The organism is Ferdinandcohnia salidurans (assembly GCF_042680725.1).
Classification (GTDB): Bacteria; Bacillota; Bacilli; order Bacillales; family Bacillaceae_L; genus Ferdinandcohnia; species Ferdinandcohnia salidurans.
The window spans coordinates 1-56194 of sequence record NZ_JBHUEK010000017.1 but is presented as its reverse complement, the minus strand read 5'-3'; the positions used below and the strand labels follow the sequence as shown (position 1 = coordinate 56194).

At 35.3% G+C, this 56194-nt stretch carries 69 protein-coding genes, 1 pseudogene and 1 riboswitch (1 of these 71 cut by a window edge); of the genes and pseudogenes, 56 read left to right on the top strand and 14 right to left on the bottom strand.

Going from position 1 to position 56194, the window contains the following annotated elements:
• The 5 genes from ACFSFW_RS10725 to ACFSFW_RS10705 form a co-directional block, all read left to right on the top strand.
• A protein-coding gene (locus ACFSFW_RS10725; RefSeq protein ID WP_388037965.1) for a glycoside hydrolase family 3 protein crosses the window boundary here: on the top strand, positions 1-1909 show its 3' portion. 206 nt of this gene lie to the left of the window's left edge; the window shows 1909 of its 2115 coding nt (coding positions 207-2115); its start codon lies beyond the left edge, outside the window; its stop codon occupies positions 1907-1909.
• Between the two features lie 172 nt (positions 1910-2081).
• Complete coding sequence (locus ACFSFW_RS10720; protein ID WP_388037962.1) at positions 2082-2825, top strand: SDR family NAD(P)-dependent oxidoreductase; 744 nt, start codon at positions 2082-2084, stop codon at positions 2823-2825.
• Between the two features lie 303 nt (positions 2826-3128).
• Positions 3129-3575, top strand: coding sequence for a GyrI-like domain-containing protein (locus ACFSFW_RS10715; RefSeq protein WP_388037959.1), 447 nt, complete (start codon positions 3129-3131; stop codon positions 3573-3575).
• Positions 3576-3666: 91 nt separating this feature from the next.
• Positions 3667-4176 carry a GNAT family N-acetyltransferase gene (locus tag ACFSFW_RS10710; RefSeq protein ID WP_388037957.1) on the top strand — a complete coding sequence of 170 codons (510 nt, stop codon included), beginning with the start codon at positions 3667-3669 and terminating at the stop codon, positions 4174-4176.
• A gap of 35 nt (positions 4177-4211) precedes the next feature.
• Positions 4212-5033, top strand: coding sequence for a TIM barrel protein (locus ACFSFW_RS10705; RefSeq protein ID WP_388037955.1), 822 nt, complete (start codon positions 4212-4214; stop codon positions 5031-5033).
• A 122-nt stretch (positions 5034-5155) separates the two neighbouring features.
• Here ACFSFW_RS10705 and ACFSFW_RS10700 read toward each other — a convergent pair whose 3' ends face one another.
• The 3 genes from ACFSFW_RS10700 to ACFSFW_RS10690 all read right to left on the bottom strand — a co-directional run bounded on the left by ACFSFW_RS10700 (position 5156) and on the right by ACFSFW_RS10690 (position 7003).
• Positions 5156-5704, bottom strand: a complete 549-nt coding sequence (locus tag ACFSFW_RS10700) for a DUF3231 family protein (RefSeq protein ID WP_304217063.1) — start codon at positions 5702-5704, stop codon at positions 5156-5158.
• 168 nt (positions 5705-5872) lie between these two features.
• Positions 5873-6433 (bottom strand): CBO0543 family protein, encoded by a 561-nt coding sequence (locus ACFSFW_RS10695; protein WP_388037952.1) that lies wholly within the window; start codon positions 6431-6433, stop codon positions 5873-5875.
• 237 nt (positions 6434-6670) lie between these two features.
• Positions 6671-7003, bottom strand: coding sequence for a DUF3888 domain-containing protein (locus ACFSFW_RS10690; protein ID WP_388037949.1), 333 nt, complete (start codon positions 7001-7003; stop codon positions 6671-6673).
• A 175-nt stretch (positions 7004-7178) separates the two neighbouring features.
• Between ACFSFW_RS10690 and ACFSFW_RS10685 the strand changes: the two genes are divergently transcribed.
• Both ACFSFW_RS10685 and ACFSFW_RS10680 read left to right on the top strand, forming a co-directional pair.
• Complete coding sequence (locus ACFSFW_RS10685) at positions 7179-7397, top strand: hypothetical protein (protein ID WP_388037946.1); 219 nt, start codon at positions 7179-7181, stop codon at positions 7395-7397.
• An 83-nt stretch (positions 7398-7480) separates the two neighbouring features.
• Positions 7481-7867 carry a hypothetical protein gene (locus ACFSFW_RS10680; protein ID WP_388037943.1) on the top strand — a complete coding sequence of 129 codons (387 nt, stop codon included), beginning with the start codon at positions 7481-7483 and terminating at the stop codon, positions 7865-7867.
• Between the two features lie 91 nt (positions 7868-7958).
• Here the strand turns inward: ACFSFW_RS10680 and ACFSFW_RS10675 are convergent, their stop codons facing one another.
• Positions 7959-8843 (bottom strand): AraC family transcriptional regulator, encoded by an 885-nt coding sequence (locus ACFSFW_RS10675; RefSeq protein ID WP_388037940.1) that lies wholly within the window; start codon positions 8841-8843, stop codon positions 7959-7961.
• Positions 8844-9004: 161 nt separating this feature from the next.
• Between ACFSFW_RS10675 and ACFSFW_RS10670 the strand changes: the two genes are divergently transcribed.
• From ACFSFW_RS10670 to ACFSFW_RS10610, 13 genes are all read left to right on the top strand, one after another.
• Positions 9005-10264 (top strand): Zn-dependent hydrolase, encoded by a 1260-nt coding sequence (locus tag ACFSFW_RS10670; RefSeq protein WP_388037937.1) that lies wholly within the window; start codon positions 9005-9007, stop codon positions 10262-10264.
• Between the two features lie 2 nt (positions 10265-10266).
• A complete protein-coding gene (gene dpaL / locus ACFSFW_RS10665) occupies positions 10267-11505 on the top strand; it encodes a diaminopropionate ammonia-lyase (protein WP_388037934.1) in 1239 nt (412 codons plus the stop codon).
• A gap of 27 nt (positions 11506-11532) precedes the next feature.
• Positions 11533-12708, top strand: a complete 1176-nt coding sequence (locus tag ACFSFW_RS10660) for a M20 aminoacylase family protein (RefSeq protein ID WP_388037931.1) — start codon at positions 11533-11535, stop codon at positions 12706-12708.
• A gap of 202 nt (positions 12709-12910) precedes the next feature.
• Positions 12911-13258, top strand: a complete 348-nt coding sequence (locus ACFSFW_RS10655; protein ID WP_388038178.1) for a VOC family protein — start codon at positions 12911-12913, stop codon at positions 13256-13258.
• Positions 13259-13302: 44 nt separating this feature from the next.
• Positions 13303-13848: a DUF1697 domain-containing protein gene (locus tag ACFSFW_RS10650; RefSeq protein ID WP_388037929.1), complete on the top strand. Its 546-nt coding sequence runs from the start codon at positions 13303-13305 to the stop codon at positions 13846-13848.
• A 135-nt stretch (positions 13849-13983) separates the two neighbouring features.
• Positions 13984-14382 (top strand): VOC family protein, encoded by a 399-nt coding sequence (locus ACFSFW_RS10645; RefSeq protein ID WP_388037926.1) that lies wholly within the window; start codon positions 13984-13986, stop codon positions 14380-14382.
• 616 nt (positions 14383-14998) lie between these two features.
• Positions 14999-15691, top strand: coding sequence for an SGNH/GDSL hydrolase family protein (locus ACFSFW_RS10640; RefSeq protein WP_388037924.1), 693 nt, complete (start codon positions 14999-15001; stop codon positions 15689-15691).
• Between the two features lie 246 nt (positions 15692-15937).
• A complete protein-coding gene (gene tnpA / locus ACFSFW_RS10635) occupies positions 15938-16339 on the top strand; it encodes an IS200/IS605 family transposase (RefSeq protein ID WP_388037921.1) in 402 nt (133 codons plus the stop codon).
• A gap of 9 nt (positions 16340-16348) precedes the next feature.
• The gene (gene tnpB / locus ACFSFW_RS10630; RefSeq protein WP_388037918.1) at positions 16349-17521 is read left to right on the top strand and encodes an IS200/IS605 family element RNA-guided endonuclease TnpB; all 1173 of its coding nucleotides are present in this window, start codon (positions 16349-16351) and stop codon (positions 17519-17521) included.
• 51 nt (positions 17522-17572) lie between these two features.
• Positions 17573-17914 (top strand): DUF1428 family protein, encoded by a 342-nt coding sequence (locus tag ACFSFW_RS10625; protein ID WP_388037916.1) that lies wholly within the window; start codon positions 17573-17575, stop codon positions 17912-17914.
• Positions 17915-18064: 150 nt separating this feature from the next.
• Positions 18065-19000: an NADP-dependent oxidoreductase gene (locus ACFSFW_RS10620; protein WP_388037913.1), complete on the top strand. Its 936-nt coding sequence runs from the start codon at positions 18065-18067 to the stop codon at positions 18998-19000.
• A 242-nt stretch (positions 19001-19242) separates the two neighbouring features.
• The gene (locus ACFSFW_RS10615; protein ID WP_388037910.1) at positions 19243-19557 is read left to right on the top strand and encodes a YrdB family protein; all 315 of its coding nucleotides are present in this window, start codon (positions 19243-19245) and stop codon (positions 19555-19557) included.
• A gap of 214 nt (positions 19558-19771) precedes the next feature.
• Positions 19772-19963, top strand: a complete 192-nt coding sequence (locus ACFSFW_RS10610) for a hypothetical protein (protein ID WP_099364190.1) — start codon at positions 19772-19774, stop codon at positions 19961-19963.
• Between the two features lie 106 nt (positions 19964-20069).
• Here ACFSFW_RS10610 and ACFSFW_RS10605 read toward each other — a convergent pair whose 3' ends face one another.
• A complete protein-coding gene (locus tag ACFSFW_RS10605) occupies positions 20070-20825 on the bottom strand; it encodes a SurA N-terminal domain-containing protein (RefSeq protein ID WP_388037906.1) in 756 nt (251 codons plus the stop codon).
• Positions 20826-21135: 310 nt separating this feature from the next.
• Between ACFSFW_RS10605 and ACFSFW_RS10600 the strand changes: the two genes are divergently transcribed.
• The 5 genes from ACFSFW_RS10600 to ACFSFW_RS10580 all read left to right on the top strand — a co-directional run bounded on the left by ACFSFW_RS10600 (position 21136) and on the right by ACFSFW_RS10580 (position 23956).
• Complete coding sequence (locus tag ACFSFW_RS10600) at positions 21136-21471, top strand: hypothetical protein (RefSeq protein WP_388037903.1); 336 nt, start codon at positions 21136-21138, stop codon at positions 21469-21471.
• 71 nt (positions 21472-21542) lie between these two features.
• Positions 21543-22151 (top strand): hydrolase, encoded by a 609-nt coding sequence (locus ACFSFW_RS10595; protein ID WP_388037901.1) that lies wholly within the window; start codon positions 21543-21545, stop codon positions 22149-22151.
• A gap of 126 nt (positions 22152-22277) precedes the next feature.
• A complete protein-coding gene (locus tag ACFSFW_RS10590; RefSeq protein WP_388037898.1) occupies positions 22278-22787 on the top strand; it encodes a hypothetical protein in 510 nt (169 codons plus the stop codon).
• Positions 22788-22837: 50 nt separating this feature from the next.
• Positions 22838-23335: a GNAT family N-acetyltransferase gene (locus tag ACFSFW_RS10585; RefSeq protein ID WP_388037896.1), complete on the top strand. Its 498-nt coding sequence runs from the start codon at positions 22838-22840 to the stop codon at positions 23333-23335.
• 111 nt (positions 23336-23446) lie between these two features.
• Positions 23447-23956, top strand: coding sequence for a GNAT family N-acetyltransferase (locus tag ACFSFW_RS10580; protein ID WP_388037893.1), 510 nt, complete (start codon positions 23447-23449; stop codon positions 23954-23956).
• 590 nt (positions 23957-24546) lie between these two features.
• Here ACFSFW_RS10580 and ACFSFW_RS10575 read toward each other — a convergent pair.
• A complete protein-coding gene (locus tag ACFSFW_RS10575; protein WP_388037891.1) occupies positions 24547-26244 on the bottom strand; it encodes a M3 family oligoendopeptidase in 1698 nt (565 codons plus the stop codon).
• Positions 26245-26526: 282 nt separating this feature from the next.
• Here ACFSFW_RS10575 and ACFSFW_RS10570 point away from each other — a divergent pair, with 282 nt between their 5' ends.
• Entirely contained in the window at positions 26527-26904 is a 378-nt protein-coding gene (locus ACFSFW_RS10570; protein WP_388037888.1) for a hypothetical protein, read from the top strand.
• A 134-nt stretch (positions 26905-27038) separates the two neighbouring features.
• Here ACFSFW_RS10570 and bla read toward each other — a convergent pair whose 3' ends face one another.
• On the bottom strand, positions 27039-27974 hold the full coding sequence (bla, locus tag ACFSFW_RS10565) for a class A beta-lactamase (RefSeq protein ID WP_388037885.1): 936 nt from the start codon (positions 27972-27974) through the stop codon (positions 27039-27041).
• A 335-nt stretch (positions 27975-28309) separates the two neighbouring features.
• Between bla and ACFSFW_RS10560 the strand changes: the two genes are divergently transcribed.
• From ACFSFW_RS10560 to ACFSFW_RS10540, 5 genes are all read left to right on the top strand, one after another.
• On the top strand, positions 28310-30076 hold the full coding sequence (locus ACFSFW_RS10560; RefSeq protein WP_388037883.1) for a BlaR1 family beta-lactam sensor/signal transducer: 1767 nt from the start codon (positions 28310-28312) through the stop codon (positions 30074-30076).
• Positions 30077-30137: 61 nt separating this feature from the next.
• Positions 30138-30527, top strand: a complete 390-nt coding sequence (gene blaI / locus ACFSFW_RS10555) for a penicillinase repressor BlaI (RefSeq protein WP_388037880.1) — start codon at positions 30138-30140, stop codon at positions 30525-30527.
• Positions 30528-30680: 153 nt separating this feature from the next.
• Positions 30681-31208: a sigma-70 family RNA polymerase sigma factor gene (locus ACFSFW_RS10550; RefSeq protein ID WP_388037878.1), complete on the top strand. Its 528-nt coding sequence runs from the start codon at positions 30681-30683 to the stop codon at positions 31206-31208.
• Positions 31198-32187, top strand: coding sequence for an LCP family protein (locus ACFSFW_RS10545; RefSeq protein WP_388037875.1), 990 nt, complete (start codon positions 31198-31200; stop codon positions 32185-32187). The genes ACFSFW_RS10550 and ACFSFW_RS10545 overlap by 11 nt, the downstream gene beginning before the upstream one ends.
• Positions 32188-32337: 150 nt before the next feature.
• Entirely contained in the window at positions 32338-32913 is a 576-nt protein-coding gene (locus tag ACFSFW_RS10540; protein WP_388037872.1) for a hypothetical protein, read from the top strand.
• A gap of 30 nt (positions 32914-32943) precedes the next feature.
• Here ACFSFW_RS10540 and ACFSFW_RS10535 read toward each other — a convergent pair whose 3' ends face one another.
• Together ACFSFW_RS10535 and ACFSFW_RS10530 are read right to left on the bottom strand one after the other, a co-directional pair.
• Positions 32944-33279, bottom strand: coding sequence for a L,D-transpeptidase (locus ACFSFW_RS10535; RefSeq protein WP_388037870.1), 336 nt, complete (start codon positions 33277-33279; stop codon positions 32944-32946).
• A gap of 163 nt (positions 33280-33442) precedes the next feature.
• Positions 33443-33613 (bottom strand): imidazoleglycerol-phosphate dehydratase, encoded by a 171-nt coding sequence (locus ACFSFW_RS10530; RefSeq protein ID WP_388037867.1) that lies wholly within the window; start codon positions 33611-33613, stop codon positions 33443-33445.
• Positions 33614-33949: 336 nt separating this feature from the next.
• Here ACFSFW_RS10530 and ACFSFW_RS10525 point away from each other — a divergent pair, with 336 nt between their 5' ends.
• A complete protein-coding gene (locus ACFSFW_RS10525) occupies positions 33950-34465 on the top strand; it encodes a CBO0543 family protein (protein ID WP_388037865.1) in 516 nt (171 codons plus the stop codon).
• Positions 34466-34548: 83 nt separating this feature from the next.
• Entirely contained in the window at positions 34549-35256 is a 708-nt protein-coding gene (locus ACFSFW_RS10520) for an HAD family hydrolase (protein WP_388037862.1), read from the top strand.
• A gap of 64 nt (positions 35257-35320) precedes the next feature.
• Here ACFSFW_RS10520 and ACFSFW_RS10515 read toward each other — a convergent pair whose 3' ends face one another.
• Positions 35321-36709 carry a hypothetical protein gene (locus tag ACFSFW_RS10515; RefSeq protein WP_388037860.1) on the bottom strand — a complete coding sequence of 463 codons (1389 nt, stop codon included), beginning with the start codon at positions 36707-36709 and terminating at the stop codon, positions 35321-35323.
• A gap of 310 nt (positions 36710-37019) precedes the next feature.
• Here ACFSFW_RS10515 and ACFSFW_RS10510 point away from each other — a divergent pair, with 310 nt between their 5' ends.
• The 5 genes from ACFSFW_RS10510 (at position 37020) to ACFSFW_RS10490 (ending at position 39956) form a co-directional block, all read left to right on the top strand.
• Positions 37020-37430 (top strand): YhfM domain-containing protein, encoded by a 411-nt coding sequence (locus ACFSFW_RS10510; protein WP_388037857.1) that lies wholly within the window; start codon positions 37020-37022, stop codon positions 37428-37430.
• A gap of 241 nt (positions 37431-37671) precedes the next feature.
• Positions 37672-38088, top strand: coding sequence for a YciI family protein (locus ACFSFW_RS10505; RefSeq protein WP_388037854.1), 417 nt, complete (start codon positions 37672-37674; stop codon positions 38086-38088).
• A 200-nt stretch (positions 38089-38288) separates the two neighbouring features.
• Positions 38289-38813 (top strand): DinB family protein, encoded by a 525-nt coding sequence (locus tag ACFSFW_RS10500; RefSeq protein ID WP_388037851.1) that lies wholly within the window; start codon positions 38289-38291, stop codon positions 38811-38813.
• A 105-nt stretch (positions 38814-38918) separates the two neighbouring features.
• Positions 38919-39386: a GNAT family N-acetyltransferase gene (locus tag ACFSFW_RS10495; RefSeq protein ID WP_388037848.1), complete on the top strand. Its 468-nt coding sequence runs from the start codon at positions 38919-38921 to the stop codon at positions 39384-39386.
• Between the two features lie 209 nt (positions 39387-39595).
• Positions 39596-39732, top strand: a riboswitch (cyclic di-AMP (ydaO/yuaA leader).
• A 5-nt stretch (positions 39733-39737) separates the two neighbouring features.
• Positions 39738-39956 carry a hypothetical protein gene (locus tag ACFSFW_RS10490; RefSeq protein WP_388037846.1) on the top strand — a complete coding sequence of 73 codons (219 nt, stop codon included), beginning with the start codon at positions 39738-39740 and terminating at the stop codon, positions 39954-39956.
• A gap of 63 nt (positions 39957-40019) precedes the next feature.
• On the opposite strand, the gene ACFSFW_RS10485 is transcribed toward ACFSFW_RS10490, so the two are convergent.
• On the bottom strand, positions 40020-41381 hold the full coding sequence (locus tag ACFSFW_RS10485; RefSeq protein WP_388037843.1) for a TrkH family potassium uptake protein: 1362 nt from the start codon (positions 41379-41381) through the stop codon (positions 40020-40022).
• Between the two features lie 45 nt (positions 41382-41426).
• Positions 41427-41576: a hypothetical protein gene (locus tag ACFSFW_RS10480; RefSeq protein ID WP_388038175.1), complete on the bottom strand. Its 150-nt coding sequence runs from the start codon at positions 41574-41576 to the stop codon at positions 41427-41429.
• On the opposite strand from ACFSFW_RS10480, the gene ACFSFW_RS10475 reads away from it, so the two are divergent.
• Together ACFSFW_RS10475 and ACFSFW_RS10470 are read left to right on the top strand one after the other, a co-directional pair.
• On the top strand, positions 41521-41685 hold the full coding sequence (locus tag ACFSFW_RS10475; protein ID WP_388037841.1) for a hypothetical protein: 165 nt from the start codon (positions 41521-41523) through the stop codon (positions 41683-41685). The two genes, ACFSFW_RS10480 and ACFSFW_RS10475, sit on opposite strands and share 56 nt — an antisense overlap.
• Positions 41686-42008: 323 nt before the next feature.
• On the top strand, positions 42009-43115 hold the full coding sequence (locus ACFSFW_RS10470; RefSeq protein WP_388037838.1) for a glycosyl hydrolase family 18 protein: 1107 nt from the start codon (positions 42009-42011) through the stop codon (positions 43113-43115).
• A 260-nt stretch (positions 43116-43375) separates the two neighbouring features.
• Here the strand turns inward: ACFSFW_RS10470 and ACFSFW_RS10465 are convergent, their stop codons facing one another.
• On the bottom strand, positions 43376-44383 hold the full coding sequence (locus ACFSFW_RS10465; protein WP_388038172.1) for a DUF2268 domain-containing putative Zn-dependent protease: 1008 nt from the start codon (positions 44381-44383) through the stop codon (positions 43376-43378).
• Positions 44384-44794: 411 nt separating this feature from the next.
• Here ACFSFW_RS10465 and ACFSFW_RS10460 point away from each other — a divergent pair, with 411 nt between their 5' ends.
• The 11 genes from ACFSFW_RS10460 (at position 44795) to ACFSFW_RS10410 (ending at position 52013) form a co-directional block, all read left to right on the top strand.
• Entirely contained in the window at positions 44795-45181 is a 387-nt protein-coding gene (locus ACFSFW_RS10460; protein ID WP_388037836.1) for an ACT domain-containing protein, read from the top strand.
• A 14-nt stretch (positions 45182-45195) separates the two neighbouring features.
• A complete protein-coding gene (locus ACFSFW_RS10455; protein WP_388037833.1) occupies positions 45196-46056 on the top strand; it encodes a PhzF family phenazine biosynthesis protein in 861 nt (286 codons plus the stop codon).
• A 166-nt stretch (positions 46057-46222) separates the two neighbouring features.
• Positions 46223-46396 carry a hypothetical protein gene (locus tag ACFSFW_RS10450; protein WP_388037831.1) on the top strand — a complete coding sequence of 58 codons (174 nt, stop codon included), beginning with the start codon at positions 46223-46225 and terminating at the stop codon, positions 46394-46396.
• Between the two features lie 100 nt (positions 46397-46496).
• Entirely contained in the window at positions 46497-47018 is a 522-nt protein-coding gene (locus ACFSFW_RS10445) for a hypothetical protein (RefSeq protein WP_388037828.1), read from the top strand.
• Between the two features lie 127 nt (positions 47019-47145).
• Positions 47146-47778, top strand: a complete 633-nt coding sequence (locus ACFSFW_RS10440; RefSeq protein WP_388037826.1) for a hypothetical protein — start codon at positions 47146-47148, stop codon at positions 47776-47778.
• Positions 47779-48046: 268 nt separating this feature from the next.
• A complete protein-coding gene (locus ACFSFW_RS10435; protein ID WP_388037823.1) occupies positions 48047-48616 on the top strand; it encodes a sigma-70 family RNA polymerase sigma factor in 570 nt (189 codons plus the stop codon).
• A gap of 416 nt (positions 48617-49032) precedes the next feature.
• Positions 49033-49518 (top strand): hypothetical protein, encoded by a 486-nt coding sequence (locus ACFSFW_RS10430; protein ID WP_388037820.1) that lies wholly within the window; start codon positions 49033-49035, stop codon positions 49516-49518.
• A gap of 190 nt (positions 49519-49708) precedes the next feature.
• A complete protein-coding gene (locus ACFSFW_RS10425) occupies positions 49709-50419 on the top strand; it encodes a nucleotidyltransferase domain-containing protein (RefSeq protein ID WP_388037817.1) in 711 nt (236 codons plus the stop codon).
• Positions 50420-50513: 94 nt separating this feature from the next.
• Positions 50514-50978: a hypothetical protein gene (locus ACFSFW_RS10420; RefSeq protein WP_388037815.1), complete on the top strand. Its 465-nt coding sequence runs from the start codon at positions 50514-50516 to the stop codon at positions 50976-50978.
• A gap of 152 nt (positions 50979-51130) precedes the next feature.
• A complete protein-coding gene (locus tag ACFSFW_RS10415) occupies positions 51131-51349 on the top strand; it encodes a hypothetical protein (RefSeq protein ID WP_388037812.1) in 219 nt (72 codons plus the stop codon).
• Positions 51350-51827: 478 nt separating this feature from the next.
• Positions 51828-52013, top strand: a complete 186-nt coding sequence (locus tag ACFSFW_RS10410) for a hypothetical protein (RefSeq protein ID WP_388037810.1) — start codon at positions 51828-51830, stop codon at positions 52011-52013.
• A gap of 265 nt (positions 52014-52278) precedes the next feature.
• On the opposite strand, the gene ACFSFW_RS10405 is transcribed toward ACFSFW_RS10410, so the two are convergent.
• On the bottom strand, positions 52279-52701 hold the full coding sequence (locus tag ACFSFW_RS10405; protein ID WP_388037807.1) for an RDD family protein: 423 nt from the start codon (positions 52699-52701) through the stop codon (positions 52279-52281).
• 224 nt (positions 52702-52925) lie between these two features.
• On the opposite strand from ACFSFW_RS10405, the pseudogene ACFSFW_RS10400 reads away from it, so the two are divergent.
• From ACFSFW_RS10400 to ACFSFW_RS10380, 5 genes and pseudogenes are all read left to right on the top strand, one after another.
• Positions 52926-53609, top strand: a pseudogene (locus ACFSFW_RS10400) (HAD family hydrolase).
• Between the two features lie 263 nt (positions 53610-53872).
• Positions 53873-54364 (top strand): sigma-70 family RNA polymerase sigma factor, encoded by a 492-nt coding sequence (locus ACFSFW_RS10395; RefSeq protein WP_388037805.1) that lies wholly within the window; start codon positions 53873-53875, stop codon positions 54362-54364.
• Positions 54357-55382 carry an anti-sigma factor gene (locus ACFSFW_RS10390; protein ID WP_388037802.1) on the top strand — a complete coding sequence of 342 codons (1026 nt, stop codon included), beginning with the start codon at positions 54357-54359 and terminating at the stop codon, positions 55380-55382. The genes ACFSFW_RS10395 and ACFSFW_RS10390 overlap by 8 nt, the downstream gene beginning before the upstream one ends.
• Positions 55367-55684 (top strand): hypothetical protein, encoded by a 318-nt coding sequence (locus ACFSFW_RS10385; protein WP_388037800.1) that lies wholly within the window; start codon positions 55367-55369, stop codon positions 55682-55684. The genes ACFSFW_RS10390 and ACFSFW_RS10385 overlap by 16 nt, the downstream gene beginning before the upstream one ends.
• A 106-nt stretch (positions 55685-55790) precedes the next feature.
• The gene (locus ACFSFW_RS10380) at positions 55791-56009 is read left to right on the top strand and encodes a hypothetical protein (protein WP_388037797.1); all 219 of its coding nucleotides are present in this window, start codon (positions 55791-55793) and stop codon (positions 56007-56009) included.
• The last annotated feature ends 185 nt before the right edge of the window (positions 56010-56194 follow it).

The window sequence follows — 56194 nt, the reverse complement described above, 5'->3', positions numbered from 1 at the left end:
ACTTGCCCAGGAAGATAAAAGCAAGACAAGCCATGACGGCGTTCTAGATGAAAGTATTATCGAAAGAGGAGAAACGATTTTCGCTACCAGCAAGGTTTACGGAACGACTCATACGATTGCAAACAGACACCTAAGACACTTCATTTTAAGAGATAACTTCACTCCAGCTGAGATGGCGGAATGGGTTAACGCGATGAATGAAGTAGCGGAAGGAACACGCTTAGGGATTCCTATAATCGTTGCATCGAACTCAAGAAATGAGAATGGTGAAGCAGTCTTCGGTATGAATGATGCAATCGGAATCTTCTCAACATGGCCAGGAACTTTAGGATTGGCAGCGGCCGCAAAGGGCGATATCGAAAATGGTGGCGATGCTTCCCTTATTAGTGAATTTGCGAGTATTGCCCGAAAAGAATGGAATGCGACTGGCTTAAGAAAAGGCTATATGTATATGGCAGATGTGGTGACAGATCCAAGATGGCAACGTACGTATGGAACGTTTGGAGAAGATCCAGAGTTTATTGCCGATGTAATCGGTCGTATCCTTGATGAGTTCCAAGGAGAGACAATAGGAAAAGATAGTATTGCGATGACAACGAAGCATTTCCCTGGTGGGGGAGCGAGAGAAAATGGCTTTGATCCTCATTATGAGGAAGGAAAATGGAATCTATACCCAACTCCGGGCAGCTTAGAAAAATACCATCTACCACCATTTAGAGCAGCGGCAGAACATGGAACATCATCCATCATGCCGTACTACTCAATTCCAAGTATTAAGAAGAGTGTGGTTCAGGAGTTTGAAGGAGAAGAAATCCCATTTGAAGAGGTTGGATTTACGTTTAATCGTTATTTCATTGACCATATCCTTCGTGGAAAGCTTGGATTTAAGGGCTATGTGAATAGTGATAGTGGAATTATTAATAACATGAGTTGGGGAATGGAAAAGAGCAGTGAAGGAGAACGCTTTGCGAAAGCGATTAATGCCGGTACCGATTTGATTGCGGATACGAATGATATTGAAAATCTGAAATTAGCGATTAGTAAAGGCTGGATCAGTGAAAAACGAATCGATGAGTCCAATGTACGTCTCTTAACAGAAATGTTCGCTTTAGGTCTATTTGATGACCGCACATACAATGACCCAGCAAATGCAACTGAGGTTGTCAGCACAAAGGCACATTGGGATGCTGCATATGAAGCGCATAAAAAATCAGTGACCATACTTAAAAATTCAAACGAAACCTTGCCACTCACAGCGGACAAGCTGGATGGAAAAAAGGTGTACATTGAAGTGTTCCATAAAGAGCAAGAAAGAGCGACTTCTTATACAGAAAAAGCGAGAAATGAAGCGAAAGAACTTGGATTGTTCACGTTAACAGACAACCATGAAGAAGCTGACACAGCGATTCTGTTCTTACAACCAAAATCGGGTTCATACTTTAATGCAACACCAGGCTTACTTGAGCTTGATATATGTGAGGATAAAGTAAACTCAGCGATCGATGGGACATTGTATCAAGAGACTACTTTAAGTGGCTTAGACCATCTAAAAGAAGTAGTGGACAGTGTACATGGCCGCGGTGGTAAAGTCGTGATGAGTGTCAATATTATTCTTCCTTGGATTTTAGGAAATGTAGAACCAATGGCAGACGCACTAGTTGCAGGATACGATACATTCTACAATGCACAGCTTGAAGTGATTACAGGGAACCACAAGCCATCTGGAGTCTTACCATTAACCTTACCAGCAAGTGAAGAAGTCATTGCTGTTTACCAAAATGGCGATTGTGTATCTCCTAATGACGTACCAGGATATGACAAAGACAAATACATGCCAGCCGGAATGACTTACGCGTATAAAGACAGTGACGGCAATGTGTATAAGCTTGGGCATGGGGTGAAATATTAAAAACTGTTAAAAAAGCAAAATTGAATTCAGAGCCTGCCCTCAGATTACATGTAGGGACAGGCTCTATACTCGAAAAAATTAAAAGAGTAAAAAAAAGTTCGTAACCGAATAATAGTTTTGACTTGGAAAGATAAGTTGATTTTAATTTTTTACGAAATTGGAGTGGTACATAATGGGTAAATTAGATGGTAAAGTTGCAATCATTACTGGTGCAGCACAAGGTATGGGTGCTATGCATGCTCGTAAATTCGTGGAAGAAGGTGCGAAAGTAGCAATTACTGACCTTAACTTGGAAGGTGCACAAAAACTTGCAGATGAATTAGGGGAAAACGCAATTGCTCTTAAACTAGATGTGGCAAGTGAAGAGAATTGGATTGAAGTTGTCGCAAAAACAGAAGAATCATTTGGTCCAATCAATGTCTTAGTAAACAACGCAGGTATTGGTATCTTCAAAACATTAGAAGAACTAACTGTAAAAGACTTCGAATTAACATTTAAAGTAGACGAGCTTGGTGTATTTCTTGGAATGCAAAAAGTTTTACCTTCAATGAAAAAAGCGGGTGTAGGTTCCATTGTTAATATTTCATCTGTCGATGGTTTAGTGAGTGCACCAACGGCTATTGCATATAGTGCTTCTAAACATGCGGTAACGGGTATGACAAAAGGTGCAGCTGCTGAGCTTGGCCAATATAACATCCGTGTAAATTCTGTACATCCAGGAATTATCAAAACACCTATGGCGGATCAACCTGATGTAGAAGAATATCTAAAACAACTAGAACAAGATATTCCACTTAGAAGAAGAGCAGAAGTAGTGGAAGTTTCAAATTTAGTGGTGTACCTTGCTTCGGATGATTCAAGCTACTCAACAGGAGCTCAATTTGTAGTAGATGGTGGAATGATTTCTGACTTATAATCGATTAGATTAGAGAAAAATCACAGGTGAGTGAGACCTGTGATTTTTTTTTTTGATTAGGAAAAGGATGTGAGATTGCTTAATAAAACGCCTGGAGCACCACCAACCTCCTAAAAACAGGAAAGTGATGAGCTTCGAAGTCACCTGGTCCACCATCACTTTCATTGGTTTGTACAGTTTCGATGAATAACAGCTGCATAAATCAGAATGAACTCCTTACTTCAATGCAGGAAGTAAGGAGTTTTTATTGAATATGTAAAATTAGAACAATCTGGAATTTTAATTGGGTTAGGAGAGGTTTAGATGTCGTTTATGATGGTTCAGAAAGAATTTAAGCTTGTTGGAATAAAAGGGAGTGGGGAGTTTGTTAACTTTGGTAATGAAGTACCCTTACTTGCGAAAAAACTATTAAGTCGCTCAAGAGAAATTAAAGATCTAACGGAGACAGAAATCGCATTATTTGAGCCTAAAAAGGATGAAGATCATAAGATAGGCCATTATTATGTAGGGCTAATTGTGAGCGAGAAATCAAATGACGTACCTACAGGAATGGAATATATAGAGACAACTAATCATTACATAACAACACGAGGGAATATCTCAAAATTGGGAGAACTTCATTTGAATTTATTAAATTGGGCATCAGAACAAGGATATAAAAGAGACCTCAATTCTTATATAATCGAGACTTATCACCCTATAGGTGAAGGTGAAGAAGAAGTACAGATTTATTTACCAATTCATGTTTAAAAGTACAATTCAAAAACCTACTAAAAAGACGGGCAAGTTTGTTGGTTTTATAAGGAATAAAAAAGTAATTTAAACGGAGGTAACACTGAGATTGGAAAACGTTGAAGGTTTTACAATAAAAATTGCTACAAATGACGAAAGTAGTGAAATTATTAAAATGTTAAAGCAAATAGCTCAATGGATGAAAGAGAACGGAATAAACCAATGGAGGTATCTATTAGATGGTGGTGATGACGAAGAGATTAAACAAGGTATTCATGATCAAGAAACATATATTGTATTGAAAGATATGGAATTAGTGGCTACCTTCACACTATTATCTAAACAAAGCGAATGGGATAGGCATATCTGGGGATGTGATAAATCTACAGAATCTCTTTATCTACATAGAATTGCAATAATACCTAATTATATGAAGAAAGGTGTAGGTAAAAGTATTTTGACTTGGATACAAGAAAATGTAAATGATAAAAAATATCTCAAGTTAGATTGTGTTGCAGATAATAGTAAACTAAATAACTTTTATAAGAACAATGACTTTGAACTAGTTGGTATAACCGATGGACATAGTAGGTATCAAAAGATTCTAAAACAATATTAAATATGCATTAACTACCGAGGAGGGGGCAGGAAAAAATGAATAACTGTATAGGACTTTCTGGAAGTGTAATTATGACAGAAACTGATAAATTCCCTCTATTATTTACGAATGAGAATGTAAGTCATATTGAGATCGGTGAGTTTCCGAGCGAAGAGTCTTTACAACATTTCTTAGAACTTTTACATAAGAATAATGTAACATTTGGACTTCATTCCCCTTTGTATAGAAATCAGAGTAAATATGATTTGCTGGAAAAAGTTCAGTATGAACCGGAACAGGCTTGGAAACAGTTTGAATCTGAGGTTAAATATATGTCCCAATTAGGGGCTCAATATATTTTAGTTCACTTCCCTTATTTTAAAGAAGAAACAGACAAAGATACGACTGAAATGATCGAAAATGGATTAAAAAGATTACATATTCTTCAGGAAAGATATTCGATACCGATTGTTTGTGAACCGAAACTAGGTTTTAATAAATCAGCGTTTGGAATAAGAGCTCTTGATCATTTTCCGTTTGAGGTTTGGGACAAGTATGGAATCAAACTTTGCATAGATATAGGGGATTACTTATTAGCGACTGGTGATAAGGTGTTAGATTATATACAGAAGTGGAAAAAGCATATAAAGGTCGTTCATTTGCACAATGTAGAGTTTCATCATGAAAAATATATATGGGTACCTGTTCACCCATCTCATGAGCTAGACAATTCACATTTTAAGGTAAGGGATTTAATTTATGAGCTGTCGAAAAGTTCGGGTGTGTATTTTATTTTTGAACATACACCCCATACAAATCCAACAGGAGCATTTGTTAATGAGGGAATTAGCTGGGTAAAGGATATAATTCGAGACTGACCTAATAAGAAAAACTATGCTTTGTCGGAGTAAGCACTAATAGCGCAGGTAAAAACCTATTAAAAAAAACACTAGACTAATTGAAAAAAATAGTAGCCAGTGTTTTTTATAAATAAGATGAATTATCTTTCTGGAGCTCCAGGTGGTGTATATTTTGGTGGGACTTTTAGCCAGCCTCGCTGTTTCATAAGGTTTTTAAATGGTGCAGCGTATCTCATGAGATTTACCTGCATCTCAAAAAATAATAAACCAACATCCGTCCTAACCGTTTTACTCATGGCTTGGGCACAAAATGTAATTGAAGCACCTATTTTCACAGCTATTAAATTTGCTATTTCACTATCAGTTAGTTTTACCCCCTCTGGAACGGAATCGGCTTTTGATACTGGCTTTGGTGAGCTTAAACTTGGTAAAGGAACTCCTTCTTTCATTAGGAAATGTTCAATTTTTTTAGAATCTGCATTGCTTGAATTATAGGCAGATTGCAAGGCATGTTTTAAATCTGTATCGGTTGTTGTATTTAGTCCAACTTGATAAAGGACATGTGCTTCATTGAACGCAGTATATGCTGTCCATAAGTCCATTACTTCACCAACATGTAAAGGAGGCTTGGGTTCCTCATCAATAAAGTTCTTAATTATGGCAATTACTGACTCTAATGGATTAGTCAAATTATTATACCTCCATAATTGGGTATTACTTTTAGTTTATTTATTACCATGTACATATTGCTGCATTCAAGTTTTTCAGTTTTTTATAATATAGTACGCAGTTCAAAGCAAATTAAGAAATAGGAACACTTTCAATGTTGAAAATAGATTTTACCCCGACTAACTTTTTCAAAAGTGATATTTTGTGTTGAATAATTTACTTTTTGCAAACACGTTTGAAAGCAGAAAAAGAACGATATAAATAGGAAATGAAAAATAGGGTTTCCATTTAATCGGTTCGTATATTTGAGATAAAGCTGCCAGAGGCTCACCTATAAATGCTGATAATGTAGCGAATATTACCCCTTTTAATATGGGCGGAAACTTTGACTTTATTTCAATTAATAACATAACTGAAATTGGTAGCAGCGTTAAATCCCAGGGGAAGTATCCTGGGATAAAAGGAAAAACGTCATATGGATACATCCATAATCCTAATTGGACCCCAACTGAATCTAGAATGACAGAGATAAGACTCATAAATAATCCAGCCCTAAATAGGTCGCCAGTGTATTTTTTATTGTGAAATCTCACCCATAGAATCCAAGGTAATAAACCAAGTATTATCCCCAACCACCACAGAGGGGTAAGGAAGATAATATCTTGCCATGTATTTATAAGTGTGTTGTTTGCATCATTGTAATTAGAAAACACTTTTAACATTCTATGAGTAATTTCTTCAGTGGACACCTTAATCACACTACCTTGGATAGTTTAATTATTTTAGTATTATCAAAAATAGACAAAGCATGTATTAAGCAGTTCGATTTGTGGGTCGTCACGATAGTAGATAGTTTAAGACTTTTACCGACTTACTTATTGAGATAACGAGGCGAGCTAGATCAGTAACCACACAATTACTGTATTAAATCTGGGGGCAATTCATATGTTTCTAGGTTACCGAAGGTCCGACACTGATTTGATACGTTATTCTGTCCTTGCCCACTGGGGTATTATGCCGCCTTCTACTGGTTCGACTATTAATGTTATCTCCAAAAGAAAACCGCGAAAGCTATTTACTCTCCTAGTGTGAATCACTTCTATTTTCCAAGGAACAACGTAGGGCTTGAAATTTAATACATGCGGGTAATAATATACACCGACTGTCTCGATGATATGTGGTGTTAAGAAAAGCATTAGCATGTCTTGTAACCTAAGTTCCTCAGAGTCTTGCGTTGGCTTTGTTATTGATTGTACATTTGTATGAGTAGAAAATAGAAGTGAAAATGCAAGGAGAATTATGAAAATAAATTTACTCATATTAAAAGCCCCTTTATTCTAGTGTCAAATTTAATATATTTTGTCCACAATTACGTATCTAATGTAGTATGGTTGCTAAGATCAAGGCTGATTATGAGAAAAGTTTCTGTCACGATAGTTTTTCTTGTTGTTCCACTAACGAAGCTGGTATGTTTAATAATGGGGGGGATAAAAGATGAAAGGGAATAGGGTAAAAAAACAGTTAATAATGGGATTCATTTTGTTTGGGATTTTTATTATATCGGGCAGTATCCAAATTATTTTTTCCCCATCCAACTTTGTTAGAGTTGTATGGTTATTCATCGTTATTTTAAGTTCATTGTCTTTAGGTGCATTTATTAGAGAATTTTATATTCTAAAAAAGAATTCTATAGAAGAAGATTTAAAGCGTTAATAAGGGTGCTATAAAGCCAATAGGTTCATTGAAGAGGTAACTTTTGATGGATCATTACCGTCTACATAAAAAAGGGTGAGGTCATGAGAAAATCAGTTATTCTATTTTTATTTACGTTTGTGTCTTGCATTTTGCTTGTTAGTTGTAGTGCGGATGGTGGTAAAGTGACTGCGAGAGATGTTCTGAAACAGAATCATGATGCGGATGTTTTAAAATATAATGGTTTTATGTACAATAATGTCACTGATCTTGAGTGGTTTAAGAAAGATAAGAGTAAATTTCAAAAAGGAAAAGAAATTGGGGAAATCAAAAAAGTAACAAATTCTTCTCTGTTCTTTACTAATTTCTCAGCAACCAAGTTACCTAAGGGAACAACCCTGTATGATTCGAATGACGGAGATACTGGAATTATAATAATAGAAACGGAGAATGGTGAAATATTATATTATATGAAATTACTCGAGGGCTAACTTCACTAAAATCCTTACTTCAATGCAGGAAGTAAGGATTTTTTTTGCAGGTGTGAAATTATATTAAAAGAGTTTAATAGACATACCCGTCTTACTGCATTTTATTATTTTTATAAGCCAAAGGCGTCATGTTCATCGCTTGTCTGAATTTAGTAATGAAATAACTTGTACTATTAAAACCAACTTGGTAAGCCACTTCGGTAATCGTAGAATCACCTTGATGGAGGAGATATAAGCTCTTATGAATACGATAATCGATCACATAATTTAAGGGGGTACATTTTAAATATCGCTTGAAAAATCGGCAGCATTCAGAACGGCTCAGCTGACCAGCTCTTGCAATATCCTCTAACATCATTTTTTCTGCATAATGCTGATGAATCCAACTTAACATTTGCTTCATTCTTTGACTCTTTACGATTTCTGTCTGAACATATTCTAGACTAAAACCGCTATCAATTAAGTTTTTCCAAATGAATGCTAGTTGCTGGGTAATATCGATTTCATAGTATGGGGTCTTTTGCTCAATACTCTGATAGATTTTTAAAATGGCATCTAAAATGTTCTTCCCCCAGTGCTTATTTGCACTTATATATAAGTAATGTAAATTCGTCGCTTGAATATAAGGTTTTACATATGTCGTATAGAGTTCTTGTGATAAAACAAAGGACGGAGAAACATTTAAGCAAATATAAACACAACCCGACTGATCTTTATCCTCTGCCATGTGCAGGCATCCGCTATTTATAAAAAGTCCATCACCTTCTCGAACAACGATCAACTCGTCATTCACTTGAAAATTTGCCTCTCCTTTTACAATCAACACAAATTGAATTTCATCATGCCAATGTAGTGGAATATAGCCATGTATATTTTGAGTAATGGTCGTTTGATAACATGCAATTGGCATAACGACTGTATGATGTTTGGTTAGTTCTTTTAAACTTTCATCAATCATGAAGTTTTTCACTTGCATACCGAACACCTCAATATAGTTATATTTTTTTATTCAATAATGGTATTTTTCTAATAATTCTTAAATTATTATAACATTATACTTACATCTTTAAATCTGATTAGCCAAAAATCAACTGATTTACTTTTATTCTACTAAACATTTTGAAAGGGGAAATGAACATGATTACGAACATAAATCTGTCAATCAACAAGGAACGCTTGCTTAACCAACTTCAAGAACTTAGCCAAATTGGTCTGGATAATAATAACAGACGAACAAGACTAGCTGCTTCAGATGCAGATAAGGCTGGACGTGATCAATTAGTGAATTGGATGAAGGAAGCAGGATTGGAAATTAAAATTGACAGAATCGGTAATCTCTTTGGAATTTGGTGTGGTTCAGAAAATAGGGATGAAGCACCCATTTTGCTAGGGTCGCACATCGACACCGTTATTAATGCGGGTATGTACGACGGATGTTATGGAGTCCTATCAGGACTTGAAGTCATAAAAACGTTACAGGAGAATGGTTTTGTTCCTGCCCGTCCAATTGCAGTCGCAGCATTTACCAATGAGGAGGGAGTGCGCTATCAGCCTGACATGATGGGATCACTTGTCTATGCTGGCGGTCTTTCAGTTGATGATGCGCTTAAATCGGTAGGTACGGATGGCACCCTTTTGGGAGAGGAACTTGAACGTATTGGATATGCCGGTGCAGAGGAACCTGGCTTTTTGAAGCCGCACACATACATAGAGCTACATGTCGAACAAGGGCCAATTCTGGATAAAATGGGTATTCCAATTGGTGCGGTTGAGAATCTTCAAGGCATATCTTGGCAGCGAATTACGATTGAAGGTGTGGCAAATCACGCGGGTACTACACCAACAAATATGCGATGTGATGCAGGGCTTGCGGCAGCACGAGTAATAACCTATCTACGTGAGCGTGCGGACGCTTCTAATGGGCAAACGGTTGCCACTGTGGGAACCATTGAATTTAAGCCAAATGCTGTGAATGTCATTCCATCACTTGCCACATTCACTGTTGACTTACGAGATCCGAACGAACATAGACTGATAGAAGAAGAACAAGCACTTGCAAACTATCTTAAAGAACTAGCAGCCTCTGAAGAAGTTTCCATTACATCTGAACAACTAGTACGTTTTCAACCAGTTACATTCGATGAAACAATCGTTAAATTGATAGAGGAGGTTTCTGAGGGACGTGGACTCAAAGCAAAACGAATGACATCTGGCGCGGGGCATGATGCTCAAATGATGGCCAGTGTTTGTCCTTCTGCTATGATTTTCGTACCAAGTGTCGATGGTATTAGTCACAATCCTAAAGAATATACAAAAGATACAGACTTGGCAGCGGGAGCCAATGTATTACTTGATGTAGTAAGTAAACTAGCAGGTAACAAGATAAAAGGAGATTAAAAATGGCCAATTTAACAAATCTAAAAACAGAAATTCAATATTTTATAAATGACAATACAAGAAAGACAGATTCAGAGAAAGCATCTGCAGCATTTATGAATATGGAAGTAGTTGAAAAGGTTAGAAATTTTCATAAAAGCTTTCCAGAATATATAGTAACGCCGCTTCACAGCTTAGCTGAGTTATCTAAACAATTTGGAGTTCGCAATATTTGGGTTAAAGATGAATCTTATCGATTTGGACTGAATGCTTTTAAAGTATTAGGTGGTTCCTATGCGGTTGGTAAATATCTAGCAGAACGATTAAACGTCGATATTTCAGAACTATCTTTTGAAAAATTAAGGAGTAAAGAAGTAAAAGAGGAATTGGGTGGCATTACTTTTGTTACAGCAACGGATGGAAATCATGGAAGAGGAATTGCATGGGCTGCAAACCAGCTTGGCCAAAAATCTGTCGTATATATGCCAAAAGGTTCTTCAGAAATCAGATTAACGAATATTCGTAAAGAAGGTGCAGAGGCTTCAATCACAGATTTAAACTATGATGATACGGTGAGGTTGGCAAGCCAAAAGGCGAAAGAAAATGGTTGGGTTTTGGTACAGGATACGGCCTGGGATGGATATGAAGAGATTCCTGCTTGGATTATGGAGGGGTATCTCACAATCATAGATGAAGCAATGGAGCAGATTGCTGAAGTTGATGATCGGCCCACTCATGTATTTTTACAAGCCGGAGTAGGTTCTTTTGCAGGCAGTATGCTCGGATATCTAGTCGAGAAATTTGGAGAAGAACGTCCAATGACAATTATCGTAGAGCCAGATAAAGCGGATTGTTTATACCAATCTATGAGAGTTGGCGACGGGAAACCACATGCCGTAACGGGTGCATTGGATACGATTATGGCAGGTTTAGCATGTGGTGAACCAAGTAAAACTTCTTGGGGTATTTTAAAAGATTATGCTCAAAGTTTTGTTTCTTGCCCAGACTACGCAGCCGCCCGTGGTATGCGAATTCTTGCCAACCCATTAGGCTGTGACCCTCGTATTGTATCCGGCGAATCTGGTGCAGCAGTGGGTATAGGATTGGTTAGTTTAGTAGCTGAAAATAGCAGGCTTATAGATATGAAACATGCATTGAACCTTAATCAAGATTCGAAAATTTTGATTATCAGCACTGAAGGTGACACGGATCCCGATCATTATCGAAAAGTTGTATGGGATGGGGCCTATCCATCTGTCTAATAGATTTATAAAAGGAGTGCGATTACGATGAAAAACGAAGATTTTGAAAAACAGCTTATTGAGTGGAGGCACTATCTTCATTCGCATCCAGAAAGTGCATTTGAAGAAAGAAATACGTCTGATTTTTTAGCTAAAGTCCTAACGGATATGGGATTAGAGGTTCACAGAAATATTGGTGGTACTGGAATCGTTGCTAATCTGACAGTGGGTGAAGGGAAAGGAATCATTGGGATTCGCTCAGACATAGATGCTATTAATCTAACAGAGGTGGGACAACATCCATACGCCTCTAAAAATCCAGGTAAAATGCATGCGTGTGGTCATGATGGACATATGGCTACACTATTGGGCGCAGCCAAGCTATTAACGGAGCGCCAAAATTTTAATGGGACGGTTCGATTTATTTTTCAACCCGCAGAAGAAACGGGGAAAGGTGCTTTTGCCATGATGAAAGATGGGCTATTCGATCGTTTTCCAGTAGATGAGATTTATGGAATGCACAACATGCCCGGGATGCCAGCGGGAGCCATCTCTACTCGAGCAGGAGGAATTATGGCAAGTGAGGATAACTTTATAATCCGTATTAAAGGTCAAGGCTCACATGCATCAAGTCCCCATGTGGGGAAAGATCCGATCGTGATTGCATCAGAAATTGTTCTTGCTTTGCAAACGATTATATCCCGTAATATGAACCCAAATGTTCCTGCGGTCATTTCATGTACTGAATTTATCACAGATGGGATTCGCAATGCGATACCAACAAATTTAGTGATTAAAGGAGATACGAGAAGTAATACTCCAGAGGTGCAAAAGTTACTAGAGGAACGAATGAGAACAATTAGTGAGGGAATATGCAAAATAAATGGAGCGGAGTGTCAATTTGAATATACGCATGAATTCGCACCAACCGTGAACTGGGAAGAATGTGTTGAGATTGCAGTACAAGCAGCCAAAAATGTCGTTGGCGAAAATAATGTGGATGGAAATTGTCAACCGTGGATGGCTTCTGAAGACTTCGGTGCATTTTTAGAAAAGGTTCCTGGTTGTTTTGTCTTTATAGGGAATGGTGATGATTCTGAAGGTGTGGGAAATATTCCGCTTCATAACTCGAGCTATGACTTTAATGATAAGATCCTAAAAATTGGTGCGGAATATTTTGCAGAATTAATTAAGGTCCGCTTGCCAAGGGAGTCTTCTATTTAATATGCTAGGTATGTTTAGTATTGGATTACATTTACGTTATAGCAACTAGAATTTATTTTAGTAAACCTGTTAACCCTGTTGTTAGCGGGTTTTTTAGGTGCCGACAAAAAGTGGTTCGCTGTTCCAAGAAGGATTAAAGCACCTTTATGTTGAAATGAATTAACAAACGAAACAGTTTAATGAAGGGAGCAAGTTTATTATGATGATAAAAGGTTTCGGAGGAATTTTTTGGAGAACTAAAAATGTAGATGCAATCAAAAAATGGTACAATGAGGTTTTGAATTTAGAATTTGAAGGTTGGAATGGGACAATTATAAAACCCCAATCAGGAAATGAGACGATTTTTTCTTTCTTTACTGAAGATGACCTTTATTTTCCTCCAGAGCAGCAAGTAATGTTAAATTTCCAAGTCGATAGTATAGACGAGTCTATTAAGCATCTTGAACAAATGGGTGTACCCCTCGAAAAGAATAAAGAGACTAATGATTATGGTGCGTTTATTTGGATAAAAGATCCAGAAGGTAGATTGATTGAGCTATGGGAGAAATAATGGGTTTTGAACAAATGAGTATTTAAGTCGAAAGGAAGATTGTTATGGTTTATATCGCACTTCTTCGTGGAATTAATGTGGGGGGAAACAATAAAATTGACATGAAGGTGCTTAAACAAACCTTTGAACGAGTCGGGATGAAGGATGTGGTGACCTACATCAATACAGGTAATATTATTTTTTCATCTAATGACCAATCAAAAACGGAGCTATCACGTATTTTGGAAGAAGCCATCCATGACGATTTCGGATTACGAATTAAAGTAGTCGTTCGAAGTATCGATGATGTCAGAGGAATCATTCACGCAATTCCTGTTACATGGAAAAATGACAAAGACATGAAAAGTGATGTCATGTTTTTATGGGATGAAATTGATGATAAAACTGTACTTGAGAATTTGGTCATCAAACCAACGATTGATACGGTGAAATATGTACCCGGCGCGATTTTATGGTCCATTGAAAAGAAGAATGCAAACAAAAGTGGAATGTCAAAGATCATTGGAACAAAAATCTACAAGCAAGTAACTGTAAGAAATGTCAACACGGTTCGTAAAATATATGAACTCATGGAAGCTCAAAACAGATAGACAGCCGATTAAATCATACAATCAATTTTTATGATTTTGGCAGGGAGAATCGGCAGGTAAGTTAAAGAATGGGTATTATAATATAAGTTGAATTATAATTAGTAAAGAGATACAACAAAAAGGAGTAGATACATAATGGAAAAGGTCACACCATTTTTAATGTTTCAAGATGGCAAAGCAGAGGAAGCAATGAATTTTTACACGTCTTTGATTGAGGATTCCTCAATTACGAATATTGTTCGATATGGTACAAACGAAAGTGGAGATGAAGGAACTGTGATGCAAGCTACCTTCACTTTAAAAGGTCAAGAAGTTATGTGCATCGACAGTAATATCAAACATCAGTTTTCCTTCACACCTTCGTTCTCACTATTTGTTACTTGTAGTACGGAAGAAGAACTTGATAATCTTTATCAGAAGTTGAACGATGGTGGACAAGCACTTATGCCACTAGGAGATTATGGTTTCAGTAAGAAGTTTGGCTGGCTAAATGACCGCTTTGGAGTTTCGTGGCAACTCAATCTACCTAAATAATAAAAGAACCAATATAGTGTTCAAATCAATAAAAAAACCAACAGGTGTGTTGATCCATGCAGGATTAAGGCGCCTTTTTTTAGGCAGTTGTTTTATTTATAAGCATGAAAATCGTATGTTAATTTGGAATATTATGTTAATATGAACTATGAGCTGTGAAGAAAACAAATAATAAAAGGGGACCAATAGATGATTATTTTTGTTATGCTACCCGTAATTATTTCATTGATAGGTTTATATTTCATAACAATAGGATTGTGGGAATTAAGAAAGGGTGTAGATAGAAAGAAATATGTTATATATATGTTTACTGGTTTAGTACTACTTTTGATTATTGCAACATTAATGCCCTCCCTTTGGTGACGTTTTTAAACTAACGAAACAGGTAAATTCTACTTGAGCCTCTTGATAGCAATCATACCCGATTGTCGACTGAGGCAGAGGAAAGGGAAACGCAAGTGTTCGAATCGTGCCCGATTGGCGGTAGGGGCAGCTAAAAGGGAACGCAAGCGTCCGAATCGTGCCCGATTCCCATAAGAGGAAGGTAAAAAGGGAACGCAATAGAATCATAGAATTATACCTGATGTATGTTTAATAGAAAAGGAGGAACTAAACCATGAAAATTGGACTGATAGGTGATAGTTTAACTGAAGGTCGTCCTGGAGTATCTTTTGTGGAGATTTTAAAAGAAAACTATCCAAGTATTTCATTTGATAATCTTGGCAAACCAGGTGAAACAGTTAAAAGTTTGCATGCCCGTTTAACCAAAACAAAATTAGAAACAAACTATGATCTTATTTTCCTTTGGATTGGAGTCAATGATGTTTATTCCAAATTGTTGAAAGTCCAAGCACAGCCTGTTTCAAAAGATATCGAGGAATTTAGGGAGTATTATAACAAAGTATTAGAAATGGCTCTTTCATCTACTAAACAAGTAGTCACAGTTTCGCCAGCTTTAGTGGGTGAAACTACACAAAATGAAAATGAAATAAAAAACATATCTTCCACCATCGAATCCCTCTCAAGAGACCATCCAAATGTAAGTTTCTTAGACTTGCATTCCGTATTCGCGAAACACCTTTCTAACGTCACTAGTTCAGATTACCTCAGTATCAACGTTATGAGAGTGATGGTGGATGTTCTCTTCTATAAAACTCCAACTAGTATTGAACGGTTATCAAAAAAACGAGGACTTCACTTAACATTAGACGGCATTCATTTAAATAGTACGGGTGCAGCACTCGTTGCGGCACAATTTTCAACTATGTTAGATCAACTATTATTTAACGACGATAAGTCTATTAAGTAGTATATCCATTTAACGGAAGGGAAAGGAAAGCCGCTATTGTTACGGGCTGCGTTCAGGGCCAAGTAGCTTTGTTTGTGAGATGGGAAAAGCAGAATGAGATGAATCGGCTTCGGATAGGGCATGGCTTATACCATGTTAACTATCTGACATATGTTTAATATAAAATTATAGCAAAACGCTAATATGGTAGTATATTTGCCCATAAACCCTCATGACATATGTTATCATATTGTTGAGGTGAAACATATGGCTAAAGTTTACCGTGGTAGAGGGTATGTGTACTCCATCCAATACCATATTGTATGGTGCGTCAAGTATCGTTATAAAGTTTTAATGGGGGAAGTAGATGTAAGATTGAAAGAAATGCTACATCAAATTGCAATTGATAACGGATTTTCCATATTGGAAATAGAAACCGATTGTGACCATGTTCATCTGTTAATTGATTGCACACCGCAACATTCTATCCCAACGATGATTAAATCATTAAAAGGCGTATCTGCAAGATTACTATTTAAAGAATTCCCAGGTTTAAAGAAGAAACTATGGGGTGGTCATCTTTGGAATCCATCATACTTCGTCGCTACTGTAAGCGATTATACGGAAGCACAGATTCGGCTATACATTCAAAATCAAAAAGTGAGATGAATAGAAGAAATGATGGTGAAAAAGGCTTTTAAATTCCGTATCTATCCAAATCAATACCAAACTACATTCATTAATAAAACCATTGGATGTAGTCGGTTTGTCTACAATTATTTTGTGGGTAAACAAAAAGATAGAGATGCATATTGGTATATTGTGAATGAAATGGTTCAGAACGGTCAGCTTCCTCAAAATAATTGGAAGGGTGAATTTTTCAATAAAAACAAATCGATCAAAGAGGTTCGAGAATTGAAAAAACATTATCCGTTCTTGAAAGAAGTAGATAGTATTGCCCTTCAAAAATCAGTTGAAATTGTAAACGATGCCTACACTCGATATTACAAAAAGCAAAATGATGAACCTCGTTTCAAATCGAAAAAAAATCCTGTTCAATCTTACACAACGAAATGTGTAAATGGAAATATTGACGTGTTGGATAAACATATCAAACTTCCTAAACTAGGACTTATTCGCTTTGCGAAAAGTCGAGAAGTTCAAGGGCGGATCATGAACGCAACGATTAGACGTAATCCGAGTGGAAAATACTTTGTATCTATTTTAACGGAGATGGAAGTGCAACCGTTAGACAAAACGGGATCAGCAGTTGGAATTGATGTAGGTCTTAAAGATTTTGCCACACTTTCAGATGGTAAAGTATACGAAAATCCAAAGTTTTTCCGCACATTAGAAGAAAAATTGGCGAAAGAACAACGTATTCTATCGAGGCGACATATTGGATCTTCAAATTGGAATAAACAACGGATGAAAGTCGCTAGAATCCATGAGAAAATCACGAATGCAAGAAAGGATATGCTTAATAAAATCTCAACCAATATTGTCAAAAGCCACGACATCATTGGGATTGAGGATTTGTCCGTAAGCAACATGCTCAAAAATGGCAATCTTGCAAAAGCGATAAGTGAAGTATCATGGTCTCAATTCAGAAGAATGCTGGAATACAAAGCAAAGTGGTATGGAAAACAAGTGGTAATAGCAGCGAAAAACTTTGCTTCCAGCCAACTATGTTCAAATTGTGGTCATCAGCATAAAGACGTTAAAAATCTTGAATTACGTGAATGGACATGCCCGTCGTGTAAATGCCATCACCAACGTGACTTTAACGCAAGTATCAATCTTCGCAATGAAGCGTTGCGATTAACCGCAGGAACTGTGGGGATAGCCTAATCAACTAGGAACCAATAGGTTTCCATACTTAGGAATCTCGTGACTTTAGTCATGAGAGGTTCAAACCCAGTCCTGAAACATAAAAAGGATAGATTTATAGAGATTAACAAAATGGCAGCTCTTATTTATAAGGAATATGGTGCTATTGAAGATGAGACGTTCCAGAGCACTTTTATTGATGCTATCTATGGTTGTAAAGGGATGGAGGCATCGGTAGAATTGCATGAAAATGAAACGTTGATGTGCTCAGTTTCTACATTTAACAATAAACATCATCACGATATGGTTATGGAAAAAGTTGATTCGGATATGCGAATTGAAGAATTATATAATGAAATGATTCAAGTTATTGATATGAGCCGAGTTGTTCGTGGTGAATTTGAGAAGGTTTAATATAAATAAAAATATTTTTCTTACAAAGGAAGGAGCCGCGGCACCTCTTTTTATAAATCTTAATTTATCAGACTCTGAAGGGAAGGAATGACTTCGCAGGAAGAAACAAATACTAAGCTTAAATACATTTTGTAAAAGGGAGTGCTACTCATGCGTGCGATTATCATAAATGAATATGGTAGTAAAGATGTGTTAGTAGAGCAGGAGCTACCGAAACCAGAAATAAAACCAAACCAAGTACTTGTTGAGGTGTATGCAACCTCCATTAATCCAATTGATTGGAAGCTTCGTGCGGGGTATCTGAAGGGAATGCTTGATTGGGCATTCCCTATTATTCTTGGCTGGGATGTGGCTGGTAAGATAGTTGAAGTTGGAGATGAAGTGAAGGATTTTCAGGTTGGGGATGAAGTTTTTGCACGACCGGATACAACCCCAAGAGGTACATATGCGGAATATACAGTTGTGGATGAAGAATTGCTTGCCAAAAAGCCTAGTAACTTAACATTTGAAGAGGCTGCCTCTATTCCATTAGCAGGGCTAACCGCTTGGCAGTGTTTAGTGGATAAAACAAAAGTCAAGCAAGGAGATAAAGTGCTCATACACTCTGGAGCTGGTGGTGTAGGTAGTTTGGCCATTCAAATGGCAAAACATCTTGGTGCCTATGTTGCTACAACAGCGAGTGAGAAAAATGAAGCATATGTAAAAAATCTAGGTGCAGATGAATTCATTAATTACCGTGCACAACAATTTGAAGAAGAATTAAGTAATTATGATGTGGTCATTGATACAATGGGTGGCGATATTTTAACTAAAAGCTTCAAAATATTAAAACCTGGTGGCAGATTAGTAACGATTGCCGGACAACCCGATCCAGCCTTAATAGAAAAGCATCAAGTAACGGCAAGCTCTTATTGGTTAACGCCAAATGGTAAACAACTAGGTGAATTAGGCGAATTACTTGAGAAAGGAATACTTAAACCTCAAGTGGGTAGTGTATTTGGTTTTTCAGCAGAAGAGCTACAAAAAGCACATGAGTTAAGTGAAACCAATCATGCCAAAGGGAAAATTGTAATTAAAGTTAAATAATTGGTGGACAGTACAAGCTCTTTCATTAGAAAAAGAATATTTAACTTTCAGGTGCGTTGATCCAACAAGGATTAATGCACTTTTTTGTAGAAGTAATTATACTAAAGAAGCAGTTTAGCTGAAGAATAAAAAACACAAATTTATTTTTGGGAGAATCTTAAAGTTACTTAATAAATTTCATATAATGTGTTAAGGTTTGCTGCTTAGAATAGTATTTGAAGGAAAGAGAAAAGAGGAAAATGATGACACTCTTAATAATGGCAATTAGGTTTGTTTGGGAAATTCTAGCTCTAATCATTTTCGGTTTTTGGGGATTTCATCATGGGAAATTTCTCGGGGCCATTGGAATACCCTTAGTGGTGGTAGTTATTTGGGCTATGTTGGGATCACCAGGTGCACCATATAAACTTCAAGGATTTTATGGTATTATTTTGGAATTGTTTTTATTTTTAGCTGCAAGCTACACGCTGTATAAACTAGGGCATACACAATTAGCCTTAACATATTGCATTGTAGCCATAGGAACCTCTTTTCTCATTCATTATATGAAAATATAACTTACAAAAAAGCTATTGAAGTTTTACCTACTTACAAAACTAGAAAAATTAATAGAAGCTATAGTGGTCTTCAACAATGGGAGTGAATTACTTTAATAAAACGCTGTATCCAACAAAAGGGGCAGATGAGTGAAGAAGGATTATATTGAGTAGTTGAAGAAAATAAGTTAGTAGATCGCTTAGGTGATTAGTTTAAGAAGTGAGGGTAAATATAATGAATTTACGCATTGAACAGTATGTTGCTATTCTACTATTAATATCATTTGGATCGTTCTTTATTCTGGCATCATTGATTGGAGGAACAAATGAGCCATATCGAGATTTATTACTTACATTTGCGGTGGTTCACTTTGTTATGTGGAAGCTAATAACTATAAGTAAGAACGAAGAGAAAAAAGACAAATAAATTAATGGAGCAATTTGCGAATAAAAAAGAAGATGAACACTACATGTTTGTAGTAGAGTTCATCTTCTTCTTCGTCTAAAGGGGTATAGTTTTTGTGTGTAACATCTTAGATCTTAATATCGATCTTTGCATTTTTCTTTAACTCTTCTACATGCTGAGCGAGTTTTTCTTGCTGTTTTTGCTGTTGAAGAGATTGTTCGATTTGCGGTTTTACTTCTTCAAGCTTTGGAATTTCTTGTCCAGTAGTCTTGCCTTGTTCCGCATATTGATCATATGTGTTTTGAATTTCTTCATCGGTTATTTCACCAGCAGGAATTTCTTTCTCAACGTATTGATTAAGTTTAAGCCCGTCAGCTATTTGAGTTTCAAGAGTTTTCATATCCATGCCGGATTTTTTAAGAGCGGATTCGAATTCTTCTTCTGTTTTAAATTGTTTTTTCACTTCGTCCAGCCGCTTCTTAATATCTGCCTCTGAAACTTTATAGCTTTTTTTATCTGCCTCTTGAAGAAGAAGCGTTTGTCCCACTAAGCTGTCAATGGTTTGATTTTTCACTTGCTCTGCCGCTTCTTTAGAAGTCGGATCTTGTCCCATTTGCTGCATTTTTCCTTGTATAGATGATAATATGCCATTATAGTCGCTTCCTAAAATTTTTGTTTCATTAACGATGGCAACCGTTTTCTTTTCATCTATCTGCTGTGCTTCTAATTTCTTTTGCATTTCTTCCATTTGCTGTTGCTGATCAGTTTCCTCTGTTTTTGGTTTATCATTATTTTCATCAACTTTACTTTCTTCATTTCCTCCACATGCTGCTAAAACAACAGCCATTAGACCAGTTACGAGTGTAAACATCATTTTTTTCATAGTCAAACTCCTTCCTAAAGCAACAAGTATAATTTTTTTACTAAAAAAATCATCTTGTCCGCCATTATAAAGTTAATCGTACGAAAAAGAAACCTATGTACCCTTTTTTAATATTTAATACAAGATTGAAACATTTGGTAATGAATCATTAAATCCTGTAATAAAAAAATTTTTGAAGGGAGTAAATGTAAAGCTTCTTATAGGGGATTCCTGTATATACGGGTGTCCTTGTAAGTTTTAATGGGATTCTTAAATAGCATGGTGTAAAATGTAATTAATGGTAATTTTTTTAAATATAAGGTTGTGAATTATGAAGAAAAAACGAATCATTTACTTTACTCTTGCTATTATTCTATTTTTTCTAGTTCTACCATTATCAAAACCCTCACCAGAGACTTTTAATAAGTGGTTAGCGAATAAATACGATACAGAGTGTGTTGGAGATAATTGTCTGTACGAAAATTCGAAGGAAAAAGTCGTTCATAGAACGATAGATGATTATTTTTTCATAAATAAGATGGGCGTTATCCTTGAAGATGATGCAGGTACGAGAACATTAATTGAAGGTATAGGGATACTTGGAACTTTTCTTCCATTTACATTCAACCCAGGTTATAGTCCGGTAGTAGATATTTACAAATATTAAATCGATAACGAGGTAGGAGTTAAGATTATCCTTAAAGAACCTAAAAGTATAGCAAAAAGGGGGGGATTAAATTGGGCTCGAGAATAATGCACCTGGTTATTGCGAATAGAATTGCAGATGAGCTATCGATAAAAGATAAATCATCATTTCTATTAGGGGGCATTGCAGCGGATGCAGTTTCATCTAAAGACTTATCTCATTTTTACAAAGGCGATGTAAAAGACTATTCTCGGTATATTGACTACAAAGAATTCATACATAAATATAGCTCAAATATAGATTCCCACTTTATTCAGGGATACTATACTCACTTAATTGCTGATGATATTTGGCTAAAAGGCTTCTATTTACCATGGTTAAAAAACAGAATGGAGGCAGATAAGAGCATATTCAATCGGTATCACAACGATTTTCGATTACTAAATGGAAAATTATTAGATTACTATGGCTATACTCAACAATTAAGTGCTGCAATTAGTCAAAATGGTACTATCATCGAAACGGAAGAGGTAAAATCCGACGACATCAAAAAACTTGTTTCCTATGTAATTGGTGATATGGATTATGGTAGGGAAGAACTTGAGCAGCCGCTAACAGTGTTTACACTTGAACAGATTATTGGTTATATTGAGACTTCCGTTGATAAGGGTTTAATTTGCATTAAATCTTTAAATAGTTAAGATTGCTTATAGTTGAACTATCATTTGTGCAACGCTCATCCTCTAAGGATACCGTTCTATCACAAAAAAGGCAGGATCTTTGTCTTTTCTGCTACTTAAATACCGATATTAAAAAGGGGGATAAATTTGAAAAAAACCAAGTTTTTTCTTGGGGTAATTGCGTTATTAATGGTACTTTTAACAGGTTGTTCAAGCGATTTTGGAAAGGTGATTGTAAGTGAAAAGAACGAGCCTTCGGACATAAATGAGATTGGGAGCAGACCCAATGAATCCCCAAATATAAAATCTTTGGTTTATAGAGTCACTAGTGAAACACAGTTAAAAAAGGCTTGGGATTACTTTAATATGGAAGAGAAACTCCCTAAAGTAGAATTCGATCGTTATGATTATTATTTTGTAAGTATATCAGAATCAGGAACCTGTCCTTTTAAATTAAAAGACACAACCGTAAATGATTATAAAACAGAAATAAATTTTTATTTTAAAGGTAAGGGTGGTAACTGTACTGCTGATGCAACTCCTAAAACCTTTGTCATTGAAGTAGATAATACCACCGCAAAAGGTTTAGAAAGTGCTTCAATTATCTATCTTACTGGAAACAGTGAGTTAAGAACCACAGAAAAGATAAGGGAATAACCTTCTAGACAATCGGGACAGATAGTTTAAGTAGAGTAGGGGGAATAATGATGGAAATTAAAGTACTCGAACCCAAAGATGCAGTTATTTATAGAGAAATAAGATTAGACTCATTAAAAGCAAACCCTGAAGCATTTAGTTCCAGTTATGAAGAGGAAAAGGAATATCCTCTTGAAAGTTTTAAAACCCGATTGAATTTTGAACATATCTTTACGTTTGGAGCTTTTGTTGAAAACAAACTTGTCGGGGTTGTAACTTTACTTTTAGAAACAAAAATCAAAACCAAACATAGAGCAAACATTGTTGCTATGTATGTGTATCCAGAGAATCGTAAATCTGGAATTGCTAAACAATTAATGACTGCAGCTATTACAAAAGCTCAAGAAATAAAAGAGATTGAACAAGTTTATTTAACAGTAACTTCAAGTAATGAACCTGCAAAAAATCTATATCAATCTTTAGGATTTAAAACCTATGGGATTGATAAAAACGGATTAAGAGTTGATGATAAATACTTTGACGATGAACTAATGGTTTTAGTTTTATAATTCTAATTCAACTAATGCTAAGTGTTCATAAAAATCAATGCACATCATGATATGATTTATCTATGAAAATCATCAATAATAACAAAATAACAAGTCACCAAGGAGAACCACATGCTAACGATTTTACAAGAAGAACAATTTGAAAACCTTTATCAATTATTTGAAGATTCTTTCCCTAGTGATGAATATAGGCCTTACCAAATGCAACGGTCTTTACTTTCTCATCCTCATTATAAAATATATGTTTATGAAAAAGAGCATGAGCTTGCTGCTTTTTTTGCCACATGGGAAGGACCTGATTTTATCTTCCTGGAGCATTTTGCCGTTAAATCAAGCTTTCGCAATGGTGGCTTAGGCTCGAAACTACTCCAAGCATTTCTCGAGCAACAAGAAAAGCCTGTCGTGATTGAAATCGAACCACCAGAGGGGGAAATCGAAAAACGACGAGTTGGTTTTTATGAACGAAATGGCTTTAGCCTTAGTAAGAGGGGTTATATTCAACCAGCACTTGCAGAAGGGCAAAGCCCCGTTTCACTTGTATTAATGTCTTACCCAAAGCCATTACAAGAACAAGCATATCAATCTTTTAAAAACTGGGTATTTAAACACGTCTACTCCTAATATTGGATTTTTTGTTCGCAGTGGTTTACATATAAGGATTATTACACTAAAGGGTGCGATGATCCAAGAAGGATTACGCACCTTTTAGTTGAAGTTATTAAACTCTCGATGCAGATTAATAGAATACATTTTGGAGAAATTGGAAGGTGAGGACGAAACGATGGTATTTATGCTTTTATTTGTCATACCGTTATTAGGAGTTTTGTGGTTTATTAATTTTACTACTTTTTTAAAGAATTTAAAGCATGGAAAAAGTACTCATAGACAAGATGTATTAGGACCAGTCTTAACATTTATTTTTATCTTTGCTCTCATGTATTGCTTTCTTGGAGCCCTCTAAACCAACGACCAAAAAGGAATTAGCTTAATGCATCGTGTTGATACATAGGAGATCAAGAAATGGGTGGAATGCGGAGATGGAAGGACTTATCGTAGTCGGTGTGTTCATTTTTACCATAAAATAAGAATCGCTCGATAAGCGGGGAAACCTTTGCCGAGTAAAGTGAAAAGGCACTACTAGTAATCACACTAGTAGTGCCTTCTTGCAAACAAAGCTTCGATTGGCCCTATATGACCAGTCCTCGAACTCTTTATTGAATCTCTTGAATGACTTTTTCTAGGAATTCACCCATTCGTTTAACAGCTGGCTCTGAAAAATCAAAATTGACCCCAGTTTCTTTATAAATAGCTGCGATGGATTGATTGTAATCCGCACTTGCTCCTTTTTTAAAGGCTTCGACAGCTTGCTCAGGGTTTTTCTGATAATTCTCAAGTAATTCTAGAGCACCAAGCATCGAGATAGAGTATTCAATATTATAGAAAGGAACTTCAAAATAATGAAGGGTGCCTATCCAACTCATCCCAATTTCTTTCTCTAGACCAGAAGTATCGACAGGGTTTAAACCATAACGTTTTGCGATTTCAAAGTACTTTTCGTCACGCTCTTTGGCAGTATGGTTAGGATTTGTATACATCCAATGCTGGAAGAGGTCCCCTGATAGTGGTCCATATAACATTGTGAATGCTCGTCTTAACTCTTCACGCTGTGCGCTATGAAAATCCTCCTCCTCTGGATAAAACTGATCTAGTTTATCTAATAAAAGCAATTCCATCCCATGAGAATACAGTTCAGCTACTTCCATACGGTGCTGGTAGTCTTCTGTAGGTCCATGTTCAGAAAATTGGAGGTATCCATTCACCGCATGGCCCATTTCATGAATTAATGCAATTAGTGAGAAAAAGGATGGACTAAAGTTCGCAAAAACAAAGGTATCTCCTGAAACAGGCAAGGAGGTACAGAAACCACCTGGACTTTTTCCTTTTCGATCTCCAAGATCTAATAACCCATTTTCTCTCATATAATCGAAACGTTCTGAAAAATAGGGATCTGTCTTTCCTAACATTTCAGAAACACCATCCATAAGCGTAGACACCTCAGCGTATGGTGGCTTTTTCATCAATTTAGCAGTGTTGTCCCAAGGGCGGTATGTATCAACACCAAGCTTAGACTTAAACACATCGGCGAGTCGATTCCAAGCTGGGATAATATGTTTTTCTACATTTTCATGAAAGTCATAACAATCTTGGACACTATACTCACGATTTTTGGCCACAAACATATAATCACGATAATTCTCAAAGCCTGCATTTAACGCGATTTGATGGCGAAGTTGAATGAGTTCGTCCATGATAGCATCCATATCCGGCTTAATTTGACCAAAGGCAGAACCTATTTTGTAATAAGCTTTTTCTCGCACGCCTCTGTCAAGATTATCAAGTTGAGATTGGATAAACGGAAAAGGCTTTTCTTCTCCTTCCCATTCAACCGTTAACCCTCCCATAATTTCGCTATACTTTGTACAGAGTTCTTGTTCTCTAACCATCAATGGGATGTTTTCTTCTCTGAACAGTTTCACTTTGGACTCACGAACTTGTCGCATCAAGCCGTAGCGTTTTTCATCTAATTGATTAAAATAAGGAGACTCACAGCATTTCTCATTTAGTTTTGCTTCATATTTCATTAAAAGTGGTTGAATGACTTGTTGGTCGTGAAGATAGGTCGACTTAATTTCTGGATCCTCTGTATTCCTGTAAAAGTCAACTTGGTGACCTGTCATCGCCTCCGCGATCTTAATCATTAAATTCTTTTCCTCTTGTAACCATTTTTCAAGGTCAGAAACGGAATTGATTGAAACATCTAGTAAACTTTGAAATTGAGCTTCTATCAATTCTACATCTTTTAAATCAATTAATTCTTTATAGTAATTTTGACCTACATCTTTTGTCATGGATAATTCACCTTCCTTTTTTATCTCTATCATTATATTATCGAATCTTAGTACTTAAATCTAGTTTTTTCCAAAAGGGTGGAGCGGGTATTTCTCAAGCTTCCCTTTTTGTGTTCACTAAATCCTCTTCAGTGGATGTGGGAAGGTGTATCCACCTGTAGTTTTTCTAAGAACTTTACACTTTCAATGGAGTTAACTACTGAAGCAGGAATGAGAAAAAAAGTTATACATAAATATAAGTATTGGCGGAAATTTGAAGTTATTATTTTGGAGAGTGATATCGTGTTAACAGCATGGATTGGAAGTATTGCTTTTCTGGCAGTGGCTATTTTGTACGTATTATTAGCTTTAGGGTTGCCTTATGGAGATCTTGCAATGGGCGGGAAATATAAAATTATGCCGAAGCAAATGCGAGTCGCTTGTCTCATTTCCGTTCTTATTCAGTTGGTTGCAGTCATGTTTATATTACATGTTGGAAATGTAATTTCGATAAGCTTAATAGCACCCATTGCAAAAGGAGTCTGTTATTTTTTTGCATTCTATTTAATCCTAAATACGGTCATGAATGCTTTATCCAAGAGTAAAAAGGAGAGGCTTATCATGACACCATTATCTTTTATTACGGCGCTATGTTTTTTGATAACGGCGTGGAATGGATAATAGATAATCAATTTATTATAAATTATTAGCAAACGAAAAGACATTGAATAACCAATGCCTTTTTTACTATGTTGGTTTCTATTTTGAGGAGCAACCAGTTTTGTAGACTAGTTACTCCATTGGATTCATTATATTTAATTTAGAGCATTTATTACAATTTTCGCAGCCTCAGCAAGTAGTGCATCGTCATAAGCTGCGTCCTCCGTAGTTCGGTCAGATAGAATAGCGATGATAATTGGATCACGTTCAGGTGGCCAAACAATGGCAATATCATTTCGTGTTCCGTAAGTTGCTGCCCCACTTTTATCACCGACGACCCAGCCCTCAGGTACACCAGCACGGATTAGGGTATCTCCAGTAGCGTTACCAACTAGCCAATCGGTCATGATTGCTCGCTTTTCTGAAGGAAGAACGTCACTAACCACGAATGCCTGTAGACTTGTGGCTAGTGCTTTCGGTGTACTTGTGTCACGCGAGTCTCCAGGGGTTGTGAAGTTCAAATCTGGTTCAAAACGATCAGATTCTGTAACCTTATCGTCAATCTCTCTTAGCGCTGCTTCAAAGCCTCCAGGACCTCCGATTTCATTGAAAAGTAAGTTCCCAGCAGTATTGTCGCTGTAACGGATAGCAGCCTCGGCAATTTCTTTCAATGACATTCCTGTATCTACGTGTTTCTCTGTAACTGGTGAATAAGTAACTAAATCATCTTTTGTGTAAGTGATAATTTCGTCAAGTTCGTTTATCGATTTCTGTTGAAGCATTACTCCTGCAGCAAGTGACTTGTAAGTGGAAGCGAAAGCAAACCTCTCATCTGCTCGGAAAACAATACTCTCTTCTGTTTCAGTATCAATTGCATAAACCCCGAGGCGGGCGTCGAACTGACTTTCAAGTTGTCTGAACGCCTCGTCTGTAGTAGTTACTTCCTCCTTAGTGGATTCAGATTTGGTTGGGGATGCAGGTGAAGTGGCTGCACGCGTGCAACCAGCCAGCATGATTAATATAAGTAATGATAGAAATAAAGCTCCTTTACGTTTATGTAGTGGGATTAATGTATTCGTTAGTTTCTTCAAAATAACAACCTCTTTTCTTAAAAATGATAAATCTAAACATATTTAAACTCGTACAATATCGAATAGACCTCCACCTTTCCATGATTAAGATTACACGTGTAATACAATACTACATTTGTAATCCGAAGCGGTCAACCCATTTTTAAAAAGAATCAAAATTCCCAAGAAGTAGAATATTTATCTAGAAGGAGTAGATTGATAAACTACAATTGACGTGATATCATTTGAATATTACAGTTGTAATTCTAGGAAGCGGGATAAATTATGAAAGTTAATTGTGGATTTTCCCCTTTAGGTAGAAAGCAGCAGGGTAGAGGTAAGGAGATGAGAATAAGATGTTTTTTACATACTTTATCATCTGTTTAATCGTATCTTCATTAACGATTACCGGCATCTTGCTGGTGCGGAGTATATTTAAAAAACAATTATCTGCAAAAGGGCAATATTATATATGGTTTTTATTGTTGATTGCATTGATACTGCCTTTTATTCCGGTTCAATTATTACCTATTGAATTTTCCAATATTGCTTTGGAGGTCGACCAGGGTGACGGTACGATCCCTTCGTTTAAAATTACCGAGGAAGTTCAAAACTCGAATTGGAAACAGGAATATTCAGTATCTGTAAATCGTGCTAACCTTGAATATCTCAATATCATGACAGCCAGCATATGGATCGCGGGGATGCTTGTCATGACGGCTTTGGCAGTAAAAGCATGGCTTGAGGTAAGGAAGATTAAGAGAACAACATACTCACTGAAAAATAAGGACGTACAGTTTTTGTTTGAACAGTGCAAAAAACAGTTGGGTATATCGGGACATGTAGTGGTAGGAGAATCACGGAATGTCAAATCCCCGATGACATTTGGCCTTTTTAGAAATTATGTTGTATTGCCTGCCAATTTTGACGAATGGCTGTCTTTGGATGAAACCAAATATATATTTTTGCATGAGCTAAATCACTATAAATCGAAAGATATCGCAACGAATTACCTGATTGTTATTTTACAAATCATTTACTGGTTCAATCCACTTGTTTGGGTTGCGTTTCGAAAAATGAGATTAGATCGTGAAATTGCTTGTGATCATGCGGTGTTAAGTTCCTTAGATGAGAAGTGTCGTAAAGGATATGGGATAACAATCATCAATTTTATTGATAATGTTTCAAGTCAGAAAAACGTTAAGTTAGCCAATCAATTTAATGGTTCCAAAAAACAAATCAAAAGTCGCATCGAGCGTATTGCTTCCTATACAAAGGAATCAAAGCTTTTGAAGCTGAAAAGTACAGTGATTTTTACTATATTAGGAGTATTGGTTGCTAGTCAGGTTCCACTCATTTCTGCTATGGCTCAAGATAATAATCGTTATGATTTTAAATATGAAAAGGCTCTTTATATGGATTTAAGTAAGCATTTTACTGGCTATGATGGAAGCTTTGTCTTATATGATCAGCAGTCTGATCAATATCAAATATATAATAAAGACAAAAGCACCTTGAGAGTATCACCGAATTCTACTTACAAGATTTATAGTGCATTGTTTGGACTAGAGTCGAATCTGATATCTGATGAAAATTCTACGATAAAATGGGATGGCACCCAGTATCCCTTTGATTCTTGGAATTCAGAACAAAATGTAACGACGGCGATGAAAAATTCAGTGACCTGGTATTTTCAGGAGTTAGATAAAAGGAACCAGGCAGGGAATATCCAAACATTTCTTAAGCGAATCAATTATGGGAATGCTGACATGTCTGGGGGAATCAATCAATTTTGGCTAGAATCATCATTGGAAATTTCTCCATTGGAACAGGTCCAACTATTAAAAGATTTGTATACAAATCAGCTAGGGTTTGAGAAAAAAAACATCCAAACCGTTAAAGAGGCAATCAAACTCGAGGAAAAAAATGAGGAGATCCTTTCTGGTAAAACGGGTACAGGCAACGTCAATGGCAAGGAAATAAACGGGTGGTTTATCGGATATGTAGAGAAAGAGGAAAATACGTATTTCTTTGCAACCAATATACAGAATGAAAAAAATGCTACCGGAAAAAAGGCGGCAGAAATAACCTTATCCATTTTGCAAGACAAGGGAATCTATTAAGTAAAACTTGATTAAAAAGGTGTTAGAATCATCTTTTAACGACAAAAGGAGGTGGAACAGTGTGTCTAAAAAAATACCTACTATCTCGGAGTCTGAATGGGAAATTATGACGGTACTTTGGGAAAAGACGCCACTTACAGCGAACGAAGTGATTTCCATCCTACAAGAACGGACGGATTGGAAACCAAAAACCATACGTACCCTGCTGGATCGACTTGTCAAAAAAAATGTAGTGGGTGTGAACAAAGAAAAAAGGATTTATACCTTTTTCCCACTATATTCACAAGATGAATGCCAGCATGCGGAGGCGGAATCTTTTGTTAAACGAATTTATGGTGGGGCACTAAAGTCAATGTTGGTCCAGTTTATCCAGGAAGACTCATTATCAGAAGAGGATATAAAGGAATTACGTTCCATGTTGGATCCAAATAAGAAAAAACAAAACTATTAAGGAATGCCAAGCTATCGTGGCATTCTTTTTTAATTTGAGGCTTACCCTTCAAGCTTTATGAAATTTGTTAAATAAATGTTTTTAAAATTGAACCTAATATGATTTGATAATCGTCTAATAGCATTGAAGTAGGTTGATAGGGAGGGTAGTAGATTGGACAGAGAAGAAAAAGATATTATATTAGAAAAAATGATGATTGAATATGGTAATGAGTTAGTACGATTGGCATTTTCTTATGTGAAAGACCCAGAGATTGCTAAAGATATGGTGCAAAATACGTTTATAAAATGCTACAAAAGTCTGGATTCGTTTCGATACGATGCACAAATAAAAACCTGGCTTTATCGCATAACAATTAATGAATGTAAAGACTATTTAAAAAGTTGGAATTACAAAATGGTACAAGTTAGAAGTTTTATTAACGAAACCACAAGGTCAATATTACCATCACCAGAAAAAACAGTTATTGATAAATATAATAACGAAGAAATGAAAGAGAATATCTTTTCTCTTCCGAAAGTGTATCGGGAAGTGATTTACCTATATTACTATGAGTCTTTAAAAACCGATGAAATTTCAAGTGTTTTAGATATTTCTATTAATACAGTGAAGACTCGATTAAGAAGAGGGAAACAACGATTAGAGTCAGTGATAAGGGAGGCAGAATTTTATGGAAGATAAACGAGTAAAAGATAGATTTATGACTATGTCTGATCAAGAATTAAGATTTACGAAAAAAGACCGTAATGAAGTGTTTGAACAAATACATAAAATAGAGAATCACACAAAAAGATTAAATCTTGTTTCTATTACAAAACAACTCGCCATACCTACAGCTTCATTATTAGTGATCGGCTTGTGTATATTATTGTTTATTCCATCGATTTTTCAAGGAAACGTTACGAATGAAAACAAAGGAATACATGCAAGTGGAGTTGAATCTCAAGAAGACGAGTCTTTTACCACGCTATTTATGGTAAAAGATGAGAATAATAGAATACCAATTAACCTATTGCTTAGTTTTAATGAAGATAAAAAGATGATGAAAGTTCTATCTATCCCTCGTGATACTTATTCTCCGATAGTGGATAAGAAAAATGGAACTACTTCATATGATAAATTGACACATGCTTATATTTACGGTTCGGGTGGAGCTGAAAATGTACGAACAACAGTTTCTAAGCTATTTGATTTACCCATTGATTATTACGCTGTTATGGACCTAGAGACCTTTTCAACATTGATTGACTCAGTGAATGGTATCGATTACGACCTGCAAGAAGATATCGAAGTAAGAGCGTTGTCTAGAGTCTCGTTTGAATTCAAAAAGGGGAAGAATCGTTTGAATGGAGAAGAGGTTGTGGCATTAATGATGGCTGCCACAGTAGGAAGATTGAGTGAAGAAAACCAAGTAAACCTTATCCATGCAGTTATTAATCAAACGAAAAACGTAGTACCAGAAACACTATTAAAACAATCTACTACTAAAATAGAAGGGAATGCTCCTGTTGAACAAATAGTAGAGATGGAAATTGACTCGATACAATCGGTATCATTAACCGAAGGTATGATAAATGATAGGATAAATGGGGCATACTATATTAGATTTGAAAAAGACTTTTTACATTCTGTTTCAGAAGAGTTAACCACATTTAACTAGTTAAAATATAGTTTTAGAATGAAAGGAAGATTATTCTTAATAGGGAAGGTTTTAATATTAAGAACTAATACAAAAAACAAAAGGAAATCCTTGGTAATGGTAAAAAAACTTACATGAAGTATGTGTAAATAATAGATTGGAGCTCTTAGAATGGCAAAAAACAAAATTTTCACAGTGGCAACTTTAGTAGTTGTTTTATTAGTCGGAATCTCTGCTTGTAGCAAACCATCAGATGATGCTTCGTCAATCAATAAAGGTTCGGAATCTGATAATCTATCAAAAAGTATAAATGATTTGTCTACTGACAGTACAGAGAAGTCTCATAATAATAGCATTAATAATACGGAAAGTAGCGACTCTGGCGATAAAATAGAAGAAGAGAACCAATTACAGAAACCCAATAACCCTGATAATAATACATCAACCCAAAATCAGGCTAAAAAATCACAAAATACAGATGCTTCTCCATCAAATGATGTATCCAGCGAAAGAAAGCCTGTTATAGTCATTTCAAGTGGGGAAAAAGCGATCCAATATCTAAAACAACAACTTCCTGAGGGAAAAGATGAAGATGTTTCATTCGGTGTTGATGAAACACTTGCGACGGATGATCACGGTTCATACTATGCGGTACAACTCGTTTCCGTATCAACGCGTGTATCTGGCAAAACTGGAAACTTAGGTTATTATAAGGTGTATCAAGATGGTGTTTATAAGACCTTTTAGCATTGTACGAACGGGGTAGGATTAACAAGGTCATTTATGAATAACAACCGGAGTACCAACCTGAACTCTAGACGACAAATCTAGAACATCATGATTAAACATTCTAATACATCCATGTGAGACATTCTTACCAATTGAAGCAGGATTATTTGTTCCGTGTATACCGTAATGAGGTTTTGACAATCCCATCCATAGCACTCCAAATGGTCCTCCGGGATTATGTTGTTTATTAATAATCGTATATGTCCCAGCAGGTGTTGGTGACAATATCTTTCCAATTGCAACCGGGTAAGACTTTATCAGCCTGTTTCCATCAAAAAGTTTTAATTGATGCCTTAATGTAGATACGTTAATCCATTTCGCCATGAAGATCAACTCCACTTTTTGAATATTGTATGAAGTAACCCAGGCATTTGTTAATTAATAGAAAAAATTGAACAGATCACTTATGTTGACTCGTTAACTTCTAGTTAGTGGAATCCCCAAAATCATCTCAAGTAAAAAAGGAACCATCGTGGTTCCTTTGAAATTAATGATTATTTGGGTTTTTTAATTGAGATTTACTTCCACGATTGGAGTTATATTCAGTTCCTTTATTATTGTCCCCACTAGCCATATCTTGGCCAAATTCTGTATCTAATTTTCCACCGTTTTTCGCTGAATTTTGATTTTGACTACCTTTATTAACACGCTTTGTCATCATTTCCACCTCCATTTCAAATGCATTATTATCATGCCAAGCTTTGTATTTTTCATAACAAAAATATATGAATGTTTAAACAAGTGTCTTTTATAAAAAGTTCTTTTCGTAAAGGTTGTGGTTTTTAGAGGATTTAAAGGAGAAACTTGAGACTTTTCCAAGCATTGTATTACAAATTACCTCTAACTAATTTCTTTCCGTATAGCAAATGATGAAAAGATTTAATGAGAGCCAAATATGTCTTCAATTTAATGATTTTAGTTTTGAATAAAATTGATAAATGTATTTTACAATATATGGATAAAATAGTAATCAGTAAAATGTGGAGCTGATTACATGCATTTAATTTTCAATGGAATATTTCTTGGTGCGTCACTAAGATGGGGTGATTGGCGAAACTGGAGAAAGTACCATTCTACAATTTTGTTTTTATGGTTTGGCGATTTACTTTACAACGTTCTTTGTCATGACTATAGAATGTGGGAGTATAAAGAGAGTATATTTGCTGAAAATCTCCTTTCAAACCATACGATTATTTCTTTATTAATCATGTTTGTTGCCTACCCAGCAACAGTTTTGATATACCTAAGTAAATTCCCAAAGGGGACTTATAAAAGTATTAGTTGGATTCTATTCTGGGTAACTTTATATTCACTAATAGAATATATAAATTTACAATATTTAAATTTAGTTTCTCACCAAAATGGTTGGACAATTGGGTGGTCAGTCCTTTTTAATTTAATTCTTTTTCCAATGCTTAGGTTGCATTTCAAAAAACCAATCATAGCCTTACTAACCTCTATTCCCATAATATTATTTTTTGTTATTTATTTTAATGTTCCTATATTATAGATGAAGGGAGTAGTTTGATGGCTCTCTGTTTTCTCAAGATGATAAGTAAGTGATATCATCATAATATAAGGAGGGCTATGAGCATGGATACGATAATTTTTGATGTCGATGATACACTATATGATCAAGCACAATCTTTTCATAAAACGGTGAGGAAGCTTTTTCAAGAACCATTTACTAACGAAGAAATCGATCAATTATATAAAGCGAGTCGTAAGTATAGCGAGATTTTATTTGATCAAAGTGAAGCAGGTGAAATATCCCAATTTGAATGGCAAACCGGACGAATTATAGCTGCCTGTCAGGATTTTAACATCCCTATAGATACGGAAAAAGCGACTATTTTTCATGAAACGTATGTAACCGAACAAAAAAACATTACCTTGTTTCCGGAAGTCGAAGAACTACTAAATGTCCTTTTCAAAGAAGGAAAACAGCTTGGGATTCTTACAAATGGTGAAGAAAAACATCAAGCAATGAAAATTAAACAGCTCAACCTTAGTCGGTGGATTCCGGCTGAGATGACGTTTATTTCTGGTACGATTGGTCATGCAAAGCCGAAAAAAGAAGTATTTGATTTTATTGAACAGAAACTGGACCTTGACCAATCCAAAACCGTGTATATCGGGGATAATTTTGAAAAAGATATTATCGGAGCAAAACAAGCAGGCTGGCAAGCGATCTGGATGAATCATCGTAAGAAAGATTTACCGGCTGATGCTACCTATAAACCAGATAAAGAAGTACATAGTGCCAAGGAGTTATTAGAATTATTTAAGAAAAAGGCTTAGGGTAAGATTTTGGAGTTGAAGTAGCTAAAAAGAGTGTTGGCATAATATGTGCCAACACTCTTTATCATACATGTTCAAAATACATAGGATCCACATATTTACCTAATGGATAATATTCTCCCATGGCTTGAGGTGTAACGATTTCGTTTGTAGGAACATCCGTCGCCGTATAAGGCAGAAACTTCTGGGATATTTGATTATTTCTGTAAAATAGGAATAGAGGGATGAAAGGAAGTTGGCTAGCGTCAACCCATGTAAATCCATTTTCCGAGGTGACGGATGATGGACGCGGGGCTCCGAAGCTTATCACAAGATTTACATAACCCTCTTTATCTATAATTGTCTGATAATCTGAGATTGTATAGAGTCCCATGAGATTAATTGGTGATATAAAACTCATACTCCAATATTGCATATCTTCATTGCCCTTGATTCCGAAATTATGATACGTATCCGGAAATGTAGGCGCTTTCCAGCGAATAAACAACAATTTATCTGGGTCCTTGTCAATTAGATTGGATATGGTATAGACCGTATTTCCTTCAGGTTGAAGAAATGCTGGTGCAAATCTCTTCCAAGTTAAAGCGGAACTTTGACTAACGTCCATCTTTATGTTGTTTCGTTTACTATTATTGGAAACATACTTTAAATGAATATAGTCATCAAAAAACACCTGATTCAGTTCATCCTTATTATGCTGGTTTGTCTTATGTCGGTTATCTTTTTTTCCTGTAGAATAAGTGATATAAGGAAGATCGACACCTCCTGTCTTATCAAAGCCTAAACTCGGAACGTAAATTCTTAAGATAATCAACCCAAATCTATTTGGTTCCCCATTTTCTAAAGTTCCCGCATAAATCACATTATTACCCGCACCAGGAACAAAATGAGTAGATCCCTCTGGAGGGGCTGTAAAGCGGATTTTCAAGGTATAATTGCGGTTTGTTGCATCCCAATTAGCACCAGGCAAAAAAGGGTTCGTACTTCCTGGATCAGGAATTAACTCACTCCCCACTACAGAATCAACTAAACGATGAGATGGAATACTCGCTATATTATAGGTGAAATATCTTGCATAGGGATATCGCCCTCTGATCACAATTTCGGTTTTGGGATCAACCTCATATGGAAAAGTGTAGTAGCTGGCGTTTTGGTCCCCTAGGAAAAAATAAGTATTGCTTGGTTGATAAATCCAATTTTGATGTGGACCCGGACTTTGAACAGTAGGAGAGTTTTGGTAAGTTTGTCTAGGCGATGATTGCGGGCTTGTAACAATATTTCTATTAAACGGAGTTGGGATATAAGGATAGAATTGGTAAGTAGGATTTTGCAATAAAGGGAAGTTTGGACCAATCGTATGATTAGGTTGGAATGTATAAGAAGGATGGAAGTAATAATGTTGTGGTTGTGTCATAAAATTTGGACCAGTTTGTCTTAAATATAAACTTCTCACAATATTGTTCACTCCTCTCTTGTTATTTTTCATTAATGTATGCTGCATTTTTAAACATGTGTAAAATGACCATGTATTTTCTTCTTGTAATATGAGGGGAGTTTTACTTAAAGATTTAAACATTAGGTGTATCTGACATGGATAAAAGAAAGATTGTAAACTTAATAGATACGAAATTTCAAAGATGAAGGCTAGGGAACTTCTTATTCTTCAAGGCACTTTTCGTAAAGCTTGTAGTTTATCGATATTGAAGAGAAATTTGAAACTTTTTCCAGAGCCTTTCGTCTTATACTAAAAAGGGGAAAATGCCTTGAAGAAAATGATGTATGTAATAGCCTTTATAGGAGTAATTTCAATGTTTATAACAGGTTGTTCGAACCAAGAACAAAACATTGATGTTCAGAAACGTACTGGTGATGAAAATAATTATGAAGACTTCAAAATAATTACGAATAACGAACAAGTTCAAAGGGTCAGGAAGATAATCGATAATATTAATTGGGAAACAGCAAAGGTACAAATGGTACGTCCAGCCGATTACAGATTTGCATTTCAATTTAAAAATGAAGCAAAAGCCGTGTTGTATGAACTTTGGATAAGCCCAAATAAAGACAAAGTAGAACTATTAATAGACGCTGGTAAGTATGTTCAATTAGACAGGAATACGTCAGCAGAACTTTTTGAAGTTCTTACTGGCGAAAAATTATCTAACCAAAAATAGGTTTGTATAAGCACGAAGCAGTTTGAGTTATTGGAGTTTAATCGGAGTGAATTCTACCACAAATAGCGGTAAAGAAATAGCATCTCATGCCCATGTTTATTTTATAGATAATAAGGAAAAGATTTTTTGAGATTTTTTATTTTTTTGTCGATTTGATTTTTCTTGTTCGTTGTATTTATATAGAGGCCGAGTATGATGGTTTTCTAATAGGAACTTAACTTAAAAATAAGGAGGAAAATTTATGCTGTTTATGCTGATTGTCAAAGCCTCACAGAATTCAGAAGGTGGAAATCTCCCAAGTCCTGAGCTCAATGAAGCCATGAGTAAGTACAATGAGGAATTAGTTAAAGCAGGTGTGCGGGTTGCGGCTAAAGGACTTTATCCAAGTTCAAATGGAATCCGTATTTCATTTCCGAAACAAGGGGAAATGCCAGTGGTTACGGATGGCCCATTTACGGAAACGAAAGAAGTGATTGCTGGGTTCATTTTGATAGATGTGAAGTCGAGGGAAGAAGCCATCGAGTGGGCGATGAGGATGCCAGACCCACAGGGAAATGGGGAGGGGCAGATTGAATTGCGTCAAGTAATTGAGGACCCGGTAATGTTTGAGAAAGAAACAGCTAAATTACGCGAGAAATCAGAGAAAGAAAAACTATAGTGACAACCTATGAAACCCATCGTACCATTGAAGGAATCTTGAACGTCGAATCGGCCGATGTATTCTGGTGCCTGACCCTCAGTACGGTAATGCTTTACTGTGGTAAGGGCCAGGCCCTTTTAGTTTTGTAATAATAAGGGAGTTTGAAGAGATATAATCATAGTAAATGGAGAAGCATAATGATGAGAAGGAGGAGTTGTATGCAATTTAACATGAAAGAAGCGATAGAGGTGCTTGAACGTACACCACAAATGCTGGAGTCTTTTTTATCTGGTTTATCGGAAGGATGGCTGCACTGTAATGAAGGTGAAGGAACTTGGAATGCCGTTGAAGTGATAGAGCACCTCATTGAGGGTGAGAGAAATAATTGGATACCAAGACTAGAATTTATTCTTCAGGAAGGTTGCAATCAACCATTTCCTCCATTTGATCGATATTCACACTTAAAAGATAAATCTCAAATGTCAATTGATGAAAAGTTGCAGGAATTTAAAGCACTAAGAATGCAAAATATAACAAAACTTAATTCTCATATTGATCCTGATCTTCATCTTGAGTTGAAGGGTTCACACCCTGCATTTGGTACAGTGAAGATGAGAGAGCTGCTTTCAACATGGGTTGTTCATGATCTAACACATATTGCCCAGATTGTAAGGGTGCTGGCTGAGAGATATAGGACAGACGTTGGTCCTTGGAAAGAATATTTAGGTATTTTAAAAGAGTAGGAGAATAAACATTAGGTGTTATTCAACAAGGTTAAAAGAGAATTGGTATTTTACTATAGGTGCAGGTTTATGTAAGAAGTAATAATTGTTGGAGGAGAAGTAAAGTTGAAAATTAGACTTGCTGAACTAAAAGATAGTACTCAATTAATCAAAATGAGATGGGATTTTACGGTTGAATTTGATGAAAGTAAAAAAGACTCCTCATTCGAGCATTTTGAACAGGAATGCCATTCTTTTTTAGAGAAAGCAATTAATAGTGACCAGTGGTTTATATGGGTTGCAGAGATAAATGGACAAATTGTATCACATATATACATAGAATTAATTCAAAAAGTCCCCCGACCTGGTAGAAGAACATACCCATTTGCCTATATGACAAATGTATACACAGTTCCAGAATACCGGAATAAAGGCATTGGAAGTGATATGCTTCGTATGATCAATCAGTGGATTAAAGAAAACAATTATGAATTTGTGATTGTTTGGCCTAGCATAGATTCTATTCATTATTATAAGAAAAACGGTTATATTTCGAGTACGGAGCCTATGGAATATTTCCCATCAAAAGACTAGTGCGTTTTTAATTGAGTTAGTGTACTTAAAAAGTAGGATCGTTTAATAGTTTTATTTATAATTTTACGGAAAGATGAGTTATATCTAGAAAAATAAAGGGATATGAGGTTATTTTATAAAAAAATGCTTAAAATGGCGTATTTTCGAGGATTTTATGTATTTACAACTCGTAACAACCGGAGTATTCTAGTGGCAAAGAAAACCTTAATGAAATATTTCGGCCTAATTCTGTAAAGGGAACGGAGGAACCAATATTTGGGGTTAACTCAAACTTATTTGAGGGGATGAGATTCTCTTTCGCCATCCTACCCGTCAGCTAACTTCGTAGGCTAAAGCGAAGGGGTGGTTATTATGGGGAATATTTGCAGATTTGTAATTAACGCGATAGGTAAAAATGGAGAATTATATTATACCCAATGTAGGGATAAGGAAGAATTAAAACATTGGCTAAAAAAGAATCAACATAAAATCTTTGTCAATGACTTAAAAGTTATCGATAAGGAAAAAAATCCAACCCTACGATGGTTGACTAAAATAGAATTAAGAATGGCTTTAAGACGCCATTCTTAAGATGATAAGACATTAGTATAACAATTTGAAAGACCTTCTACTATTAGAGAAGGTCTTTTTAAATTACCCAATGATTACTCGCTCTTTTGGATAGTGATATTTCGGTTCATTACCATTTTTAGAAATAATAAATATAAAAGAAAGAATTCCAATTCGTCCAATAAACATTAACAGAGTAATGATGATTTTTCCAATATCACTTAACTCAGAAGTTATTCCCATTGATAGACCAGTTGTTCCAAAAGCCGAACATACTTCAAATAGTATTTCCATTGTTGAAAAGGGCTCCGTTATTTTTAGCAGCATAACAGAGATGAAACAAAGGAATATTGCTGTATGCATAATAGCCATTGATCTTAATATGTCATCAGGGTGTATTTCTCGTCTAAAAACCTTCACAGATTTATTCCCTCTTGCAAAGTTATACATAAATAACAGATTAATCGCAAATGTTGTTGTTCTTACTCCACCACCAACAGAACTTGGAGAAGCTCCAACAAACATTAAAACACATAGTGCAAGAAGTGTTGGTTCAGAAAACTGGCCCACATCCATGGTTGCCAAACCACCATTTCTAGTTGTAGCCGATTGAAAAAATGCATAGAAAAAAGACTCGTGCCATGTTTTATCAGCGAAGAAATGGCGTGCTTCCAAAATTAGAATGGAAATTGTACCCAGAAACATCAACGAAAAAAATGTAACAGTTGTTAATTTTGTATATAAAGAAAAATGGGGTGATTTATATGGTTTTTTATTCCGTATAAAATCTTTTACTTCGATTAGTACAGGAAATCCGATGGCCCCAAGTGTTAATAAGATGATATTTATCAACTGGACAAAATAATCGTTCGCAAATGGAATGAGTGATTGACCAGTAATATCAAAGCCAGCATTTGTTGTTGCACTTACAGATGCAAAAAAACCTTGTAAGTATGCTTCTTGCCAGGTAGGATAATACGATAAAAAATATGTACCTAGAATAGTTCCTCCAAATATTTCGATAGCAATTATGATAAACAAGATATTTTTCATTAGCTTTACAAGCCCAGCCAGTGTGGATTGGTTTTGGTCAGTTTGAATAAGTTTTCTTTCTTTTAATCCAATTTTTTTTCCTACCAGTAACCAGAAAAAAGTCCCTAATGTCATAATTCCTATTCCACCAAATTGTAGGATAAACATGAGGATAAAAATACCAGCCGTAATAAATGTATCAGGAGTTGAAACTACACCAAGTCCAGTAACACTAATTGCACTAACAGCTGTAAATAATATGTCAACAAATGTCCAATCTACTCCTGGTTTTAGAGCGATAGGTAGGCTTAATAAAATGACAGAAACTAGTACTGCAAGTAAATAAAAGGTAACGATTATTTGGGAAGGTGCAAGGTTCCCAAACTTAACTTTAATTTTTCTCAGCTTAGACATCCAGATAACCCCTTTGGTAATGATTTTACCTACAATATGAAATTATTATAAACCTTTTGATATCATCTTCAAATAAGACATTACGTAGTTGGAAGAACATTTTAAGACAGGGAGAAGGGGAAGGTGAGGGTTTGAAGCAATGATGGCCCCATCACCAATGGCCACAACAGGTACGACAGTGGCATTTGCTCCAATCCAGACATTTTTACCGATTATTAAGGTAGAGGATATAAAAGAAGATAATGATCATGCCTATTTCCACTTTTATGACCCAAGTGGTAAGAAGCTTCAAGTACACTGGTAAGATCAAAATAAATTACCTTATTTTATTAACGGGTGCTTCCTTTATAAGGAGAAGTGCCTTTTTATTTTAGAAAGAAAATTGTACTGGTTTTTCGCTCTGAGCGTTTTTTACGCAAATTTTAATGTTATTTTAAATGTTAATTTGGTTGCTAATTCAGTTGAGATTTTCCTTCTTTATGCTTTTTGTACTGCAAAACCGAACTACTAAAAATAAGTTGTGATGTTATTTTTCCCGAAATCCTTAAAGGGGGAAAGTCACTCGGTGAATAAGATTCAACTTTTCTTATCAACTTAAGTACTATACAAATTAGAAGAAGGTGTATTATGTCGAAGAATAAATATCGGTCAATCACCATCATTTCTTTAAGCCTTGCCTTAATCCTAATTTCATCGTGTAGTCAGTTACAAAGAAAAGAAGAACACAAAAATGATAAAACTCCTCGTGAAGTTTTAGGTTTCTATACAGAACAGGAAGGAACATTTCCAGGGTCTCAACCTACAGTTGACTCGCAATTCGCCAGTTTAAGCAGCATTGCACCTTTCTGGTATAAGCTTGATGATAATCGTCCAGGCAATCTTATAGATTCCGTTACATCAGATCATAAAAGAAAGGTTATTCAGAGTGCCCATGATAAGAACCTGAAGGTATATATGGTTGTACATAATCTCTTCTATGAAACCGTGGAGAAGGGCAAGCAGGTAGCGAGTAATGTCCTTAATAACGATAAAAACCGGAATGTTTTTATTGAGAACCTACGCAATGAAATGACTCAGTTTAACTATGACGGTATTAATATTGACATGGAAAATTTGAATTTGACTGACCGTGATTCCTTTAGTCTGCTGATTAAAAAATTGTCTGATGCTCTGCATGATGATGGAAAAGAAGTTACGGTTTCTGTCCCGGCAAACACAGGTGATTCCCGCGCTAATCCCTGGTCACCGTGGTTTGACTATGAAAAACTTGGTCTATATTCTGATGGATTAATGATTATGACATACGATGAACACAACCCTAGAACAACACCCGGGTCAACAGCATCAGTCGATTGGACAGAAGCAACGATTCGTTATGCTTTGAACCAGGGAGTACCACCATCAAAAATTTTACTCGGTATCGCAGGTTATGGATGGGACTGGGATACAACAGCTGACAAAGCCGAGTATAGCTCCTATGTACAGATTATGGATCAGAAAGAAAAATATAAAGCAAAAGTTCTATGGGACTCCCGTTCACAAACACCTCATTTCAGTTACGTAGATAAAGAACAACACAGCCACCAGGTATGGTTTGAGAATAGCCATAGTCTGCGGTTTAAGCTAAACCTTGTAGAAAAATATAACTTACGGGGAATCGGGATTTGGCGACTAGGCTTAGAAGACCCAATGTACTGGGAAACCATACCCGAGAAAATAAAAGTAAAAAAGTAATAGAATGGTCATCCCAATCCTGAATATGGGTTCTGAAACAAGGAATATTTCAGATCGAATTTAGAAGTTTGAATCCGACCTAACGAGGACAAGAATCAAAGATCAAGCTGCCAATCATTCTTGGCGGCTTTTCTTATTCAGCTCACTGGGCAGGATAGTAGAAGAAGAAAAAAACAGCTTTATAATTAAGTAGACAGAAAATGCAAAACAAAAAAGCAAAGTCAGAATGTCTCTTCCTTTGCAAGAATCTAAATAAACTTTTATTTTGAAATCCTATCTCCATATTTACTATTTGATAAAATCTCCTCCGCAGGTAATACTGTCCAGTCTCTGACCGGGGTGGTGGGATTCTTTTCTAAAAAGGAATTCACTATTTGGTATCCAATCTTGTAGTTGGTCCAACGGGGGATTCCCTTGTTTGGATTTCCAAAATAATCGCGATATAATGATTGGTCAAGGTCAATTGACCATAAATCTTCTTCCAAATCCTCCCATACCTCTTTTTCTTTTTGTGCTGAAAGAGGTTCTATCCACGGTATAGTAATATCGGGGTAAAGACTTTTGGCAAAAGTGTCCGCTTTTCCTTCGAGAATAATTGAATCTAATAAAGTGTTATTCCAGTTTACATTTCCGCTCTCCATATAAATAGTATGATGATATTCATGTGCAACAGCATACTCCAACAAATCCTCTTTAAATGAAGATGGATCAATCTTTATTAAGATTACATCCTTACTAACTGCGTTCCCAGCAACGCCACCCATTAAATTGATACCATCCATGTTATCCGGATTTGGAGGAAATAAATACACTCTCTTATTCTCGCCTGGAAGGGTATTAGATGATTTAATCAAGGCTTGTTCTATTATTTTATTTATTTCATCTTGATTATTAATTAGAGAATAAACAAATTCCTCTAAAGTTTTAGTGTTTTTAGGAGTTGCAAAAGCATAATGGTCCTTTATCCAATACCCCTCTCCTTTACCTAAAGTATCTAATTGAAATGGTTCGACAACTTTTTGATAGTAATGTTCTTCCATCTTCTCGTGTTGTTCAATTTCTGAAACGCTTTCTATGTAATCTAATACTTGAGTATAAAAGGGTATAATTTTAAATTCCTGATTGCCATTCTTCACAATGATGGGGTTCTTAATATTTAGATCTTTAGGTGATTCAACTTCAATTGTTTTATTAGAACAACCGATAAGTAATACAGCAATAACGGAAAATATGAAAAAAGGAATTAGTCTATTAATTTTAATCACCACCAAATTTAAAAACTATTTTTAGTATAACCTAAATTTTCCTTTTATTCCAATTATTTTACAAGTAGATTATTATAATTTTATCGCCTACTTATATGCCTGTTACTTTTAACTCATTAGACCACCTTTACTGAAGAAAAGTGTAGACGGGTGGATAAAATTAGCCCATCACTGCATAAATTTCTTAAGCTTTAACCTTTCCTGTACTATGCTTAACTCACTGGAAAAGCAATTTATGAAAAAAACGTGTTTAAAGTTTGTGAAATAATGTACTTATAGTAACGTGTGCGTTGATCCAAGAAGGATTAAGGTACTTTTTTGCTGAATTCCTTATTGAACAAACGATGCAAGTTAGTGAAACAACATTTTGAGAGAATAAATGGTAAAATAACTCCTAAAAGGAGTGCTGTAAATATGAAATTAAGAATATTAGATTCAAATTTTTCCGTTGTGAAACTTTCTCCAACTGAAAAAATACCAGTGTGGGCATTAAACTCCGATGTATTTTCTATTACCCGAACAGATGAAGAACTTTCTATCGTGTGTACCTCTGAATGTCTACCACTGAATGAAGCATTTATGGATGTGGAAAACGATTGGAAGTGCATAAAAATTGATGGAGTTTTAGACTTTAGCTTAACAGGAATTTTAGCTTCATTAGCGAATCCATTAGCCGAAAATAATATCAGTATCTTTGCTATTTCAACCTTTAATACCGATTACCTACTTGTTAAAAGTCATTCAATTGAAAAGGCAAAAGTTGTATTAGAGAATGATGGTCACAATTTTAGCGACTTTTGAAAGGGGAAAAAATGATGAATCACCAAGTTCCATTCCAACAAGTTGATGTATTTACAGAGATTCCATTCAAAGGGAATCCAGTTGCTGTAATAATCGATGGCAATGAACTCTCTACAGAAGAGATGCAGACAATCGCAAACTGGACGAACCTATCTGAAACCACTTTTGTATGCAAGCCATCGGACCCACAGGCTGACTATAGATTGCGTATTTTCACCCCTAATAGTGAACTTCCTTTCGCGGGACACCCAACGATAGGTTCTGCTTTTGCAGTGCTTCAAAATGGCTTTAAACCTAAGACAGAAGGACGCTTAGTTCAGGAATGTGGTACCGGGTTAGTTTCTATTTTTGTGGATGAAGATAAACTGTTTCTCACGTTACCTGAGCCAATAGTAAAGAGCGTACCATCTGCTGATGTAGATAGACTTGCAAATGCTTTGGGAGTCAGTTCAAATAGTGTTAAAACTAGTGCTACGATTGATGTTGGTGCAGTTTGGATTACGCTACAATTATCTAGTGCAGACGAAGTAAGAAGCTTACGACCTGACATGGCTGAACTCGCCACATTAATTCCATCAGGTGTAACAGGTGTTACTGTATTTGGACTTACTTCCGGAAATACAGAACCTGATGTTGAAGTGCGTTCATTTGCCCCTAACGAAGGAATAGATGAGGACCCAGTGTGCGGTAGTGGAAATGGATCTGTGGCAGCATTAGTTAAAAAACATAAACTTATAGGAAAACAAACTTATGTAGCAAGTCAGGGTTTTTGTGTAGGGAGAAACGGAAAGGTTGAAGTTCGATTTACCGATAATGGTGAAATTTTAATCGGTGGTCATGCAGTAACTTGTATTGAAGGTAAACTAAATATTTAATGGAAAGACTTTGATCTATTTGGAATAATACTTTTTCTTACTAAAAATTACGGGTGCGATTGCTAAACAGGCAATCGCATTTTGTGTTTTCAGAAGAGGAAAAAAGAAGGACAATTAAAACCCAGAACGAATTGTTACTAAGGAATGTAATCTCAGGGGGGATTAGATGTTTTTGGATATTGTAATCATATTATTTATTTTATATGTCATCTTCAGCCTTTCGACTATAAAATACCAACTTAAATTGATAATGAAACATCTAAATATTAAAGATGAAGAGATAAAAAAAGTAAGTAATGAAGAAATTGAGAAAGAGCTGGAGGATGAATTAAAACGTTAATGCGTACTTCGGTTATTCTATTAAAGGTGCAGGTTAGTTGGAAGAAGAATGTAGTCCATTATAGTTGGAAAATACACCTAATAGATTAAGGGGGATTAATTTGAAAAAATTAATTGGCGGCTTATGTTTTTTATTACTGATTTCGGGTTGTTCTAATAAAAATGTGAGCAGTCCACCTTCAAATAATGAGGAACTTATAGACAAACAAAAAACGGAAATTACAAGATTAAAAGAAGAAATAATTACATTAAAAGGTGAGAATGAATTACTTAACAAGAAGCTAGACGAAGTAAGCCCAAACATACAACTTCTAGATCATCAATCAAGATATATTATGAAACTAATCCATGAAGGTAATCTAGATAAATTAGAAAATAATTATCAATTAAAGTTTAAACTAGCAGATGACCATGTTTTATTCGATGAAGTTGAGGTTCAACCCTTTCCAGTAGAATTGGCAAATTTACCTATGTATTTTGCGTTTTATAACCCAAATGAAGATTTCACGGAAGTGGGTTACTACCTTTATGATAATGAACCTGAACGCGAACGAAAGTACTTAATTGCTTTCTATTATGACAAAGAAAAACAATTTAGATATATTATCTCGGGTGACACGTAATATTGTGATAGAAAAGGGTCGCTTTAATTAGGGAAATTAGTCGAGTGATAACCTATACACCCGACCCTCTAATATGAGGAACTTATAGAAAACAAAAAATCAGAAATTTTTCAAGGGAGAAATATTTATGAAAATAAAAAATAAAATGATTTTAATCTTGTTTATTTTTATTTTTGTTTCAGGATGCACTAATACTGACTCGGTAACTTTTAAAGAAGAAAAAGAACTGTTAACGAATGAGATTTTAGAATTGAAAAGGCTTAATTCTGAAAAAGATGAGGAGATAAAACTTTTAAAAGAAAGTAATCTAAGTGAAACGACTAAGTTGTCTGAGCAAAAAACGAGCTTGGAAATGATACGATGGTCATCCATTGCCAGGTTAAATGATTATAATAACACCTTTGATAATTTAACCAATATTTATAAGCTGCATTCTGATCATATCATTAAAGATGATTGGTATGTAATTAATGACGACTATTTTCAATTTGAATTATTAAAGTATGAAAATGCTACGAAGGTAGATTTCTACACTTTTAGATTGGAGTCGGATCAAAGTCCAAACTTAGTGTTTACTGATACTGACTATACAGATGGATGGAAATATACAAATGAAACTATCGGTAACATAATAAATAAGCAAAAGGGTTCTGATTCACAAGGGATTTCATATGAACCATTTTTTTTAATCTATACAGAAGTGACGTTGAAGGATGGAAGTGTTATAAAAACACCCAATCTACCAATATATAACAAGTGAATGGATTAGTTTTAATGAGCGATATTAGAAATGTTTTGTAATGCTTAAAAAGATAAATTCCTCTTCAACTAATCTGCCATTGCTAAACAAGTGCAGTCGCTTCTTTTGAACGGTGCAGTTGAGTTGAAAAAGAATTATCTCCCGTTAATAAAATTTTTAGTAATCGCCTAATAAAGGTGCGTTAATTCAAAATAGAATTAACGCTTTTATGTTTTATGGGAACCTAACCTAATTTAGTGTCGTCTATTAGGGTGGAAGGGGGAAGAAAATGAAAAGGGAATTAGAAAATACTGAAGAGGATAAGATTCAAAAAGTTGAATCATTACTTAATCAGAATGGGACTGAATTAAAACGGATTGCTTATCTCTATGTTAAAGACCACTCCCTTACTGAAGATATTTTACAAGAAGTATTTATTTCTTGTTTTAAGCAAATGGACTATTTCAGAGAGGAAAGTAGCTATAAAACTCGGTTAATTAAAATCACAATCAACAAATGCAAAGATGCTTTGAAAAGATGGAGTTTTCGAAATATCATTTACAAAGAAAATCTAGATTCGAGTTTAGTAGAGACAAGAACACCAGAACTTCATACCGTTTCAAAAATAGAAGATATACATTTAGCAAAACATATTTTAGCTTTGCCAATAAAGTTTCGAGAAGTTATTATTCTCTATTATTATCAAGACCTAAGTATTGAGGAAATAAGTCTTATTCTAGATGTAAAAAATAGTACTGTAAAAACAAGACTTCATAGAGCAAGAACAAAGTTACGAAAAAAATATGAACTCAAAAGTATTGTATGGAATTTATCATGGAGAACCACCTTGGCTTGTTAGAATTACTTATAGCACATTTAATATCAATGTAGGTGATAGTGATGAAACTAAAAATATAAATGGTTTTGATGTTCATTATTCTAAAGTTAATAGTAATAATGGTAATTTCCTTATAGCTCATTTCAATGTTGAAAAAGGTTCATATTCCTTGGAATTTGCATTAACAGAAAAATTAACAGAGGAAAGAGCATTTGAAATTATAGAAACAATTACAAAAGAAAACAATTGATAAAATCAATTAAGAATAGGAGAACCATACATCTCAGTCTTATTAAATAAAATATTAGGTGCGTTGATCCAAGGAGGATTACGCACCTTTTTTGTTGAAGTAATTGAACTATCGGTGCAGTAAAATTCAATAAGTATTTGGTTTTTATTGTAAAATATTATAAATAAAATGTTGAGAGGATGATTTGGTGAAAAAAATCATAACGATTATCGCAGTTATAGTAATTATTGTTTTTTTAGCATTTGCATTTGTACCTGGTTTCATAGATAAAATGCAATCCAGAAACGCTGCTACAGATGTTTTAGACAATGTAATAGAGCAAGATTATGAAAAAGTTTTTGAAAGTGTTTATTATTTTGACCAAGCATCAGATTTAGAACCAATCATTTCTTATGAAGATGCGAAGAAAAAATGGGTTCAAAGAGTAAAAGATTTAAGAGAAAATGGGGTTTATCTTGTTGATTACAATCAATTGCGGGTCCGTTTGGATGATACTTATCCGAGAGGAAGTGTTGATTTAGTCATTATGGAAAATGGGGAAAAGAAAATCAAAGAAGATGTTGGTTTGTGGTTTGCTCCAAGAGAAGAAAAATGGAAATTAGGGAATTTCAATTATAATAATGATGATATTGAAGAAGAGTGGGAAAAAGCTCTGAGTGGGAATTTTAACTAACCTGTGCGTTGATCCAAGAAAGATTAGTGCTCCTTTTTGTAAGAAATTATTAAACTATCGGGGCAGGATAGTTGAAGAAGCCATAAATAGCCTCTTTTTTTAAGCTGAATTTTGTTTAACTAAAGGGGGAGCTTTGTTGAAGACGAAATTTGAGAAGGCAATAAAATAGTTAGGAGGGATTGTATTGAGAATGTCTGGAATTGATGCTGCTAATAAATTTGTGAAAGAGAAATTTCCTAATTGTGATATTGCTTTTTTAGCAGGAAGTGCTTCTAGAAGAGAAGAAACTGTAACATCTGATTTGGATATTGTAATTTTTGATAACTCAATGGACAGTAATTATCGAGAGAGTTTTGTTTTATATAATTGGAAAATTGAAGCCTTTATACACAATTACACATCTTATCTAAATCAATTCGAATTAGATAAAGAAACAGGAAGACCAATTTTAGCCAATATGTTGGTTGAAGGAAAAATCATTAGAGATAATGGTAAATCAGAGGAAATAAAAGATAGCGCAAAATCTTTTCTTAAAAGTGGTCCAAAACCATCAACCGAAAACTTTATACAAGCTTCAAGATATTTCATTTATGACCTTCTTGATGATTTTAAAGATACTAACAATCATCAAGAGGCTATAATGACTTTAAATACAATCTCAACGCAACTAGCAGATTTTATTCTTCGAGTTAATCACCAATGGAGTGGAAGAGGAAAAGGTCTTGCAAGGTCTTTAAACAAATTCGATGAAAGAATGTATAATGAATTTTTCGATTCTTTGGATTGTTATTATAAGGATGGGGACAAACAACCATTTATTAAATTTGTGAATGACTTCTATGAGCCGTTTGGTGGTCCTTTATTTGATGGCTTTTCACAAGGCTTTTCACAAGGAAAATAGTTTTCATTCTTGAACTAACGGAGCAGGTTAGTGCAATAAGAAATCACAAAAGTAATGAGCATTTATTTTAAATTAAGATTAAACGGAGGTTGGGATGCGAAAAGTTTATCTAGATAGAACAGAATTAACTGGAGCCATAAATGTAAATTTAAAAGATACTGAGGTTATACCAGCAGGTACAACAATTTATCCTATGAGTGTTTATCATAAAAACGAGGAGTATCAAAAATATGCTAACGATTATGATATTCAATTTATCTTTGACGATGATATTCCACATTTAGAATTTTATACGGTTCCTTATGTAGATATTATGGCAAAAGATAGTAAAGGTGGATTTATCGGAACTGTTGGTCAACAATGTGATTTGAAAAGTGACGCACCAATTTGTTATATCAATAGGCATTTAGAATGCTTTATAATTTCTAAAAACGGAGAAGATTTTCAGAATAATATAGGAACATGGCAAGACAACTTGAAACCCTATGATAAAATTACCGTTTACCGTTCGAAAGCAGAAGCAGAAATGGAACTAGAATTTATCGATTTATCTGTCTGATAGTCCTCCATTATTATAAATTCATATTGAACCAAAGGGTGCGAGAGCCAAAGAACAGAGCTGTCTTAGGGGTAGCTTTTTCTTATTGTACTAACGAAGCAGGTTACTTTAACAAGAAAATGTGGTAATATTTAGAAAAAAGGAGTGGTTGGATGCAAATAAAGGACTTTTCCTTATCCATCATATTAAATGCCTTTTTGGGATATTTGTGGGTACTTTTTATTAACCATATTATTGAAATTGCAAATTCAATGAACAACACGTTGATTATCGGTGGACTTATTATAATCATAGGTAGCGGCTTATTTTGGGAAATTGTTAAAAGGGTAGCACCATATAATGAATATAAGTTAAGTTTACACATCCAGTAAAAATGTCAGGATTTATTTCATTTATAATTGTGGTAGGAATTCATTTGTTTGTAGTGAATTTATTATAGCCTTATTTCACTAACGGGTGCGTTGATCCAAGAAGGATTACGCACTTTTTTGTTGAAGTTACTAAACTAAAGAAGCAGAATAGTTGAAGAAGGAATTTTTTAACAGTCCATAGAATACTTAGGTGATTTTAAGTAATTTTAAGGGTGTTTATATGGCTATGTCTATATTTTAATCGTTATTTCTGTTATTGGATTTGTAATTTACCGAATGATTAAGAAGAAATCAACATCATCTAACATATATACACAATACGATGACGTTATAATGGGGAAGAAAATTGAAGTGAAACGAGAAAGTCCTTTAGAAGACTCAAAACACGTTACCCAATACGAGGAAAAAGTAGAAAAAGATAAAACAGTTTAATGTCTAAATTTTTGTTTTGTCTTACTATAAATGAAGGAGCGAGAGAATGCACTGGAAAAAATATGCGATACTTTTACCACCATTTGTTCTTATAGGTTTTCTTTTATTGTTTTACCTACCAACAGGTCAAAAACATTTTGCAATATTAATCGCCTTAGTGTTCTGGACATTTTATTATGCTTGGGTTTACATCGATAAGAAAAGAAGAAAAGATGGTATTGAAAGATCTTGAGTTAAAGGCATCAACAAATAAGATCTCTTTTGAATTACCGAAGCAGCTTAGTGGAAGAACTAATCCCACCAATATAGTGTAATTTATTCTTGTGCCTGACCCTCAGCACGGTAATGCTTTACTGTGCTGAGGGTCAGGCCCTTTTAATTGGGTATTCTATTAAAGGTGCAGGTTAGTTGGAAGAAGAGTGTAATCCATAAATTTTTTGTAAAAGTATTAAACTACAAAGCAGGTAAGTTAATAAATGGGGCATTGTCTGCCCCTGTTAATTTCTTTCGGGGGGATTATAGGTGACATATGTGCCGGCTACGAAGTCATGGATGGCTCTTTTATCTTCTCGGACGACCACCATTACTACACTTACAATGAATCCGATTCCTAAAGTCAAGGTGTAGATTAAACCTGCTACTACAATCCGAAGTAACATATTCCCTATGTGTAATTTTTCACCATCAACCCTCGCAATTCGAATCCCGCATACCTTCTTTCCAACTGTATACCCATACCATAAGACTGGTAGGCTAAGACCATATAAAAGTTCTAGAAGGCCAGATTGCCAAGAATCATCATATACCGGAAAGTTAAAAATGAGTGAAAACAGAAAAACAACAAAAGAAACGACAACACCATCTATAAGTGAAGCACCAAGACGAATCCAAAATCCAGCTGGATCAAAAGTACTATGCATGTAAACACCCCCAATAGAATATATTCATCTAAATGACTCCTGATTCCCTTATTTTACCACCACTAGAATGCCGGTCATCAATCAGATGAATTAAATTAATATGTAACTTTTTAGAGGGTCATATTGAAGTTGTAAAGATAACTGGCAGTTTAGATTAAGAAGGAGTTTGTATTAGCTATCTAGAAGATATGATTATCTTGAAGTTGGGGAGGGTGTCATCAAAAGTGATAAAAGCTGTTTTATTTGATTTAGATGGAACTTTATTAAATAGAGATGAGTCAGTAAAAATGTTCATTGAGAGGCAATATGACAGGTTATATAAACTAGTAGGTCATATTCCAAAAGAGAAGTATATGTCACGATTTATAGAATTAGATAACCGAGGGTATGTTTGAAAAGATAAAGTATATCAGCAATTAGTTGATGAATTTAACATTGCTGATATAACTTGGGAAAAATTACTCCAAGATTACATTAGTGAATTTAAGAATCACTGTGTTCCTTTTCCCAATCTTATTGCTATGTTGGAAGAACTGAAAAGTAACCATCTTGTTATAGGAATGATTACAAACGGTTATGGACAGTTTCAAATGGATAATATTAAGGCATTGGGTATAGATAAATATTTTAATACGATACTAGTATCTGAATGGGAAGGAATTAAAAAGCCAGATCCTCAAATATTTATCAGAGCATTAGAGAAACTTAAGGTTTTACCTAGTGAAAGCATATTTATGGGAGACCATCCTGTGAATGATGTAAAAGCTTCTCAAAATGTAGGAATGAAAGGAATTTGGAAACGAGATTTTCAATGGGACCATGTTGAAGCAGATTCCATAGTTATTGATTTGTCGGAGTTACCTTTAATCATAGAAAAATTAAGCAAACAAAATGTTGAGTCTTTTTAAACTAAGGGTGCGATAGTCCAAAAAAGGATTATCGCTTATTTTTGTTGAAGTTATTCAGCTAACCGGTCAGGAACTTTTCAATAAGGATAATGGTTATTTGTGGTAAAGTCTATAATAAATGGTTGGTAAATTTATGCGATTATATAATTTGACCACAGCCTCTTAATTATATTTTGGTTGTACAAAAGAATATGAAAATAATTAACTTATTTTTGCAACTTTTGATATTGCTGTTTCGTGGATAGGTTGAAGGGGGGAAAGCGGTGGATTTAGATGAGGCGTTTGAAGCATATGTAGATGATTTATATCGATACTTGTTTTCCCTTTCAAAAAATCACCATACTGCGGAGGATTTAGTTCAGGAGACGTTTTACCGAGCGTATCTTAAGCTGTCGGAAGATGACATTTGCCATATTAAAACTTGGTTGTATAAAGTGGCCTATCACGCTTTTATTGATTTTATGAGAAAACAAAAACGGCTGGTCATTACCGATGAAGTGGATAATCGAATTAGTATGAAAACCCCAGAAATTGATCTATTAGAGAAGGAAGGATTTGCTGCACTTATGAACGATATTCATTCATTGAAGGAAATCGAAATGCATACACTGGTTCTTTGTGACTTGCATCAATTGAGTTTAAAAGAAACAGCAGAAATTCTTCAATTGAATTTGAATACTCTTAAGAGCCATTTATCAAGGGGAAGAAAAAAGGTGGTTGAAAGGGTCAAGGAAAGGAGGAGGCAGGATGGATAAAGAGCAAAATCAAAACGATAAGGAACTTTATCAATCTTTTTTAAATGAATCGATGCAAGATTATGAGAAAAGCAACATGGTACCGGAAAAAGATCAAAAAAAATTAATTAAAGCGGGTAGAAATCATGCATTACAAACCAATATTATGATCAGTCTGGCTATCTTACTATTAATTGTTCCAGTGCTTACATTAAGCAGTTATTTGTATTACGCGATTGGCGGAAAAGCAAACCATCTAATTGATATTGCCACAAAAACGATTTATGTAACAGAACCGAACATGAGTTTAGAAGAGATGGAAGTAGAAGAGGATATCGGATTTTTTACAATGAATCTCTATTTTGATGTTTTTAAGCGGATTGGAAAAGAGGATTATAATGCAGGAGAGTACTCGGTAAGTTTTGCGCTGGATAATGCAAACTTACCTGACCGGAATATGAACCTTGAGAGGCCGCTTCCAATTACAGGAGACATGGAGACTGACATGCTTTATCATCCGAACGGACCACATGGTAAAACGGTTAATTCCGATTGGGAGATTCTCGATCACCTTCCGGATGGAACTGTGGGGGAGATTTATCTTTCTATGAATCAATTGATGAAGCCAGAGGAACTTGAAAATCAGCTTGGGAAAAATGTCGAGGTCAGATGGGTAGCTGTTGATACAGGGCTTGAGGATAAAAACCTATATGAAGCGGGATATTCAGTTACGCCAATTGGTTATCCGCTGCAGGTTGATACCACTACATGGTCACCATTTAATGGAAGAGAAAAGTCAAATGAGGAAGTATTTTTAGCAATAATAAAATTCCTCGCTAAGGATGAAAAAACAGCAGAGAAAATATCGCGGGCAAGATCTTTAGCTTTAAAGGAACGAATCCCGTACATCGAGAAAAATGGAGTTCAAGTCTATGGAGCAGTTGTTACAGGACCAACTCCGGAATTAAGAAAACTGAAGGATATTGATCTAATTAATGTCATGAAGGTGGGGGAAGTGAGGCTATGGAACTGGAAATGAACAATAAAAACAAAGGAAAACAAAGCAAACTGCCAACTATTTCGGGATTCCTATCCTTCCTTACCTCTCTTATAGCACTGGCGGGGGTAAATGTGACACTATTAATGGATATCGATGATTTTCCTGAAATGTTTCTCATCATCCTACCGATTGTAGGTTTATTCCTAGGGCTCCTCGGATTGATTACAACCAAAAGATCGAAATTATATGCATTTTGGGGAATTGGGATTAGTTTATTTATCTTAGTCTTTACATTTCTAATGATTGGGTTATCTTGGGTAGGGATTAATCCGAAGCCTTGATAAAGGTAGTGTAGGAAAATTAGAGTTGGATAAAAGTTATTCTGCTAAAGGCAGGTAAGCAAGTTACTTCAATTTTAGATTTGTGGTTACAAAGGAGATTATTACAATGAAAAAAAATTACATGACAGCTCTTTTTATATCAATGCTGATTATTACTTCAGCATGCCAGAAGGAATATGACGGAGAATATATACAATGGGGAGATTCTGAGGAAACTGTTGATACAAATAGATTAGAAGTTAATAACATCCCATATAAAATTAAAAATGGTAGAGTATATATCCCTGAAGATGCTTTTGATAAGGCGATCTACTGCTGTTCATAAAAGATATAGTCAAATGGAATTTGGCTTTTTGTCCGGATGGACCAGTAACGTTGAATATGAAGTAAACAAGAACTTTAATCTATGATCAGTAGCGATAATCCAAGAAGGATTATCGCTTATTTTGTGTGCCAGGCATGTTCATTAACTTGGCGGTGAGAGTCCGCTATGGGCGTTGGGATATGCGA

Bases quoted from the DNA above. Each gene is read 5' to 3' on its own strand.
- ACFSFW_RS10500 (WP_388037851.1), top strand. From the start codon at position 38,289: ATGCAATTTAACATGAAAGAAGCGATAGAGGTGCTTGAACGTACACCA.
- ACFSFW_RS10425 (WP_388037817.1), top strand. From the start codon at position 49,709: ATGTCTGGAATTGATGCTGCTAATAAATTTGTGAAAGAGAAATTTCCT.
- ACFSFW_RS10380 (WP_388037797.1), top strand. From the start codon at position 55,791: ATGAAAAAAAATTACATGACAGCTCTTTTTATATCAATGCTGATTATT.
- ACFSFW_RS10490 (WP_388037846.1), top strand. From the start codon at position 39,738: ATGGGGAATATTTGCAGATTTGTAATTAACGCGATAGGTAAAAATGGA.
- ACFSFW_RS10705 (WP_388037955.1), top strand. From the start codon at position 4,212: ATGAATAACTGTATAGGACTTTCTGGAAGTGTAATTATGACAGAAACT.
- ACFSFW_RS10625 (WP_388037916.1), top strand. From the start codon at position 17,573: ATGAGAGGTTCAAACCCAGTCCTGAAACATAAAAAGGATAGATTTATA.
- ACFSFW_RS10600 (WP_388037903.1), top strand. From the start codon at position 21,136: ATGAAGAAAAAACGAATCATTTACTTTACTCTTGCTATTATTCTATTT.
- ACFSFW_RS10450 (WP_388037831.1), top strand. From the start codon at position 46,223: ATGTTTTTGGATATTGTAATCATATTATTTATTTTATATGTCATCTTC.
- ACFSFW_RS10585 (WP_388037896.1), top strand. From the start codon at position 22,838: ATGGAAATTAAAGTACTCGAACCCAAAGATGCAGTTATTTATAGAGAA.
- ACFSFW_RS10475 (WP_388037841.1), top strand. From the start codon at position 41,521: ATGATGGCCCCATCACCAATGGCCACAACAGGTACGACAGTGGCATTT.
- ACFSFW_RS10560 (WP_388037883.1), top strand. From the start codon at position 28,310: ATGTTTTTTACATACTTTATCATCTGTTTAATCGTATCTTCATTAACG.
- ACFSFW_RS10470 (WP_388037838.1), top strand. From the start codon at position 42,009: ATGTCGAAGAATAAATATCGGTCAATCACCATCATTTCTTTAAGCCTT.
- ACFSFW_RS10715 (WP_388037959.1), top strand. From the start codon at position 3,129: ATGTCGTTTATGATGGTTCAGAAAGAATTTAAGCTTGTTGGAATAAAA.
- ACFSFW_RS10605 (WP_388037906.1), bottom strand. From the start codon at position 20,825: ATGAAAAAAATGATGTTTACACTCGTAACTGGTCTAATGGCTGTTGTT.
- ACFSFW_RS10530 (WP_388037867.1), bottom strand. From the start codon at position 33,613: ATGACAAAGCGTGTTAATAAAGGTAGTCAAAATCAAAATTCAGCGAAA.
- ACFSFW_RS10660 (WP_388037931.1), top strand. From the start codon at position 11,533: ATGAAAAACGAAGATTTTGAAAAACAGCTTATTGAGTGGAGGCACTAT.
- ACFSFW_RS10670 (WP_388037937.1), top strand. From the start codon at position 9,005: ATGATTACGAACATAAATCTGTCAATCAACAAGGAACGCTTGCTTAAC.
- ACFSFW_RS10680 (WP_388037943.1), top strand. From the start codon at position 7,481: ATGAGAAAATCAGTTATTCTATTTTTATTTACGTTTGTGTCTTGCATT.
- ACFSFW_RS10720 (WP_388037962.1), top strand. From the start codon at position 2,082: ATGGGTAAATTAGATGGTAAAGTTGCAATCATTACTGGTGCAGCACAA.
- ACFSFW_RS10405 (WP_388037807.1), bottom strand. From the start codon at position 52,701: ATGCATAGTACTTTTGATCCAGCTGGATTTTGGATTCGTCTTGGTGCT.
- ACFSFW_RS10415 (WP_388037812.1), top strand. From the start codon at position 51,131: ATGCAAATAAAGGACTTTTCCTTATCCATCATATTAAATGCCTTTTTG.
- ACFSFW_RS10650 (WP_388037929.1), top strand. From the start codon at position 13,303: ATGGTTTATATCGCACTTCTTCGTGGAATTAATGTGGGGGGAAACAAT.
- ACFSFW_RS10455 (WP_388037833.1), top strand. From the start codon at position 45,196: ATGAATCACCAAGTTCCATTCCAACAAGTTGATGTATTTACAGAGATT.
- ACFSFW_RS10640 (WP_388037924.1), top strand. From the start codon at position 14,999: ATGAAAATTGGACTGATAGGTGATAGTTTAACTGAAGGTCGTCCTGGA.
- ACFSFW_RS10645 (WP_388037926.1), top strand. From the start codon at position 13,984: ATGGAAAAGGTCACACCATTTTTAATGTTTCAAGATGGCAAAGCAGAG.
- ACFSFW_RS10655 (WP_388038178.1), top strand. From the start codon at position 12,911: ATGATAAAAGGTTTCGGAGGAATTTTTTGGAGAACTAAAAATGTAGAT.
- ACFSFW_RS10690 (WP_388037949.1), bottom strand. From the start codon at position 7,003: ATGAGTAAATTTATTTTCATAATTCTCCTTGCATTTTCACTTCTATTT.
- ACFSFW_RS10420 (WP_388037815.1), top strand. From the start codon at position 50,514: ATGCGAAAAGTTTATCTAGATAGAACAGAATTAACTGGAGCCATAAAT.
- ACFSFW_RS10485 (WP_388037843.1), bottom strand. From the start codon at position 41,381: ATGTCTAAGCTGAGAAAAATTAAAGTTAAGTTTGGGAACCTTGCACCT.
- ACFSFW_RS10440 (WP_388037826.1), top strand. From the start codon at position 47,146: ATGAAAATAAAAAATAAAATGATTTTAATCTTGTTTATTTTTATTTTT.
- ACFSFW_RS10435 (WP_388037823.1), top strand. From the start codon at position 48,047: ATGAAAAGGGAATTAGAAAATACTGAAGAGGATAAGATTCAAAAAGTT.
- ACFSFW_RS10675 (WP_388037940.1), bottom strand. From the start codon at position 8,843: ATGCAAGTGAAAAACTTCATGATTGATGAAAGTTTAAAAGAACTAACC.
- ACFSFW_RS10390 (WP_388037802.1), top strand. From the start codon at position 54,357: ATGGATAAAGAGCAAAATCAAAACGATAAGGAACTTTATCAATCTTTT.
- ACFSFW_RS10545 (WP_388037875.1), top strand. From the start codon at position 31,198: ATGGAAGATAAACGAGTAAAAGATAGATTTATGACTATGTCTGATCAA.
- ACFSFW_RS10385 (WP_388037800.1), top strand. From the start codon at position 55,367: ATGGAACTGGAAATGAACAATAAAAACAAAGGAAAACAAAGCAAACTG.
- tnpA (WP_388037921.1), top strand. From the start codon at position 15,938: ATGGCTAAAGTTTACCGTGGTAGAGGGTATGTGTACTCCATCCAATAC.
- ACFSFW_RS10615 (WP_388037910.1), top strand. From the start codon at position 19,243: ATGACACTCTTAATAATGGCAATTAGGTTTGTTTGGGAAATTCTAGCT.
- ACFSFW_RS10540 (WP_388037872.1), top strand. From the start codon at position 32,338: ATGGCAAAAAACAAAATTTTCACAGTGGCAACTTTAGTAGTTGTTTTA.
- ACFSFW_RS10580 (WP_388037893.1), top strand. From the start codon at position 23,447: ATGCTAACGATTTTACAAGAAGAACAATTTGAAAACCTTTATCAATTA.
- ACFSFW_RS10610 (WP_099364190.1), top strand. From the start codon at position 19,772: ATGAATTTACGCATTGAACAGTATGTTGCTATTCTACTATTAATATCA.
- tnpB (WP_388037918.1), top strand. From the start codon at position 16,349: ATGATGGTGAAAAAGGCTTTTAAATTCCGTATCTATCCAAATCAATAC.
- ACFSFW_RS10525 (WP_388037865.1), top strand. From the start codon at position 33,950: ATGCATTTAATTTTCAATGGAATATTTCTTGGTGCGTCACTAAGATGG.
- ACFSFW_RS10505 (WP_388037854.1), top strand. From the start codon at position 37,672: ATGCTGTTTATGCTGATTGTCAAAGCCTCACAGAATTCAGAAGGTGGA.
- dpaL (WP_388037934.1), top strand. From the start codon at position 10,267: ATGGCCAATTTAACAAATCTAAAAACAGAAATTCAATATTTTATAAAT.
- ACFSFW_RS10410 (WP_388037810.1), top strand. From the start codon at position 51,828: ATGCACTGGAAAAAATATGCGATACTTTTACCACCATTTGTTCTTATA.
- ACFSFW_RS10535 (WP_388037870.1), bottom strand. From the start codon at position 33,279: ATGGCGAAATGGATTAACGTATCTACATTAAGGCATCAATTAAAACTT.
- ACFSFW_RS10685 (WP_388037946.1), top strand. From the start codon at position 7,179: ATGAAAGGGAATAGGGTAAAAAAACAGTTAATAATGGGATTCATTTTG.
- ACFSFW_RS10520 (WP_388037862.1), top strand. From the start codon at position 34,549: ATGGATACGATAATTTTTGATGTCGATGATACACTATATGATCAAGCA.
- ACFSFW_RS10575 (WP_388037891.1), bottom strand. From the start codon at position 26,244: ATGACAAAAGATGTAGGTCAAAATTACTATAAAGAATTAATTGATTTA.
- ACFSFW_RS10620 (WP_388037913.1), top strand. From the start codon at position 18,065: ATGCGTGCGATTATCATAAATGAATATGGTAGTAAAGATGTGTTAGTA.
- ACFSFW_RS10460 (WP_388037836.1), top strand. From the start codon at position 44,795: ATGAAATTAAGAATATTAGATTCAAATTTTTCCGTTGTGAAACTTTCT.